Origin of the sequence: Vibrio porteresiae DSM 19223, assembly GCF_024347055.1 — a bacterium.
Lineage (GTDB): Bacteria > Pseudomonadota > Gammaproteobacteria > Enterobacterales > Vibrionaceae > Vibrio > Vibrio porteresiae.
Window position 1 is genome coordinate 173,015 of record NZ_AP024895.1, and the last position, 57,671, is coordinate 230,685.

Consider the following 57,671-nt stretch of genomic DNA (forward strand, 5'->3'; position numbering starts at 1 on the left):
TAGGCAAGCAGGGATCGATGTTAAAGGTGTGGTATTTAACGGAGCTGAAAAGAAATCAGAGAATTACTACTACTACGAATATTCAAGTGAACATTGAGTATGAACGGTCGAATGTTCATGTTGATACTACTATTTCGGAATGGTATGGCGATAAATGAATAAATTAACATGGAATATCATTTGGTTAATTTTTGATAAGCTGATTACTCTGCTGGGCGGCTTTTTAATTACCGTCTTAACGGCGCGTTATTTGGGCCCAGAGAAGATCGGCATTATCAACTATTTTCTCGCCATCTTGGCCTTTATCGTCCCCATTACCCAGTTTGGGGGCGATATCCTGATCTTCTTAAAAAGTGCTAAGAACGAACAATCAGGCAAGATGCTGATTAACCACACCAAGAACATGAGACGTGTGCTGTTTACTGTGTCGTTTGCGGCGATCTACCTGTTTACTTACCGAGATTACAACGAGTATGACCGTTTGGTCTTGGTGATATTGGGTGTGGCCTCCTTCTACCAATCGTATGACTTATATAAGTTCTACTTTAATGGGGTGATGCGCTCTAAAGAGAACGTTATCTCAGGACAGGTGGGATTACTGGCAAGTTTGTTATTACGTTCACTTTTTGTGTTTCTCAAACTGCCGTATTACTTCTTTGCGTTGCCTTATGTGGCGCTGTACATCATTCCTTTTTGGTATCGCAAATATCGTATTAAAGCGAAAGGGATTGAAACCGCTAAGTATGCCAATCACTTCAAAGGCTATTTTCTAAAAAATGGCTTACCGATTTTGATTAGTTCGGTCTCTATCTTGGTTTACATCAAGGTGGGGCAGATCATGCTGGGGACGTTCCTAAGCAATAAAGAAGTTGGTTTATACACATCGGCACTCACTTTGGCTCAGTGTTGGCAATTTGTTCCGCTTGCACTGATCATGAGTTTTGTCTCCAAATCGGTGTCGAGTTCTATATTCAAAGAGAAAGGTTTTCGCCTCTGCTTTTTGGCTTCAACGCTTTGCAGTGTGCCTTTTTTGTTGGCGACCTACTTCTTCGCGAAACCGATCATTGAAGTGACCTTTGGTGCAGAATTTTTAGAAGCACAATCGCTACTGTTCTTACTGACACTCACCACCATGTTCTCGCTGTATGGAACCATCGCCTCGCGCATCATCATTGATGCCGGCGGCAATAAATACATGATGATGAAATCTTTGGTGGTTTCCATCATGAGTGTTGGTCTTAGCTACTGGTTAGTCAAAGAGTATGGGCTGATTGGTGCGGGATACGCGGCACTGATATCGGAAGTGATATCTGGAACGGTCGGAAATTACTTCTTTAAGAAATCTAGTGTTTTCAAATTGCAGTATTCGATGCTGATGTCGAAAAAAGACATTCTCTCTTTCGTTAAAGGTTAATGAATATGGAAAGATATAATCAAGGTCTAGTCTCGGTCGTGATTCCAACATGTAACCGAGGAGAGCTCTTCTATAAGGCGATAGAGAGCGTTTTAAATCAAACATACAAAAATATTGAAATCATTGTTATCGATGATAACTCAGACAATCCATTGCAGTTGGAACAGTATGAGTCTCACCCTGTAAATATTATTTACCATAAAAATGGCGAAAACTTAGGTGGTGCTATCTCTAGAAATAAAGGAGCCTCATTAGGTCGAGGAGAATTTGTTTGTTTTCTTGATGATGATGATACTTACCTACCACATAAGTTAGAACGACTTGTTAGCGAATTAGATGCAGATAAGAGTCTTGATGCTATTTTTGGTAGAGTGATTCGTGCGAGTAATCCGCAGCGACAAACAGATCTGAGCTTCACCGATAAAAATGGCATTATCTCTAGTTTGAAAAGCATCAGCTATTTACATACCAATACCTCACTGATTAGACATGAATCTTTTGACCGAATTAAGTTCGATGAAGAGCTCGGTAAATTTCAAGATACTCAATTACATATTGAATTAGTGAATAAGTGTAAATGTAAATATATCGATGAAAATGTTGCCACATGGCTTGATAATCATGGTAATGGGCAAATTACAGACATGAAAGACATCAATCAGTACTATCGTAGTATTGATAATTTTTCAAAACTAAAAGAAAACCTAAGAAGACGTAATTCGATAAGCTATTTTGAATATAAAAAAATGGCATTCGATCTTTCAAAGATGAAGGTGAAATGTTGTTTGAAGTTCTACAACAATAACGTTGAGCTAAATCTTTTTGAAAAAAATGTTCTTTCTGTTGTGCGATTTAGAAGGAGCCTATTTTGCAGATAATTATAAGCTTATCGCTTGTTTTATACTCTTTGGCTACATTTAACCCAATCATGATGCCTTTAGCATTACTTATGCTTGGGGTATGTAGTATTAGTAAATTAAACAAGATAAGTTTAGTTCGTTTGCTCTTTTTCGTTGTTGCATTAGCGTACCCAATTATATTTAATTCATTTTATTCTATAGAAAACATATATATAAACTCTGTAGCGAAATATATTATGTTTTTGTTTTATGTTTTCTTATTCGTACAGTGGGCGAAGAGTGAGGATAAAGATAAGATCGAAATTGCGTTTAAGCATTTGTTGTTCATACATCTGGTGTTCTTCTATATCCAGGTGGTTGCCTATTTTGCCACTGGCGAATTTATTGAATTCAGTAAATATGTACGAGCCAAAGATGCGGTGGTGCTCTATGAATCTAAAGCGTTAGCCGATAGCTTTATTTCGGCGCGATTTACCGGGTTATTCACCGAACCTTCTTACTACAGCATGATCGTCTTGCCGATTTCATCCATCTTCCTGATTTTGAACAAACATAAGCTCTTATCCGTGTTTGGCATTATCAGTGTCGGGTTGAGTCTGTCGATTGCCGCCATCCTTATTATGGCGCTGATGATCGGCATTTATATCTTCCTCAGTAAAGGCAATAAAATTCTCAAAGTGCTGTGCATTGTGGCTGCGATTTTCTTAACGCCGATATTTTATGGGTTTTACGATGCGCGAATTAATGCGGAAGCAGACTATGACGCCATCGCCAGTCGTTCGTATGTTTTTACTGAATTACAGATCCGTAATACCTATCTCAACATGGTTGGCGAAGGGGTCTTTATTGATGAGTCACAACCGCTAGGCATTGTGGGGTTAACTGGCGCGGAAATTCGCGACAGTTCTTTCTACATCTACTTACTTTACTCAGTGGGTTTGTTTGGGTTTCTGACTTTCTTTGCCTTGATGTTTTATCTGTTCGGTTTCAAAAGCATGGTGTATTTGATGCCTCTGTTGCTCTTCAAATACCACCTGCTAACGACCATGTTCTTTATGACTGTATTCCTGTTTTATTTTTACAAGGAAGAGATTTCTCATTTCGCGGAGGTTAGAGAATGCGAAATATAGCGCTTGTCTGTGATTGCATTGAACGTTTTTGGTTCTTTAAGCGATTCTATTCTTCACAATCGGATTGCTCACTGACGATGATTACTAATGACTTGGTGATTCGGTTCTTGTGCGCTTGGAACAAAATTCCGTGCATTCAATTATCGCAAAACTCGCCCATGCCAGAATATGCTCAGTATGCCGAGCGAGTGGCTAATTCTTCAGAGATAACGGTCGGTGGCTACCAACAAGATTTCGCCTGTAAGGTGTACAGCTCTTATCTCAGTCAGGTGCCCGCTAAACTGGCGCATTTCGATACTTTTCTGATTTGGAATGGTCAGCAGCTGCTCGATAAAAGCATCATCGATGTGTTTCCGCAAAAATGCGTTTATATGGAGTTATCTAATCTGCCGAACAAAATTTTTGTTGATAAGCGTGGTGTGAACGCAATGTCATCGCTCTTCTTCCATCCAGAAGTATTGGATCAAGAAGAAGCGGTGGCGGATGAATTTCATCAGCAGTGGGTAGGGGAGTATGAGCAATACAAACTAGCGCCACCTCCTCAATCTAAGGTGTCAAAATTTCAGCTCTATTGCCGCGCAATCAATATGTTGGTGACCTCGTGTTCAAGTATGGCGGGCATTCAAAACTTGCGTTATCGGATGAAAAAAATCACCCCTGAGCCAGTCGATTTTTCTCAGTTCAATTTAAAAAATGCTGACTTAAGCAAAGCGTTTATTTTTTGCCCATTACAGGTCTCTTCAGATACGCAGCTACTGATTCATTCGGATTTTAATAACCAAGAGATCATCCGTGAGGCAATCAACATCGCCAAGGAGAAGGGGCTCGCACTCTATGTCAAATTCCATCCAGCGGAACGAAATTTGGCGGAGGTAAAAGAGATTGTCGACATGAGTCGCACCCAAGGTTTTACGTTGGTTGCCAACAATACCAATGACTTATTACGCCAATGTCACCAAGTGGTAGTGAACAACTCCACCGTTGGTTTGGAATCGATGATTTATGGCAAACCGACGCATGTGTTTGGCCGAGCCTTGTATAAATCCTTCGATAATGAGCGTCTAAAGAAATACATCCATCGCTATTTGATCAGTGGTATCGATTATTTTGCTGATCATCCTGTTGATGTCGTGTCTATTTTGAACAAAGTCGAGGGGGAATAAGATGGTTTGCTATTTAATTCCTTATTTTAACTGCTATGACGATTTGATTTTGACTTTACGCTCACTAGAGGATGACTCAGCTGACGTCGTTATCGTTGATGATGGCAGTCAGGTTTCTTTGCGGTCGCAACTCGATGTGAGTCAATTTAAATCGAATATTCATGTACTTGAGTTAGAAGCAAACCAAGGCATCGAGGGAGCACTTAATCGTGGGCTGGAATACATCTATCAGCAAGGGTATCGCTATATCGCGCGTATCGATTGTGGCGATTTATCACTTCCGGGTCGGATTAAAGCTCAAGTGGCAGCAATGGAAGCAGATGAGGCGATCGTTCTTTGTGGTGGTTGGGCAGACTATGTGAATGAAGAGTATGAATATCTGTTTACCAATAAAGTGCCAACCGATGATGGCAGCTTAAGAAAGCATATGTTTTTGAACAATATGTTTATCCATCCCGCCGTTATGATTCGAACCGATGCCATTAAACAGATTGGCGGCTACCCAACCAATCGTAAAGCGGCAGAAGATTACGCTGTTTTCTTCAAATTAATGCAATTGGGCAAAGTGAAAAACTTGCCGCAATCCTTGATCCGTTATGTGGTCTCTTCAACCAGTATTTCTTCGCAAAAGCGCAACTTGCAGGTGAGAAATCGTATTCTGGTGATTTGGGATAACAAAGCGTGTTCCCTGCATTTTGCTTATGGATTGCTGCGTTCATGTTTGTTGCTTGCTTTCCCTCGAACCGTGACGATGAAACTACGTTCGCTATTAAGATAGGTGTGATGATGGATAAGTTATTGGTAAGCCTGCTGGTACTACTAGCGAATGTGAAAGCGCTGTTTTTTAAGGTTATCTACCTCGGTCAAATTCAATCGGACTTGGTGGTGCCATCGCCTTATTTTCCTTCGGTTCGGATCCGTAGTGGCGGCTCGATCTCTTGTTCTCACGTTAAGTTTCGCCGTCGCTGCAGTATTTTTGCCGATGGTGGACAAGTCAACATTGGCAAAGGCGCATTTCTTAATAACGACTGCTCGATTAACAGCAATCAATCAGTGGTGATTGGTGCAAATACGCTGCTGGGGGAAGGGGTCAAAATTTACGACCATAACCATCGTGTTATTGATGGCGTAGTTAGCCATAGCGAATTGGATTCTGCGCCAGTGTCTATCGGCAGTGATTGTTGGATTGGTTCTAATGTGGTGATTTTGCCTGGTGTGAGCATTTGTGATCGCGTCATTGTTGGCGCGGGTTCAGTGATCACCAAAAGTATTTCTGAACCAGGAACTTACGTAACAGAAAACATTCGCTTAAGGAAACTGAACTAAACATTCAATTCAAAGAGGTACTTATGGTTAGGGATCCGAGAATTGATATATTTCGTGGCTTTTTGATCTTGCTCGTCGTATTGGGACATGTAAAACATATCCCAATAGCCTTACATCACGCTATATATGCTTTTCATATGCCAGCGTTCTTTATTCTGGCTGGGTATTTATTTAATTTGCATAAAGACGGTAGTACTTATAGCAATCTTACTAAGAAATTTAACCGTTTAATTATACCTGCATGGGTTTATGGCCTTATTTGTGGTTTGCCATTTGTTGCTATCACTGTTTTGCACTTTAATGCCGATGCAATCAGCAATTTCTTAACACGACTTTATGGAACGTTAACCGGTTATCCAGCATGGGATACCACATTTAACTGTACGCCATTATGGTTTTTGTATGCGCTGTTTGTGATAGAAGCGATCGCCATCTTATGTAAAAAACTCAGTGAGAATGCTTTTATTATTACGTTGATGGGATTAGGCATTGTCGGTGTGGTGATCAGTTATCAAACCGATGTGGTTACTCCATTTAACGTGCTGATTGGGTTATCTTGTTTGATTTATTTTGTACTGGGCTTTTCTATTAAAAAAATCAGTGGTTCAATCCCTAAATCGTTCCTATTTATCACGCCTATCATCTATTGTGTTACGTACTATCTGTTTGTTATTCAGGCACAAGGTGATGTGATTAGTTTAGCTGAGAATAATTTTGGAGCGGCGAATGACTTTGCGTGGAATATGGTGTTGTCCTTAAGTGGAACCGGAGTCGCATTAGTTATTTCTACTCTGCTGTCCAATAATACAATGTTATCCAAGGGGTTTTCTTGGTTAGGTGTTAATACCATTCCAATTATCGCTTTTGATTATTACGTGAACGATGTTTTTGTTAAAGCGTTTGCTATAACGGGAATGTCTATTCCTCATGCTTGGCTATTTATATTCCCACTCAAATTAACCATTTTGATTGGAATTGTCTGGTGTATTACGCGTATTGATTGGTTGAATAACGTTCAACGAGGAAAAGTGCGCATTTGGGGTAAACAAACAATGTCGGAACAATGGTAAATAACGTTATGAAAATAGTACATGTCATTGAATCCTCTGCGACAGGCACTTTATCTATTGTGACCATGGCCGCTCAATATCAGGCGAGCAAACATGCTGTGACCGTGATATTTTCCCGCCGCCCAGATACCCCAACGAACATTGAGACGTTATTTCCAAGTAATGTCACTTTAGTGGAAGTCGGGATGAGCCCTAAGCATTTCCCGTGGTCGTTATTGGCGCTGCGTAAGGAACTTAAAAAAATTCAGCCTGATGTTATCCACTGTCACTCTTCTTTTGGCGGGTTTATCGGGCGTTTAAGCTCTCTCTTTATGCGCTGCAAAGTGTTTTACAGCCCGCATTGCATCTCTTTTATGCGAAAAGACATCAGCCCGCTGAAAAGCTTTCTGTTTAAAGCCTTTGAATCTGTCGCCTGTTTTAGACCTGCAACTTATATTGCTTGCTCAGAAAGCGAACAAATGGCGATTAAAAAGGCGTTACCGTTTGTTGACGTAGCATTGCTGGAAAATGCCGTAGATCTCTCTGAATTTAATGCATTACCAAGTCAACCCATGACGCGGGACAAAAAGACAGTATTGACGGTCGGGGGCATTCGTCCGCAGAAAGGATTTATTGAATTTGCTCAGATTGCTCGCGAATGTGCTGAGCTTGATTTGCGCTTTGTCTGGATTGGTGATGGCGCTGAACAAGACCGAGCCTTACTGGAACAGGCGGGCGTTGAAGTGACCGGTTGGAAAAGTCGCCAAGAGGTGATTGCTCTCTTGAATGATGCCGATCTTTATCTATCTACCTCTCTTTGGGAGGGCATGCCAGTGTCTGTGATTGAAGCCAGTGCGGCAGGCCTTCCACTATTACTCCGAGACTGTGCGGGCAACAGCGATATTGTTGCTGATAAGCGCGGCGGGCGTCTATTTAGTCAAACGTCTGAGGCTATTGAGTGGCTGTCTCAGTTTATTGCAGATCCCGATAAGTTTCGTCAAGAAACTCTCCCCGATAGAAGCGCGGTATTTAAGCGCTTCTCTGTGGAGCGCTTTGCTCAACATTTGGAAGAAATTTATCAAATTTAACCATTATTCATCGAGGCTTATATGTTTTTAATCGCAGGACCTTGTGTCATTGAATCAGAACAACTTGTCATGGATGTCGCAGGCAAGATGAAAGAAATTACGTCAGAGCTGGGGATCGAATACATCTTTAAATCCAGTTTTGATAAAGCGAACCGCAGCTCTACAAGTAGCTACCGCGGCCCAGGAATAGAAAAAGGGCTAGAAATTTTAGCCAAGGTGAAGCAAGAGTTTGGATTGAAAGTGTTGACCGATGTTCATGAAGATACGCCGATTGATGAAGTAGCTTCTGTTGTCGATGTTCTGCAAACGCCAGCCTTTTTGGTGCGTCAAACCAATTTCATTCAAAAAGTGGCTGCAGCGGGCAAACCAGTGAATATCAAGAAAGGTCAGTTCCAAGCTCCGTGGGATATGGAACAGGTGGTGAAAAAATGCCATGAGGTAGGAAACAAAGATATTTGGCTTTGCGACCGAGGTACTTCATTTGGCTATAACACCCTGATTTCAGATATGCGCGGACTTTCCGTGATGCGCCAAACGGGCTGTAAAGTGGTGTTCGATGCAACTCACTCAGTGCAACAACCTGGCGGGTTAGGCGCAACATCAGGTGGACAACGTGAAATGGTACCAGTATTGGCGCGCTCTGCCGTGGCTGCGGGTATTGATGGTTTGTTTATGGAAACTCACCCGAATCCTCAAGTGGCATTGAGCGATGGCCCTAACATGCTGCCGTTATCCGTGATGAAAGAGATGTTGGAAACCCTCGTCGAGTTAGATCAGGTGGTACACAAACGCCCATTTTTGGAAAGCAAACTTGTTTAAGTGGGTTGGGCAAAGGATTGTGCCAGTTTGTAATGATAGAAAATTTAGGTAAGTAGAATGGCATTTGAAAACATCAAAATCGTGATTCCCTCTCGTTATGGATCGTCCCGTTTACCCGGGAAACCATTAATGCCGTTATGTGATAAACCCATGTTTTGGCATGTTGTGAATCAGGCAGTTAAAGCAGGTTTTTCGATACAAGACATTGTGGTCGCGACAGATGACCAACGCATCATCGATGCGGCGCAGCAATATATTATTCCGGCAGTCATGACCGATGAACATCACGCCAGTGGTACCGATAGGCTCTATGAAGTATGCCAAAAATTGGGTTGGAGTGACGACACTCTGGTGATTAATGTGCAAGGGGATGAGCCTATGATTCCGCCAGCATTGATTACCACACTGGCCACATTTGCGACTCAGTCATCTCAGTTTGATATTTGCACGGTTATGAGTCCAATTGGGTCCGTCGCTGATTTACATAATCCCAATGTGGTTAAAGTGGCGGAAGGAGAAGGGCAACGCGCGGTCTATTTTTCCCGCTCGCCGATTCCTTTCAATCGCGAATCGAAAGATTCGCTAGACCATATTTGTCGTCATATTGGTATCTACGCTTACCGAGTCGCGCGCTTACGCCAATTCTGTTCGTTCCCAGAGTCATCGCTTGAGAAGATTGAAAAGTTAGAACAGCTTCGTGCCTTGAGTAACGGAATGGCGATTGGGGTTGTACGTTACAACGATGCTCCTCCTCATGGCATTGATACCCAAGAGGATTATGACGATGTTAAACGAATAATGGAAAACAGCTAATGTCGATTTTAGATCAAGCAAAGAAGGTCATTGATATTGAAATTGCTGGTTTAACGCAGATTTCGAATCAGTTAGATGACCATTTTGAACAGGCGGTTAAAACGATCCTGAGCACTCAAGGCCGTACCATCATTTGTGGTATGGGTAAGTCGGGAATTATTGGTAAGAAAATAGCCGCATCGTTTGCTAGCACTGGTACGCCAAGCTTTTTTATGCATCCAGGAGAAGCTTTTCACGGCGATCTTGGGATGGTGAAACCGGAAGATGTGTTTATCGCTATCTCCAATTCAGGAGAAACCGATGAGGTACTCAAACTCCTCCCTTTCCTACGCGATAACGGTAACTATCTGATTGCCATCACAGGTAACCCACATTCAACGCTCGCTACTGCCGCTCACTGTCACCTTAATATCGCTGTGCCGCAGGAAGCGTGTCCTTATCAGTTAGCACCTACCAGCTCTACTACGGCAACGCTGGTGATGGGGGATGCGTTAACCATTACCTTGATGGAGCTGCGCGACTTTCAGCCAGAGAATTTTGCTCGCTTCCATCCCGGAGGCAGTTTAGGACGTCGCCTGTTAAGTAAAGTCCGTGATGAAATGGCAACCGATGTTTTGCCTATCATTCACATGACGAGTGCGCTCCCAGAAATTATTGATGTTATCTCCCATGGCTGTTTGGGATTGGCGGTGGTGATTGATGAACAACAGCGGGTGAAAGGGATTGTGACCGATGGTGATTTACGTCGTTCGATGCAAAAGTATGGTCAAAATGCCTTTAATGTCTGTGCAGAGTCGATCTACAGCGCTCATCCAGTGTGCATTTCGCCTGATGAGTCTGTCGGTAAAGCATATGAGTTAATGGAGTCTAAACGCATTAGTGCTCTGCTGGTGTTAGATGACGCCAAGCTGGTGGGTGTTCTTAAAAAGTAATTGCCAAGTTCAATTTACTGTCAATTTTAAGTTTGTTTTACTTACATAGACACTTAATGGTGTGTTCTTATTCATTTTTACGTAAGACATTGATTAACAGTCACTAGACAAAATCTGACATAATTTTTATCTATCATTTATTGACTAAAATATTTGTGCGAGGGTTGTTATATATTCCCCTCGCATTTTTATTGGTATTTCCATATTTTTAAAATATTTATTAAGCGACTGAAAATACATGGATTATAACTTTTATTATGGGGTCAAGATCAAATCTGATTAAATGCTTGATTAGAATTGACATGAAATTGATATTTAAATAGTGAGAGCTCTTAATCTTAATGTTGTGTTCAAGATTTTTACCCACTTTGGATTTTTATTTTGTAAACACTTACCCTCGCGATAATAGGATTGATGAGGGTAAATAGGACTTTATTTTATTCTGAATAGAGATCTCAAAACGCAATTTGTGACAATGAATAGGTTGTGCTATGGAACATGTAAATGTTGAGAGTGGTAGCTATGGAGTTAAATATTCGAGGTTTATTCCAGTTTTTAACGCCATGATATTAATCTTATTTGATTTGTTTGCCTTTATTGTTTCTGAAAATATTGCTTATGCTATTTCTGACACAGGTTCGTGGTCAGGATTTTATTCTCAAGGTAATAATTACTTTGAGGGAAATGATTATTGGCAAGGTACAGTCTTTTTTATCATCGCTTTTATGTCGATTTTTTGGTTCGGTGTGAACCGACTTCACTATACTCGCAGAAAACCATTTTGGGATGAGTTGAAAGATGTTATTAAAAATCTGATTATCTTATCTGTTTTATCTCTCGCGATGAACCTGCTTTTAGTGCCTAACTACTCGGTTGAAGTATGGGCTATTTCATGGTGCGTCTTGTTTATGCTATTACCTTTGTGTCGTAATAGTGCCAAGCTTATTTTAAACAAACTTGGCCTTTGGAGCGTACCGTGTGTCATTATTGGCGAACAGCAAAATGCCATTGAAGCATACAAAGCGATCAGTAGTGATGTTTCTACCGGCTATACAATTAAAGCCTTTGTGAATCCTTATGCGAAATCTCAGGTAGAGAATCATCAAGATAATCAGACAGATGTACCTTATATCAGCAAGAAAGAATTTATCAATAATTTGGATAAGTATTACCGGATTTTCATCGCGTTAGAAAAAGAAGACAGCGTTAATCGTGATTACTGGGTGAGAAAATTAACCTACTTAAATGTATCTAATATTTCTATAGTGCCAGCGATGCGTGGTATTCCATTGTACGGAGCGGATGTTTCGAGCTTTTTCAGCTCTGAGTTAATGATGCTAAGTGTAACAAATAATTTATCAAAAGCATCTGCACGCATATTAAAGCGCTGTTTCGATATCGTGGTATCCGCGATGTTATTAACGCTCTTATCTCCGTTTTTCTTATTTGTGGCTTTGATGGTTAAACGCGATGGCGGTTCTGCAACCTTTGGTCATGAGCGTATTGGATATAATGGCAAACCATTTAAATGTCTTAAATTTAGGACGATGGTGATGAATTCACAGGAAGTGCTAAAAGATCTCTTGGAGAAAGATCCCCAAGCGCGTTTAGAATGGGAACGTGAATTTAAACTGAAAAATGACCCGCGCATAACCAAAATTGGTCATTTCCTGCGTAAAACGAGTCTTGATGAATTACCGCAGTTGTGGAATGTCTTAAAAGGCGAAATGAGTCTTGTCGGTCCTCGTCCGGTAATTGATGAAGAACTAAAACGTTATGGTAATGATGTTCTGTACTACAACTTGGTGAAACCTGGCATGTCCGGTTTATGGCAAGTAACGGGTCGTAGTGATACGGATTACACCACTCGTGTTTATCTTGATAGTTGGTACGTAAAAAACTGGTCTCTTTGGTATGATATTGTCATTTTATTTAAGACCGTAGGCGTAGTTGTCAGAGGTGATGGAGCTTATTAATTCAGCCTAAATAAAGGAATGATTATTTAGTAATTAACAGTGAACTGAACTCCCTTAAATAAAACATTTAGGAATTATTATGATTAAAAAATGTCTTTTCCCAGCAGCGGGTTACGGTACACGTTTTCTTCCAGCAACCAAATCAATGCCGAAAGAAATGATGCCGGTCGTTAATAAACCATTGATTGAGTATGGTGTGGATGAAGCGATTCACGCTGGCATGACTGATATGTGTATTGTGACGGGCCGTGGCAAACACTCCATCATGGATCACTTTGATACTAACTATGAGCTGGAACACCAAATCAACGGTACTTCGAAAGAAGCGCTTCTTGAAGATATTCGTGGCGTGATGGATTCTGCTAGCTTTACTTACATCCGTCAGCGTGAAATGAAAGGTTTAGGCCATGCCATTTTGACTGGTAAAGCCCTAGTGGGTGATAACCCATTTGCTGTTGTGCTGGCAGATGACCTATGCGTGAATGAACACAAAGGTGTACTAGCGCAAATGGCAGAGCTGTATAACCAGTTCCGCTGCACCATTGTCGCAGTGCAAGAAGTGCCAGAGACAGAAACGCATAAATACGGGGTGATCTCCGGTGAGATGATCAAAGACAACATCTTCCGTGTTGATGATATGGTGGAAAAACCAGAACCAGGCACTGCACCAAGCAATATGGCGATTATCGGTCGTTATATCATGACTCCAGATATCTTTGACCTGATCGAGCAAACAGAACCGGGTAAAGGTGGCGAGATTCAAATCACCGATGCTTTGCTAAAACAAGCGAAAACAGGTTGTGTGCTTGCTTATAAATTCGAAGGTAAGCGCTTCGATTGCGGAAGTGTTGAAGGTTATATTGAAGCCACTAACTACTGTTATGAACATATATATAACAAGAAGCCGACACTAAAATCGGTAGAAAAAACGATTGAAGATGTAAAACAAGCGGAAACAGCTGAAGCGTAAGTTTTCTTTATATTACTGTTAGATAAAGGCCTGATGGAAACATCGGGCCTTTTTTATTGCGAGAATATTAGCAAATGGATCTAGAATAACGTTATGTAAATAAATGCATATTAATGCCTATAAGCTAAAACGAACAGAAAGAGAGTTGCACGCTAGCCATTTTTACAAATCATCGGTGCAACTAGTGCCTTATGTAAAACATCTTTCTATGTTCTTAGCCCAAATGTGTTCAGAGCAGTTAGAGTATATAATGTTATTTAGTTGTTAATGAGCCACAGCACTTAATTGATTTAATGACATTACCATCAATATATGCTGAGTTAGGTTCTCATTCCAAGTTGGTGAAGAGAAATTGAATTGGTATTTGGTTATTTCTCAGTCAGAAAATTCTCTGACATAATGTACAAATTTTCATCAATTTCATTTTATTGATAAATTAATCATTAATTTGTTATGACTTACAAATAAAAACGTCATAGCATCCCCCTTCATGTTATATTGACAAATAAATCATTATTAATATTTTCTAGAATTTAATCTTTATTTAAATAAGGTTTTTAGTCAGAGGTATATCAAATTATGGTTGATTTAGCGTCATGGAGTAAGGTATCTTTGTGCACAATAAATTGAATCAATATTAATTGGCAAAATTATAATTATCAGAGTCATATCAATTAGAGAAATATAGTTGTGACGCCTTATGATTGTAGTTGCATTGGACTGCTCGTGCGTGTTATGGATAACGCCTGTACCGTAGGGCGGTAGCGTATCAAATGAAAATGAATCGTTTAGTAAAAATAGTCATATCAATTATTTTACCCAGCCTATTTCTGAGTGGGTGTTCATCTCCGCCGAGGAAAATTGAAGCCAGTGTTCCTTTAGTTGAAGCTTCTGCAGGTATGGATTCTCTTGGACAACAATTACCCCTCATCTTTTGGAAGCAATTTGCTACTCAAGAATCCGCCAGTATCAGTGATTCGGAATATACCATCTTTGCTAGTAAGCCCTATATTTCAGCATTAGATATGCTATGTCGAAATCTTATTATCAATGATGTTAATAAAAATACTCGTAGTCAACGTGTTGCATGCTCTCAAGTATCGCAATACGAACTCACAGAACTCTCGCCATGGTATTTAATGCGCGATATTAAGAACCCAATGTCAGATCTGAAACTTTAAGTGACTTATGATTTTTAAACAAAAGACGGCTCTGGGATTCTTTTCCGGCGTATTGTTATTAAATAGTGCGTTTGCTGCAGACAGTAGTAGTTTTCTTCTGCTCAACCAATCTTCTTCAGCCACTCCCTCCCAAGTCGATGCTACAACCAAAGCGCCTAATCAAACATTAAAGAGCGGAAGCTATAACTCATCAGCACGTCAGGGATTACTGTTGCCTAGCGAAGCCAATATTCGTGACTTATTGCCTTCTTCTGGAGAGTCGTTGCCACCGCCCTATGGCGCAAATCTCTTTGCAGGTGGATATGAAACAGAGCGAACTGATGGAACGCGAGATAATTACCCCATCGCGGCTGGGGATAAATTAAATATCTGGATCTGGGGGGCGACCAACTATTCCAGCGTGGTCACTGTTGATAATCAGGGCAACATTTTTATTCCGGACATTGGCCCGATTCACGTCAAAGATGTGATGGCTGGCTCGGTCAACACCTATGTAACCAACAAAATAAAGCAGGTGTATACCCGTAACGTTAATGTATACGTGAACTTACTTACTGCTACTCCTGTCAGTGTTTACTTATCGGGAGCGATTATTCGCCCTGGCCAATACGCAGGTATGGCATCTGATAGTATCCTCTATTATCTACAACGCGCTGGCGGCGTTGATTCAGAGCGTGGCAGTTATCGCGATATCGAAATCATTCGTCAAGGTGAAATTATCGCCACGGCGGATCTATATGATTTTATGCGTTCAGGGGCATTACCACGCATTAGTTTCAAAGATGGCGATATTATCTTAGTGACACCGCAAAAAGCGGCAATCACAGTGACTGGTAGCGCTCGTAATCCATTTCGTTTTGAGTTGAATCAAGACAATACCAGTGGCGAGCAACTGATTAAATACGCACGGCCGCTAGCGAAAGTGAGCCATGTCGGCATTGTCGGAAACCGTGCATCGGGGCCTATTTCGTTATACATCACGTATGATGACTTTAAATCCTTTGCCTTAAAAGATGGCGACAAGGTCATTTTTAATGACGATTTGCGTTCTAAAGTATTGGACATTCAAGTTTCGGGTAGTTATCAGGGGCCTTCCTATTTTGCGGTTGATCAGTCAACCCATCTGCACGATATCCTCAATTATATTCCTGTCGACCCTAAGTTAGCCGATACCGATTCAATCTATGTACTGCGTAAGAGTGTGGCTGAACGACAAAAGAAAATGCTCGATGACTCATTAGAGCGTTTAGAGCGTAGCGTGCTTACAACGCCTGCGTCATCTGATGGTGAAGCGGGGATTCGTGCCGAAGAAGCGAAAATGGTAATGCAATTTACCGCAGAGGCTCGCAAAGTGAAGCCCGATGGCCGTGTAGTGGTGTCTGATAAAGGCAACATTGCTGATATTCAGTTGGAAGAAGGCGACCAAATCGTTATTCCATACAAAACCGACCTTATCCAAATTGGTGGTGAAGTGTTGATGCCCCAAGCGGTGGTATACAACTCGCAAGCAACATTGGATGACTATATTGCATGGGCTGGGGGCTTTAGTGATCGAGCCGATGACCGCAATATCGCAATTGTTCATGCCAATGGACTAGTCGAGTTTGATCTTGAATCCAAGATTCGCAAAGGCGATCAAATCTTAGTGCTACCAAAAGTCGAAACCAAAGGTATGCAGCTCACTAAAGATATTACGCAAATTATTTATCAAATTGCGGTTGCTGCTAAAGTTGCTCTATAAGGTTTTGTTATGGCTAAAGTAAAATCGCGTTCAACACTGAAAGTTTGGGGCGACGTTATCTTTGCTATTTTCTTGCGCGAAATAAAAAGCAAATTTAATGATAAAGTGGGTATTTCATGGGCAGTTATTTCTCCGGTAAGCTTTATATTCGCTTTGTCATTTATGAGAAATACATTAAGCGGTGGTATAGATGTCCATGGCATATCGACTTTTTTATTTATGATGATTGGTATGACCTTAGTTCAATTTTTTCTTGGAACTATGCAATCAACTGCAAATGCAATAAAAAAAAGCAAACCGCTCTTTTCATTTCGTCAAGTTCAACCTATTAGTGCAATATTGGCAATTTCTGGATTAGAGTTTTTAATAAAGCTTTTTGTTGTTGTTGTACTAGGAGTAATTAGTTATCTATTTAGGATAGACATAACCATTAGTGATTCAATTGAAGTCATATTCAATTTGACAAAACTCTGGATAATAGCCGTGAGCTTAGGAACTATTTTCTCAGTGGCGTACTGCTTTGTGCCAGAATTAAATAAAATAGTAGACATATTGACTAGACCACTATTTTTTATATCAGGTACATTTATGAGCTTACAAGATATCCCAGAGAAATACTGGGGGTATCTAACATGGAATCCTATATTACATATTATAGAACTTACTCGCTATGCTGCAGTGCCACAGTATGGTAATGCTGGAGTCAGTGATTTCTATGTTAATGTAATTACATTGTTATTTTTGTTTTTTGCATTATCTTGCTATCATATAAGTTGGAAACAGGCTATAAGCCGCTAAAGTTGATGTAATATGAATCAAACAGTAGAGAAAAAATTTAAACATTTTAGAGAGAGTATTACATCACAGCAATTCGATGATGTTGAATTTTTGAAGAGTAAAGCACAAGATTTACAATCCACCGATATGCCCTTAGCTGAAAGAATACTAGTACGTGTAAAAAACTTGGAGAATAAATATTCGTTTGACAGATTAAAAGAGCGTTTAACTAAAGAGCAATGGAACGATATAGAATTTCTATTAAATGAAAAGAGATCGAATACTAGCCCTTTTCTAAAAAGTAAACTAGATGAAAGAATTGAAATTTTAAATAAATTAAATCAGACATCAAAAACTACCAGCTTGGAAGAAGGGCAAGATAAAAATAGAATAGAAGAAGACACTACTTCAACTTCGCAATCAAAATATAGTATGAAAAATTTTAAAAAATGGATGAGACAACCATTTTTTATTATTGTCGTATTACCAACGATTGTTTTTTCATTTTATCAGCTAGTTATTGCATCGGATAGATACCAAAGCCAAGCCCAAGTAATTGTCCAGCAACCTGATGCTAGCACAACATTAGATACATCGATGGCGATACTCAGTGGGTTAGGTGTAGGTACGTCCTCAGGTTCAGACCCGCAAATATTAAAAGCTTACATCTATTCCTCAGACATGGTGAACTATCTAGACGAGAAAGTTCACTTAAAAGAGCATTACACCAGTAATACTATCGATATATTTAGCCGTCTAATATTTGAGGATAAAGAGTCATTTCTAAACTACTACAAAGATCACATAACAGTAGAGATAGACAGTACATCGGGGATTATCAGTATTTACGCGCAAGGGTTTACCCCCCAATTTGCCAACCAGCTTGTTGAAACCATCGTAAAACGTTCGGAATGGTACATTAACTCAATTGGGCATCAGTTAGCAGAAGCTCAGCTTGATTTTGTGAAAAAAGAGCATGCGAACATAGAGCAAAAATTAAAAACGGCGCAGAGTGAACTACTTACCTTTCAACAAAAGTACAATTTGTTAGATCCGACGGCAGAAGGTGCAGCACTACAGCAAATTGCCTACACCTTAGAAGGACAAATCACAGCGAAAGAAGCTGAGTTAAAAACAGCGCGGCATATTATGACCGAAAGCGCGCCAAGGGTATTAAATCTCAAGCAAGAAATATCCGGTTTGAGAATGCAACTTGAAAATGAACGTAATAAATTGGCTACAAGAGATAAAAATGACAAACGGACAGTGGGTGACATTCTCGCTAAGTTTGCTGATTTAAAAGTAGATAACGAACTAGCATTGCAAGCGTACACCTCTTCACAGGTATCATTAGAAAAATCCAGAATAGAAACTTACCGTCAGTTAAAATATTTAGTTGTTGTCGAAAACCCTACTCAACCAGATGATAATGAATATCCTGACATACCATATAATATAACTTTATTTTTCATTATATTCTCAATGAGTTTTGGAGTGGGTAGAATTCTCTATTTAACGGTTCAAGAGTTAAAATAGCGATAAAAACTCACATGCGAATATTAGTTTGGCCCATTAAAATGAACGCTTTGGAGTGAAAGTGAAAATTTATTTTTCAGTCATATCACATCATCATGATGAATTGATTTTGAAGCTAAAGACTCTTCAGCGCCTATCAAAATATAAGAATATAATAGTTATATTTAGAGATAACCTGTACTCAAAAAATGTTGAGGAATATTGTGCTGGGCTTGGTATCGATTATACTTGCAATAATAGACAGAAAGGATTTTCAGAAAATAATAATCTCAATTTTTTACGTGCAAAAGAGTTGGGGATGAAAAACAGTGACTACTTTATATTACTGAACCCTGATGTCTACATGACACATTCTGACATTGACTTGCTAATAAAAAATATGTACGAGAAACAAATTAAACTTGCTGCACCAAACTTATTCCTAAATAAAAACAAAACACTTTTTGATGATAATTTAAGAACTTATCCTAAGTTTTTAAATTTTATTAAAAACTATTTGGCAGGTAACCGTTCGACGGTTATAAATAAGGAAATGCCAGATAAAATTGGCGACACTTATTGGGCTAGTGGAGCATTTTTAATAGTAAAATCAAGCCTGTATGAACAATTAAATGGCTTTGATGAGCGTTACTACCTTTACTGTGAAGACATCGATTTTTGTTATCGAGCTTTGCAATTAGGAGTTAAAGTCAGCTTTTTTGCAGAAAATACTGCAGTTCACTATCGCCAATGCGCAAGTCGAAAATTCTTATCAAGAGAGTTTTTTTTGCACGTCATCAGTGTGTTCAAATATGTTCAGATGATTCACGGTTACGCGTGCACACGCAGTCAATTGAAACTCAACCGTATCACTGCTGTAAAAGTAAAAGATAAACCAGTAGACGCAACTCATAATGCTTAACTCTTCTCAGTATTGGATTGTGGTGGTTCTGTATGAGCCAGACCAATCAAGCCTAGATTTTTGGCTACCTGTCGCTCAGCAACATAATGTAGTTATTGTTGATAACAGCCCAGTCTATTCTGTGTCTCAGGACCTGGAAAGGGTCGCGGGTAAAGTTTTTTATAATCACAACCAAGGCGGTATTGCTGGGGCATTAAATATTGGATTAACCTACGTTAGCAATACAAAAGCAGATTGGTGCTTTCTGTTTGATCAAGATAGTCGCCCTGAGCAAGACTTTTTCTCTAAGATGCTAAAGCAAATTGCTGTTGCCGAAGACCACCACAAAACAGCTCTATTTGCTCCTGTTTATTACGAAACTAATTTGCAGAAAATTGCTGATGTTATTGAAATAACAAATGGTAAATTGAATCGGCATAAATATCGCGATATAAAAAATCTAGATATTGTGAATGCTACATATACAATAACATCAGGTAGTGTGATTAATTTATCAGCATGGGGTGTAATAGGAAACTACGATGAATCTTTATTTTTAGATTTTGTCGATATTGAATGGGGGATGAGGGCCAGTAGCGTTGGATATAAAGTGATTGTTTTCCCAAAAATAATCATGCAACATACTTTAGGTGATAATCCTATTAGATTTTTTTTCTTTTCTTTTCCTTGCCATTCAACAATTAGGCATTTCTATTATTTTCGCAATGCTATCTATATGTTGCGTTTAAAACATGTACCGCTGATCTGGAAATGCTACGAACTGATTAAATTTCCGATTCGCTTTGCTGTTTACGGGTTGTTTACTCGTAACAAACGCAAGCATGTTAAAGCAATGAGTGCTGGCATTTGGCACGGGATTACTCGCAAAGAAGATTGATAAATCTTTGGCTGAAGAATTGAGTGGCTTAACTACCGTCCATTGGTGTGCGCAATTGGTTACTATGCTTGAGGAACTTAAGCGTAGCTAAGTCAAATCGTTAACAGTGAATACTTCCTAGATTGAAAAGACAAAAATCACGTCAAGCTGAGTATCTTTATGCTTTACCTAGTTAGGCAGTGATTGATATAGAAGACCCAACAATGATCAAAAGAAACTTATTAGTGACAGGTGGTGCGGGTTTTATTGGCGCCAATTTTGTCCATTATTGGCTAAAACATAATGCTCAAGATAATGTTGTAGTATTGGATGCCCTAACTTATGCGGGTAATAGCGCCAATTTAGAGCCAGTAGAAGAGCACGATAATTTTACCTTTGTACACGGTGATATTTGCGACACTGAGTTAGTTGAAAAGCTGCTTAAACAGCACAAGCTCGATACTATCGTCCATTTCGCTGCTGAGTCACACGTTGACCGCTCAATCACTGGGCCAGATGCGTTTATAGAAACCAATATTCTTGGTACTTATAGCCTTTTAAAAGCAGCGAAAAAAGTATGGATTGCTGAGCCTAAAGCGAAAGGCGAAGCACCACTTACGCACCGTTTCCACCACGTTTCTACCGATGAAGTATATGGCACATTAGGGCCAAATGACCCAGCATTTACTGAAGAAACCGCTTATGCGCCAAATTCACCCTATTCGGCGTCAAAGGCAGCTTCAGACCATCTAGTGCACGCGTATCACCACACTTACGGCCTAGAGGTGACTACCTCGAACTGCTCGAACAACTACGGCCCTTTCCATTTCCCAGAAAAGCTGATTCCACTGATTATCACCAATATTTTGCATGACAAACCACTTCCCGTGTACGGCGATGGCCAGCAAATTCGTGATTGGCTATATGTGGAAGACCACGCGCGCGGAATTGAGTTGGTGTTGAATAAAGGCCGCTTAGGCGAGAACTATAATATTGGCGGCCATAACGAATGGGCCAATATCGATATTGTCAACTTGGTTTGTCAACTATTAAATCAAGCATTTTCTAAAGATGACTCTTTAGCAAGCTGTTACCCACAGGCTAAAGCCGCCATTGCTGGTAAGGCTGAACGTTTAATTACTTATGTGCAAGACCGAGCTGGCCATGACCGCCGCTACGCCATTGACGCCACTAAAGCCAATAATGAACTGGGATATAAACCCGCCGAATCTTTCGAAACGGGGATTCGGAAAACAGTGGAATGGTATCTAAACAATCAAAAGTGGTGGGAGTCAATCAACCATGGTTAAACTAATTTGTGATCATTCGAACCTTATAGATATTCCTACACTAGAGCCTTTGTTCGTTAATCAGAACACAAGTGGTCTTATGATCGAAGGTGCTAGATATGAAAACGATCGATTGATTTTGTCTGGTTGGGCATTTGGAGAAGTGAAATTTTCTGGAGAATTTGTACTAAACAAAATTAATCGAAAAGATGTTCAAGATGCTTTCAGTATTGAAGAATTTGATACAGGTTTTGAAATAGCTATTGATAAAATTGACATGGAGGATTTTTCCATAAAGGTTTGTGAAAGTATCCACAACTTATATTTTCCATCTGAAAGTAAAATTGAACCGATTGACTTTTTAAACTTTTCTAAATCAAGAGATCTCCTAATCATTGGTGGTGCTCCTACAGTAGAAGAAAATGTAGATTATATAAAGTCATTTGAAGGTGAAATATGGGCTTTAAATGATTCGATATTTTTTTTGGAAAATAATGAAATTTATCCAGATAAACTTATATTTACAGATAAAAGATTTATCAGAAAAAATATAGTAAATTTGGGAAAAATAAAATGTACTGACTTTTTTTGCAATGATCTATCTATAGATATGTCATTGAAATACCTAGGAAAAAACATCCAATATTTTCAAATAGCAGGACGTGATGGTTTTTGTACCTCAGGTGTAAGATTATTTCATGGATGCTCAGTATTTAATGCAGCGCTCCAATTAGCATATAGAGGCCGTTATTCTTCAGTAACTTCTGTTGGTGTCTTATTAAATAGTCCAAAATCGTATTCTAGAATCGATGGAACTAGATCGATGCCAGAGTATGTACACAAGTCTCAAGTTTATAACTTAACACAATGTAAAAAAATGCTTACTAGTATTGGTTGTAAAGTTAAAGGCTTAGAATTTAATTCGACTATTAATTTTGTTTAGAGGTGATAATGTTCTCAATAGATTTTTCTTCTAAGACCCAAATCATTGGGTGGATCTCTGAGGATATGAGAGATAACACCTATTTGAGAAATGACAAAGGAACTATTTCTTATATAAAAGAGGAAGATGTAGTTTCTAGAGAAGATGTTTTTAAAACAATAGGCGTCAAAGCAGTTGGTTTTCAAGTATTATTACTAGATCGTTTCAATGATGTATCTTCGGATATAGAATTAGTTATTAATGATGAAGTTGTCTGGAAGTTTTCAGAGTATGTTTCTAATATCCCAAATTCTTCGTTTTTATCAAAAAGTCAATTTGAAAAAGGTTCAAGAAGAGTTTTTGTTGTCTATCAGGAAGGAGATGAACTCCATAAGTTGACATCATCATTACTGTTATGGAATCAAAGGTATTTTGCTAAAAATTTGCATAGTGGAATTTCTTATTCTTTCTGTTCATTTGAAGAATACATTGCTCAAAAAGATAATGTAAATAAATCTGATAATGTCATTTACATAATGTCAAGAAGCATTATAAAAAACATGCTAATAAGATGCCCAGACGTTGGGCACCAATTGATATTTCCTTTCTTAAAGTCTGATTGGGAAAGATTAGATTTTCATGGAATAGGTAGTGTTATATCTTGTCTAGGTGGTTATGAAAAAAATGTCACATTTAATAATAGAAATTTATTACTAACTCTTATTACAATATCTACATATCCATCGTTATTCTTTGATAAATATAAGTCTGGTAATTTTTGTTATTTGTCAGGAGAGTTAACAAAAATAAAGCCTATTTCAAATGATATTATTGATAAAATTAAGGAGTTTAATAATTATTCTGTTGTTATTGTTACTAGTCGAGAAATTAGAAAAATTTCAGATATCAGGCTAGATAATTGTGTGGTTTTAATGAACCTTAACTTTATTAATAGAATGTATGATTTAAGCGATTTGCCTTTAGATATAATGATGAAAAAAATTTATAAGCGAGGATTAAAAGTAAGGATGTTGGTTGATGATAGTTTTAGTTTCTGATACGCCAGTTGCAGGCACTGTAGAAAGATTAGCGAAGTGGATAGAAAAAATAACGAAGATAGAAACTAAGGCTCTTATTTATAGAAACTATCCTCATCATGCCTTTCCAATTTCTCATGGTACTTTCGGTTTTATGGAAGATTGGAAGTCTTATGTTGGACGTGTTTGTCGCGAAGCATCTTGCATTATTTTTCACAATGTCGTTAATAATGAGTTAATCGATGTTGTTCTTGTTAACTCACCGGAATCATCGAGTAAACTATATCAAATCCATTCACCTCCATTTGAGGGCCCTCAATTTACATATGAGATCTTAGATGAATATAAGTTTGATAACCTTTTGAAAATATCACAAGGTCATGGGCGATTCTTTGATAATGGTATTCTTGTTCCCAATGTGGTTGAGGATATTCCTCAAAATAAATTCTTGAGAAGAACAAATAATATTTTAATTCCTCATATTAGAATTACAGAGAATAGATGGTCATCAAAAGTAACAGCTAGTGATATAAATAATTTAAAATTGTTACCTAGACCATATAAAGCTGTGACAATTAAATCCCTATTCAATAGAGATACTGTCGCTCATTCTGAAGTAGTTTTGGCTCTTCAGACATCCAAGGCTGTCATTGATGATATAAATTCCGGTCTAATTCATCAAACCGCTATTGAAGGATTAAAAGCTGGATGCTTGGTTTTCTCTGGTGCTGATTTGGAAACGATGGAGCAATTCACTAGTACGATAGATGCACCAATACCGCCCTTTGAGTTTGTTTCTGATTCTCTTGAAATTTTGGAAAAAACACCTGAACTGATGTCAGATAGCTATTTGTCTTATCGAGTTAGTGAAATTCAAAATTATACAACAGAGTTTCTATCTGAAAAGAGATTAGCAGAAATATATGTAAATAAAATATCACAATATATATATTGATATTTTATTTATTTTTAAATAGTAATCATTTGAGTTGAATTAAAGTGTTGAATACAAATCAAATTGTCAACATTCTAGCAAAATCATTTTCCGATGATATAGATCTTAAAAATATTCCATATAATGAATGGGAGAAAATATATAGATTTTGGGAGGGTAAAAATAATTCTGATTTTCATCAGCAAATTAAAGATATTTTACCTGTCAGGGAAACTGTAGCTAAGCTTATATACAAGGTTTTGTTTGGTCGAATGCCTTTTGATCGTGAATACGTACTAAAGAATTATGAATCTAGTCAGTTTGGCATAGAATATTTGTTTTATCCAGCCCAAAAATGTCGTAGGTTAGTAGTATTGCTATCTGGTTACTCTGATAGGAAAACATATAATCGTTATTCTTGGTATTGGGATGAGTTTGAAGATTGGAATGCAGATAGTGCATATCTTTTCTTAAATGATGTAACTAACTCTTGGTATTCTGGGATAGAGGGTGAACTTAGATTTGAAAAATATGTGGGAATAATTTCTGATAGGATAAGTGAGTTAGGTCTAAACAATGATCAGGTTTTTGTCATAGGTGGCTCTATGGGTGGCTATGGTTCGATTAGACTAGGTACTGCTATGAATTTAGGTGGAATTATTGCTATTAATCCACAGACATCTCTCGAGGCAGTAAAGTTACATAATGATTCATCTTGGTTTGAAAATATAAGTCGGTGTGGTAATCAATTCATTTCAGTCAGTAATTGTATAGAAAATGCTGTATGTTGTCCTCCTATATACCTTGAAGCTGGCAAGTATCCAGCTGATTCTTTTGATATAAAAAATATATTAAGTGTATCATCAGAAAAAAGAATTTCTTTGTTTTTTAATCTACATGATTCAGACCGTCATGTAACTTCAAGTCCGTCAAAAAATAAAATTGAAGAATTGATTTCTATATTTGAAAGTCAAGTTTTGTCATTAGAAACAGCAGAGAATAATGCGATTGGCATGATTGGGTGATAATTTTTAATGGAAGATAAATGGTACAAAAATAATATTCAGTCTGTTTTAGGTGAAAATGTCGTTTTTCTACCGGCACCTATTCCATCTAAAGGGTTAATTATATTTTTCTCTGCTATGAATTCTGATAAGGAGTTTGATCGCATTAATTGGTTCAGAGACATTGATTCTCGATGTGGTTTTAGTTTTTTATTTCTTAACGATTCAAACTACACATATTACTTGGGTAATGATTATAAACCTTTATTCCATACTTATGAGAAAATAATTAATTATTTCAAAGAAATGGAAAATGTTGGCGGTAATGTTTTTGCCGTTGGTTCTAGTATGGGTGGGTATGCAGCGATTTACTACGCATTTAGGATGGGCTTAAAAGGTGCCATTGTTGGCGTTCCACAAACTCGTGAAAAATATGCACGCATGCATACTCAAATGAATTGGACAAAGGCGATAAAATCTACTGGAACTCAATGGATTGATATGGACGTTTTGTTGCGTCAACCTCACATAGAATTACCCAATCTGTATTTGGAATACGGTAATTATCCATCAGATAAGTTCTCCGCCGAGAAACTGATTGATATATATAAAGATAGGGCTGGTCTTATTATATCAAGGAAGGCAAAAGGCTGTGAACATTCCTATTTCATGTCACCAAAAATAATAATGTCTTCTGTGGATTTTTTTATGAATGAAGACTTTAATAAACATTATCGATAACTTTAATCTTTTCAGGTGTTGTATGTTTTTAATAGCTGGACCATGTGTAATTGAATCCGAAACTTTAGTATTAGATACGTTTGGGAAATTGCAAGAAATAACAAATAAACTTGGTATCGAATACATTGCTAAATCTTCTTTTACCAAAGCCAATAGATCCTCTGTAAATGCTTTTACTGGCCCAGGTATCGAAGGTGGGTTGAAGATTCTTCAGAAAGCCAAGGATCAATTGGGAGTTAGAGTTCTTACTGATGTACATGATGATACACCGTTGAATGAAGTTGCATCAGTAGTTGATGTTCTACAAACGCCAGCTTTCCTTGTGAGACAAACAGGTTTTATTCAACGTGTAGCCTCTCAAGGAAAGCCAGTAAATATCAAAAAGGGTCAGTGGATGCATCCTGCCGATATGGCGCCGGTGGTTGAAAAATGCCGTGCTGTTGGGAACGATGATATTTGGCTATGCGATCGCGGAACCAGTTTCGGATTCGGCCAACTGGTGAACTATATGCCAGGGCTTACGATCATGAAGGAAACTGGCTGCAAGGTTGTTATGGATGCCACTCATAGCGTTCAGATGCCGGGTACCCTAAACGGTTCAACTGGCGGTAATCGTTTCCATGTTCCAGCTATTGCCCGAGCAGCGGTTGCCGTCGGTATTGATGGTTTATTTATGGAAACTCACCCAGATCCTGATAAGGCGCTATGTGATGGTCCAAACATGCTTCCTCTGAAGCATATGGAAGAACTTTTGGAAACGTTGCTAGAGATAGATCAAGTTGTTAATAAACGTGTATTTATCGAAACGAAGTTCGCATAGCTTTTGTATAGGTACTGTAAACTTTACGGTACCTAGTTATTAAACAGGTAATGTATTGTATGAGCTCTATAAAAATAGTAATACCTGCTCGATATGGTTCATCTCGTTTAGAGGGTAAACCTTTATTGGAGATTGTTGGTAAACCCATTTTTTGGCATGTATATCAGCGTTGTCTGGAGGTTGGTTTTGAGCAGCAGTCTATAGTTCTAGCAACTGATGATGAGCGTATTTTTTCAAAAGCGGTTGAATTGAACTTATCAGTGGTAATGACTTCTGTAACGCATAAAAGTGGTACAGATCGAATTAATGAAGTCGCTACTAAACTCGGCTGGGCACCAGATGATATTGTGATTAATGTACAAGGTGATGAACCATTGATTCCCAAACAATTGATAAGTATCGTCGCCAATTTTTCATCGAACAATCCCCAGTTTGATATATCAACTGCTGTTACTTCGATTGATAGCGTTAAAAGTTTTGAAAATCCAAATGTAGTAAAAGCTATTCTTGGGGAAAAACAACAAGCCTTATACTTTACTCGCTCTCAAGCCCCATTTAATCGTGATAATAAATGCGATATATCAATGGCTTACCGTCATATTGGTATATATGCCTATCGCGTTAATGCGCTGAACCAATTTTGTTCCTACCCTGAATCTGCTCTTGAAAGGTATGAAAAACTGGAGCAACTCCGTGCTTTGTCTAATGGTATGTCTATTGGCGTGTGTGTTTATAAGGGAGACCTACCACATGGTGTTGATACTTATGAAGACTATCAGGCTATTAAGGATAAGATGGAGTTGATGCAATGAATATTCTAGAAACTGCGCGAGATGTCATAATGGCAGAAATTGCAGGATTACAGCAAATGGAACAACGTCTTGATAATGAATTTGTTCGTGCAGTTGATGCAATACTCTCGACAGATGGTCGCACTATTATTTGCGGAATGGGTAAGTCTGGTATCATTGGCCGAAAAATAGCGGCATCTTTCGCAAGCACAGGTACTCCGAGCTTTTTTATGCATCCAGGTGAGGCGTTTCATGGAGACTTGGGGATGGTGAAATCTGAAGATGTTGTTATTGCTATATCAAATTCTGGTGAGACAGAAGAAGTCTTAAAACTGCTCCCTTTTTTTCGCGATAACAAAAACCTAATTGTTTCTATCACCGGTAATAAAAATTCTACTTTAGCCAAAAATTCACATTATCATTTGGATATTTCAGTTCCTAAAGAGGCTTGTCCGTATCAACTGGCTCCAACTTCTTCTACGACCGCAACACTAGTGATGGGTGATGCACTTACAGTCGCATTAATGGAGTTGAGAGATTTTCAACCCGAGAATTTTGCACGTTTTCACCCTGGGGGAAGCTTAGGAAAGCGCTTATTGAGTAAAGTAGAAGATGAAATGAAGACCGATATTCTTCCTTTTGTTAATTCTCAAACTTTATTTAAAGAAATTGTGCAATCTATGACTCATGGCAAGCTTGGTTTAGCTATTGTAAAAGCAGAAGATAAAATAGGCATTATTACGGATGGTGACCTGAGAAGAGCTATGGATCGTTATGGTAAAGATGTGTTTGATATTTCAGCTGGATATATCGCTTCTTTTTCTCCTGTAACCATAGAATATGGTACTCAGATAGGCATAGCTTTGGAAAAAATGGAAGTTCACAATATTAGTTCTCTTTTAGTTATTAAAGATAAGTGTGTTGTCGGTGTATTAAAAAAATAGAATAATCTCTATTTTTATTTGGTTACTATCTGGTTTATATCTAGGATCCATATGACAACTCAATCATTACAGCATTTGGGTGCAAATATTTTGTCACCTTTGCTTTCATTTTTCGAATCTCAGTTACTAGTGAATAACCATAATAATTCTCCGCTATTTTTCTTAGCTAGAGAAGGTTATTGGTTAGAAAAGGCTTATCAAGCATACTGCGAAGCTAAAGGTGTAACAGCAAATTGCAGTTATTTATTGGTTTCCCGTGCTTTTCTTTTTAAAATCGGATTATTGGAACCTAAGACGTTCGAGTACTCGTTAAATTTTAAGTTTTCTGGCACATTATATGACTTAATGCGTACGCGCTTTATGCTAAGTGATGTAAGCATTCGCAAGGCCTTTACTGATAAACAGTATCAACAGAAAGTATTGCTGCCTGCCGACCTAGGGCAAGTAAGTCAGCTTTTGGAAGCGAATATTGAGGTGCTAAAACCTATTATTCGAGAATCATTTGATGCCTATAAAGCTTATTTAGATTCGCTAGGATTTTTTGACCAGAATACAGTGAATATTGTCGACATTGGTTACAGTGGCACGATACAAACATTATTGGGCTTAATTTTTAACAAAGATATTGATGGCCATTATTTGATTGCTTCAAATCCTGGAATCAAAGATTTGGAAAATAGCCGTTTAAATATGACAGGTTACCTTAAAGAGAACGTTAGTATGGGCGGTGGTTATCTTCCGCTCGATCGCTCTATGTTCCTTGAGGCTCTACTTACCGCTCCCGATGGACAGTTTCAAGATATTCGATTTAGTCCATTACCTCATTGTCAGTTTGATTTTTATTATGGACGTAAAGTGGAGAGTCAAAACCGCTTTTATTTAATCGAACAAATTATGCGCGGAGCTATTTCACAAATGGTGAAATATGCCAAAGATGACATAGAGTTCACTTCGTCAGAGGTAGAGGCGTTATACAGCGCTTTCGTCAGCAAAAAGGGGATGTTCCCACGTGAAATATGGCCCCTATTTTGTTTAGATGATGATACTGCCAATGAAGGAACCATTAACGGGCTAGACTTTTTCGGTTTGAAGTGATGAATTATAGAGCAATAGTAAAGCAGCGTTTCCCTTTTGTAGAAAACGCATTACGACGCAACGATGTTTTGATGGCTTTAGCGGTTCGAATTGAATCAGCTCTGTTGCGCCGGAATATGAAAAAATTAAATAAGGGATTTAAAGGTAGCCAAATATCCAGAGATATGAATGATATTCAGCGACTGTTAGGACAAGCAAAAACTCTCGGCTTATTTGATGCGACCTGGTATAGCGATGTCCAGCAGCGCGGGTTTGAGTCGGAGTTGCAGGCTTTTAGTGATTATCTATACAAAAGTACCTTTTCTTCTGTTAGTCCTTCCCCTGCATTTGATAATCTAAGCTACGAACGACGTAATATTGATGTGTTTTATGCGGGAATTAGCCCATTAGAGCATTATCTGGAATCAGGGGTTAATGAGGGACGTGTTATTTGTCCGTTCTACCCTAAGTGGACTCCAACAGATAAATTGGTTATTAAGCCTAATGTAACCCAAATTAAAAGCCTAAAAGTGGCGATTTGTTTACATGTGTTCTATGAAGATTTCATTGAGTATTATGCTCGTTGTTTAAGAGATTTCCCTGTTAATGTTGATCTCTTTATCAGTGTTAGTGATCAGAGTTATCAGCAAAGTATTGATCAACATCTTGCTAGCCTTGATTGTGTCAACCAAATCGAAGTGGCTGTTGTACCCAATCGTGGTCGCAATTTCGGACCTATGTTAGTTGAATTTGGTCAAAAACTATTAGATTACGATCTATTTTGTCATCTTCATTCTAAGAAATCTTTATATTCTGGTCGCCCTCAAACCCAGTGGTCTGATTATTTAGGTGAGTACCTATTGAATGACCACTATGTTATTTCCAAAATGTTAACTTACATGATGGATAACTCTGAGTGTGGACTTTACTATCCGACCTCTTTCTCCATGATGCCAGATTGGGTAAACCATTGGTTAAAAAATAAGCCCTATCGAGCTGACTATTTCAATGAGTGGGATATTGAATGTCATCGAGATTTTCTACCTTATCCGGTCGGTGGTATGTTTTGGGCAAAACCGCAAGCCATTAAGCCGTTACTTGAAAAAGCATACTGCTATGATGATTTTCCAGAAGAGCCTTTACCAAATGATGGTTCAACGCTGCACGCCTTGGAGCGCTGCATTGGGTTGTTAGCTGAAAAATCGGGTTATAGTCAGCTGTTTTATTATCCTGAGTTAGGCGCATTTACACATGACCAAAGTTATGTATTTGCCAATTATGTTAATAATGCTCAGCAGCTCTATGATAAGTTAGCTCCATTTGATGTTATCTCTTTCGATGTGTTTGATACATTGGTAAGACGTTCTCATTATGTGCCTGATTATGCCAAGCTGAAATTGGGGAAATATCTTGAACAGCAAGGGGTTGTTGCTAACGCCCATGACTTTGTTAAAGCCCGTAACCAAGCAGAGTTTGAAGTACGTCAGTTAAAGCATTTTCAAGGAGATGTGACGATATTTGAAACCTATCAGCAATTGGCTAATTGCTACCACTGGGACGACGTACTCAGCAATCAGTATGCGGAAATGGAATTTGCTTATGATCTTGAAATGATTGAAAGTAAAGATGAAATGGTGGATATTGCTAACCGCTTTATTGCCCAAGGTAAGCAAGTTTACATTATCTCGGATACTTACTATACCGAATACCAAATTGTATTGATGTTACGCAAAGCTGGAGTAACGAATGGTTACCAACTGTTGGTTTCGTCTGCAAAGGGGCTGCGTAAGGATAATGCCACTATGTGGTCTTACGTTGCTAATATGCTTTCGAACAAGAACCGTTTTGTGCATATAGGTGATAATGCAGTTGCAGATGCTCAATTACCGGGTGATTTTGGCTTAGCCAATCTGCATATTTTGAATCCAGCGGACAAGTGGCAAGCTGCTGGATGGCATAACCCTCTTGTGGGCGATGCACAATTAGATGAAAAATTAATATTAAAATGGGGACCATTGATTAGCCAGTTTGGTCGTTACCCATTTTTAGGTGAATAAAATATGAAGCAAACCATTTATTTACATATAGGTCCTCATAAAACTGGCACAACTGTTATCCAGAAAGCAAGTTTAGATAATCGAAATATTCTTGAAAAATATTCAGTAACGTATCCAGATGTATTTTTTGAAGCATTAGGTCATCACAAATTAGTCGACTCTGTGAGGGGGAGGAAAAATTTGAGTGATGACTTTGATTCACTTTTAAATAGCAGTGAAAAGATATTGTTGTCTAGTGAGAATTTTATAAGCTTTTCTCTAGAAGACCTTAAATACCTAAAGACATGTTTGTCAAAATTTGATGTTAAAATAATTTATGCTTGGCGCCGCTCTAGTCTTAAAATGTACTCAATGTGGCAAGAGTCAATTAAACATGGTTGTTCTAAACCATTTTATTCTTATTTTTATAATGATCTTATTCGACCAGGTGAAAGTCGTTCTTTGATGCAAAAAATAAATTTAGATATGTATGCATCTGTATTTGGTAAAGATAATATTTATATTTTGGACTTTGATGCGTTATCAGATAATAAATCACTTGTTACTGATTTTTTTAGTATTGTCGGTGTTGATGGAGCTGAAGTCGATGTTTCTAACCAGAGTAAAGGGATTAAAAACGAATCGCTAGATCCTGCTACAATAGAAATATTACGTTGTTTGAACTCTCTGAGTAAATTCGCTGGTTTTCCAGAAAATGCAAGAACAAGGGAAGCATTTCTTTCAAATCAAGAACTGGTTAGTGAAAATATCGAGAAAGCCAAACTTCTTATGGGAGATTACTATGAAGAGTTCGCCGTTGGTGATTATTTTATTGATCGCGTAACTGAAAAAAATATAACTGAACATTATTCCTCTAATCTTGTTAAATATGAAAACAAAAGTAGAACAAAAAAAATCAGAGTTGTTAAACAAGATTGGTTGTTAAAACCAGAGTCTTCGCAATTAATTACTGCAATTCATAAGGCGATTATAGGTGGTTGATGGTATGTCTTTTCTTTGCAAAAGCGTCAAGACAAAAAATGGTGAACCTAGAGTTAAGCTTATAGCTATAGCTAAAGATGAGTCCGCCTATTTGGCTGAATGGATTTATCATCATCACTATTTTGGCGTTGATTCATTTGATATTCATGTTAATAACACTGCTGATAATACGATAGAAGTACTAAATAAATTAAAAGAAAGATTTGATATCAATATAATTGATTCCAACGGTTTGTATCAGCAGTATGGTGTGCATTTTCAAACCCAAGCATATGAGATGTCACTTAAGGGGTTGAATAAAAAAGAGTTTACTCATGTCGGATTTTTAGATGTCGATGAGTTTTGGACGCCTGCGGATTTCTCCAAATCGATCAAAGATATATTAATAAAGAATAATCAATTTGATTCGTTGATCTTTAGTTGGGTAATTCATGTTGATGAATATGAATTTTCTCGTTGTTTTCGACCTACTATAAAAGTAGTGAACGATCATCATGTGAAATGTTTCGCAAAAACAAGTAGTTCATTTAAAGCATCTATTCATAATATTGTAGGTGAGTCACTCGATTATGGAGACTGTGATGGAGTTTCTGTAAGGTTTTCTGATGAAACTAATTCTAAGCTGGAGTCGATACCGAAAGTACTGCCTAATGCATTTATTCTTCATAGAGCGTATCGAAGCGAGTTAGAATATGTTTCTGCATTAGCTCGAGGACGACCTAATGGCAGCCGGTTCAAAAACAATCGTAAAGGATATTATATTCCAAATGATAAATTTTATGATTTTGTTATTAATGGTGACGCTCTTAAACGCTACTACTTAGGTTTGGATATTATATTTCATGATTTAGAATTGGATTCTTTAATTGCTCAAGCTCAGCGATATATTAAAGACCGCTACAGGAGCGTTTTAAAGTTAGCCACCGATAAAACTACTGAGTTAGAAAAGCAACAATTAGTAACGGCTTTGGGTAATATTAAAATTCCTGAGGTTAATATTATCAAAAATAAATTGGCACATGAGCTTAAAGATAAAATCGAAGAGAATATGCAAAGAAAAAAACATATTGATGCAATTCGAGACGCTGCAATGTTTTTTGATAAAGTTGATGATGGCGATGTTGCTTATGTATTAATGGAATTGGCTCACAAGTTACGTCCGGAAGGAAAGTTTATAGAGCAAAAATTCAAAGAGTTTAGTCAAAGAAGGTCAATAGATGATTGAGTTGAAAAAACTCTCTAAGTACTATCCTTCTCAACTAGGTAAACAATATATCTTTCGTGATTTGGATTTTTCATTTCCGGATATAGGTAACATTGCGTTACTCGGTAGTAATGGTGCTGGTAAGTCAACCTTGTTTCGTATCATAGCGGGTAGTGAATATCCCAATAAAGGGAAAGTTATTTCATCCAAATCGATCTCTTGGCCGGTAGCTTTGGCAACCGGTATTCACCCCGAAATGACGGGGAGAGAAAACACCCGCTTTATTGGCCGTGTGAACGGTGTTGCTGATTTGGATGCTTATGAAGAGAAAGTGCAAGCATTCGCTGAGTTAGGGGTTAAATACGATTTACCGGTAAAAAACTATTCTAGTGGCATGCGCTCACGCTTAGCGTTTGGTTGCTGTATTTCCATTGATTTTGATGTGTATCTAATTGATGAGGTCACTTCTGTCGGGGATCAGCAATTTCGTAAAAAAGCTAAGCAGGCCTTGTTAGATAAAAAAGAAACATCAAATATCATCATGGTGAGCCACGATATCAAAGAAATTAAACAGTTTTGCGATAGTGCGGTGATTCTTCATCAAGGTGCATTAACCTATTTTTCTGATTTGGATGAAGGCTTAAGTGTATATAAGCAGTTGTAGGGTATAGCGGTATCGTTATGGAGTGGTATCTCTCAAGCGCTTCAGTGGTGTTATTGTTGTTTGTGTGCACTATCGTTGCTCTTATTCGCTTTCAAAACCATCCTGAGCGAGTATTTGGTGTGTTGCTGCTGGTGTTAGTGGCGAGTGGAATTGTGACGGGCGCTCAAGTGATCAAAAGCTTTGCCAATCAGGGTGTGCTCACTTTGATGCTTTTAATGGTGTGTTCTTTGGCATTAGAAAAAACCAAACTGCTGCGTGTTGCCGCGACTTTTATTGTGCGGCCAAATTATGTTAGCAGTTGGCTGCGCTTATTTGGTTTTAGTGTTTTGTCATCTGCCTTTCTGAATAATACCGCGGTAGTATCTACCCTATTAGCTCCAATTCGTAATAATCCCTATCATGCAGGAAGCCGCCTATTACTGCCGCTCTCTTATGCAGCGATTTTTGGTGGCACTCTCACATTAATTGGTACGTCGACCAACCTTATCGTCAACAGCATGGCGATTAATGCGCATTTACCTGCCCTTGGTTTTTTTGATTTTACACCAATTGGCATTATGGTGGTTTTGGTTTGTGGAATTGCGCTTTTGTTTTATTCCCATTGGCTCCCTCACCATAATAAAGGACAAGTCGTCGCAGCTGATTATTTTGTTGATGCCAAAGTGCAACCGGGATCTGCCCTAATAGGGAAAACCATTGAAGCCAATGGGCTGCGTAATTTAGAGTCTCTCTTTTTAGTGGAGATTTTGCGCGATGGGCGGTTGATATCGCCCGTCACTCCCTTTGAAATTATTAAAGAAAATGATCGGCTCATTTTTAGTGGCGACATTAAAAAAGTCACCTTATTGACTCAGTTTGATGGACTGAACTGTTTTGCTTATCAAAATGGTTTGCCCTTAACGAACTTAAAAGAGGTGATTATTCGCCCTGATAGTGTACTAACGGGTAAGAAGCTAAAACTCTCTGGTTTTCGTGCATTATTTGATTCAGCTGTGGTGGGGATTCGCCGAGACGGTGAAAAGCTGTCGGGAAAGTTGGGGGATATTGTACTTAAAGCCGGTGATTACTTGATTATTGCGGTGGGGGATGATTTTAAATCACGCCGAAATATTGATAAAAATTTCTATCGAGTGAGCGATGTTGAAACTGAGCAATGCTTAAGCGGTTGGCAAGAGTCTCTCGCTGTTTATGGCTTTGTCGCGGTGATTCTCTTTTCTGCTTTAGGGTATGTTCCCTTATTTACTGCGTTATTGGTGTTTCTTGGGAGCTTATTGCTGTGTGGTTGTCTCTCTTCAAACGAGATTATGCATCGCTTACCTAAGAATATTTGGCTTATCATTTCTTCAGCGTTGCTGCTTTCAGAAGCGTTAACCAATACCGGTGCCTTAAATGGGTTAAAAAATGCAGTAGCAGATAATTCATCCGGTTTTTCTCCGCTATTGGGTATCGTGATTATTTATGTCATGACATGGATATTAACTGAGTTTGTCACGAATAATGCGGCGGCAGCGCTTATTTTCCCCATTAGTATGAGCATGGCAGAAAGCCTGCATGCCAATCCTCAGGCGTATTTGCTGGCACTGGCCTTTGGCGCTAGTGCTAGTTTTATGAGCCCGTATGGGTATCAAACCAATTTGATGGTTTATAGCGCGGGCAATTACCGTTTAAAAGATTTTATAAAGGTCGGATTACCGATCAGTGTAATTTATGGAACAGTGGTGGTTGGCATGTTGGGATGTTTCTATCTTTAGTGTCGCCACAAATTAATGAAAGTTAAGCTAGGAATGACAATGACATTAACTCCTGCACGTATGACGCACCTTAAACAGCTTGAAGCTGAGTCGATACATATTATTCGTGAAGTAGCGGCAGAATTCGATAATCCGGTCATGCTTTATTCTGTGGGGAAAGATTCTTCGGTCATGCTGCATCTGGCTAAAAAAGCCTTTGCTCCTGGTGTGCCGCCGTTTCCTTTGATGCATGTGGACACCACATGGAAATTCAAAGAGATGATCCGCTTTCGCGATTACATGGCGGAAAAAGTCGGTATGAAGTTAATCGTTCATCAAAACCAAGAAGGGATTGCGATGAATATTAGCCCATTTGAAAACGGCTCTAAGCATACTGATGTGATGAAAACTCAAGGTCTTAAGCAGGCGCTAGACAAGTATAAATTTGATGCCGCTTTTGGCGGTGCGCGTCGCGATGAAGAAAAATCACGAGCGAAAGAAAGGGTGTATTCATTTCGTGATGAACACCACCGTTGGGATCCTAAAAACCAACGTCCAGAGTTGTGGAATATTTACAATGGTCGAGTTAATCAGGGAGAAAGCATTCGTGTGTTCCCATTATCAAACTGGACTGAACTGGATATTTGGCAATATATCTATCTAGAAAATATAGAAATTCCGGATTTGTACTTTTCCAAGAAACGCCCAGTGGTAAAACGCGACGGCATGTTGATTATGGTCGATGATGAACGTATGACCCTGCGTGATGGCGAGAAAATTGAAGAGAAAATGGTGCGTTTTCGTACGTTGGGATGTTATCCACTCACTGGGGCGGTTGAATCTGAAGCGACAACGTTACCTGAGATCATTCAAGAGATGCTGCTGACAACCACCTCTGAGCGTCAAGGACGTGCAATTGACCATGATAGTTCTGGTTCAATGGAGAAGAAGAAACGCGAAGGGTATTTCTAAATGTCTCCGTACGAAAGAAAGCAGCATGACGGTGTTGTTAACGATGTGGTTTGGCATCACGCTACGGTTACCCATCAAGATCGTGTCAAGCAGAAAGGTCAAACCCCCGTGGTGTTGTGGTTTACCGGGCTAAGTGGCTCGGGTAAATCGACCATTGCTAATGCGGTGGAAAGTTTGTTGCTGGCTAAAGGTAAACACAGTTACCTGTTAGATGGTGATAATGTGCGCCATGGGCTCAATAAAGACTTGGGTTTTAGTGATGCTGATCGAGTAGAGAATATTCGTCGGATTGGTGAAGTGGCTAAGCTGTTTGTTGATTCAGGTTCTATTGTCCTCACGGCCTTTATTTCGCCGTTTATCGTTGATCGCCAGCAGGTTCGTGATTTACTTGCACCGGGCCAATTTCTTGAGGTGTTTGTGGATACTCCACTCGACGTATGCGAAGCACGTGATCCTAAAGGTTTATATAAAAAGGCGCGTGCTGGAGAAATTGCACATTTCACTGGTATTGATTCTGCGTATGAGGCTCCCTCTAAACCGGAAATTCATGTAAAAACGGCACAAGCATCCATTGACGAATGTGCGGTACAGATTGTTGCGCAGCTTGAAGCGCTGGGTTATCTGCGAGGAGATAAATAGCAATGCATTATGATGTATTTAACGGTGATGCAGACGGTATTATTGCTCTTTTACAATTGCGCTTAGATGAGCCCAAACAAAGCATTCTTATCACAGGTGTAAAGCGCGATATAAAGCTGCTTTCGCAAGTGGTTAAAGCGGATGATGTGACATCAGTGACGACTTTAGATATTTCTATGGAGAAAAATCTGACAGCGTTACAGGAGTTGTTGGATAAACATATCCCTGTGTTTTATTGCGATCATCACCGTACTGGAGAGATACCGGAATCTAACCTGCTCGACGTTTTTGTGAACTTAGATGCTGAAGTGTGTACCAGTTTACTGATTAACCAAAAACTGCAAGGTAAATACAGTTCTTGGGCAATCGCGGCCGCTTTTGGTGATAACCTTCACCAGCGAGCTCAAGCGATGGGTGAGCAACAAGGATTAAGTCAGGTTGATATCGACTTTTTGTGTGAGTTAGGCACGCTGATTAATTATAACGGTTATGGCGCCACGCTTGATGATCTGCATATCTCACCGGCAGACTTGTATCAGCAACTTATTCAATATTCCTCGCCATTTGAGCTGAGAGAAGATCGCTCTTCCCCATACTATCTTTTGCAAAAAGGGTATGAGCAGGATTATGCGCACGTTGCTCAAATTAAGCCACTGCATAGTGACTCAGTGAGTTGTGTCTTTGAATTGCCATGTGAGCCTTGGGCTAGACGCATTAGCGGTGTTTATGGCAATGAATTGGCTAACCAAGCCCCAGATATTGCTCATGCGGTGCTGACTCTCAATGGTAGTGGTGAAGATTATACGGTGAGTGTTCGTGCCCCTTTAAATAATCGTGTTGGTGCAGATGAGGTTTGCACCCAGTTTGTAACCGGTGGTGGACGTAAAGCGGCTGCTGGAGTTAATGCTTTACCGCTAGGTGAAAAAGCGAAATTTATCCAAACATTAAATGATTACTACAGGGTGAGCTGAGAATGTACTTATAGGGCGCGGGACTTTTGTTCCCCCTGAACATGCTCTCTTCATCCTGACAAGGAAACTGATTATGTCGCATTCATCTGATTTGATTGCAAAAGATATTGAAGCCTACTTAAAAGTTCATGAGAACAAAGACCTATTACGGTTTCTCACTTGTGGTAACGTTGATGACGGTAAATCAACGCTTATCGGCCGCTTGCTTTATGATAGCAAGCTCATCTATGAAGATCAGATGGCAGCGATTGAGAAAGACTCTCAGAAATTCAATACGACTGACCAAGCATTTGATTTGGCGCTGTTGGTGGATGGCCTGCAATCTGAACGTGAACAAGGTATTACGATTGATGTAGCGTACCGTTATTTTTCAACTGACAAGCGTAAATTCATTATCGCCGATACCCCTGGGCATGAGCAGTATACTCGTAATATGGCGACTGGTGCTTCAACCTGTGACCTTGCCATTGTGATGGTAGATGCTCGTCATGGTATCCAGACTCAAACACGTCGTCATAGCTATATTTGCAGTTTGCTTGGCATCAAGCACGTTATTGTTGCTATTAACAAAATGGATTTGATGGGCTTTAGTCAAGATGTATATCAGAAGATTAAAGCAGATTATCGTGAGATGGCGGAGCATCTCAATATTGACGATATTCGTTTTGTGCCTATTTCTGCACTACTTGGCGACAACGTTGTTACGCCAAGTGAGAATATGGACTGGTATCCTGGTGCAACATTAATGAAACTATTGGAAACCGTTAAAGTGGGTAAAGACACCAACACCCAACCAATGCGTTTCCCTGTTCAATATGTCAACCGTCCAAATCTTAATTTCCGAGGTTTCTGCGGCACTCTTGCTTCCGGGATGATTCAGGTTGGTGATGAAGTCACAGCGTTGCCATCTGGTAAGACTTCGCGTGTAAAATCCATTTATACCTTTGATGGTGATCTTGAGTTGGCTCAATCAGGGCAAGCAATCACTTTGATTCTGGAAGATGAAATCGATGTTTCCCGTGGTGACATGCTTGTTCATACCGGGCATGAGCCTCAGGTTAGCCGAAAATTCGATGCACATGTTGTGTGGATGAGCGAAGCACCTCTTCGTACTCACAAAGAATACCTGCTTAAGTTCGCGACCAAGACATGTACTGGCCGGATTAGTGCTATTCCCTATAAAGTAGATGTGAATACATTAGAGCAGCATGCAGAAAACAGCGAATCTTTAGAGTTAAATGAAATTGCGTTAACCAGTCTATCGCTTACGGATGAGGTGGCGATGGATGAGTATCAATCACTGCCTAAAACGGGCTCGTTTATCATTATTGATCGCCATACTAATGTGACTGTTGGTGCTGGAATGGTGGATAAGATTATCAGTGGTGTTACGACTGATGCTCGTGAATATTCTCAAGCAGAAAAAGAGCTTAATGCGTATGTGCGCAAGCATTTCCCTGAATGGGGTTGCATTGAGGTTTAATGTTTTAACACATTAATTTTATGATCACTGTACGGTAAGGTGTCGCTCGGGGTGACTTTGCTTAGAGAGCGCTTTGCCGTACTTTTACGATACGTACCTTTGGTTAAGAATATGGATATTCGGTTGTACTGAGTTAAATCATAGCGACATACTTCTGTAATACTGACTATATCCAAGATATTTAATGATAAATACTGATTGGCTAATTAATCATCATATTAGTTTAATAATGGTTAACTGACATATATTGATAGTTTAGTCATTTATTTTTAGAGATGAAAAATGGTTAATTAGGTAGTGGTAATATTCTTCAATAGTCTTGAATTTCTTCCGGTCGTTAAAATTATTATAAAGTGGCTTTCTGTTTATAAGATTAACAATAATAGTATTTTTGTTTACAGTTAGGTGCTTTATTCTCTAGAATCGTGGGAAAGTCTATTTGGCTTTGACATCGATGTGAAACTTGGTATATCAAAAAAGGGTTTAATTATGAAAAAAATTGCGTTGGCACTAGTTTTGGCGTTAAGTGCTGCAGCACCTTCTTTCGCTGCAACAGAAACTACTGCATCGACTGGAGCTTCAGGTAGTACTGGTACAACAGCAGGCACAGCAGGTACAGCAGGCACAACAGGTACAACTGCGAGTGTCGGTGCTGGTGCCGCTGGTGCCGCTGGTGCCGCTGGTGCTGGTGCTGCGGTAGGTACTGTTTCTGCAGTATCACTTACTGTCGCAGGTGTGGTTGGTGCTGCGGCTGTTGTGGCTGCAAGTGACAGTGGTAACAGCAATAACAACGATGGTGCTGCAACATCGACTTCATCATCAACTTCTGTTACTGCTCAGTAATCGAAATGATAACCTTAAGCAACCACGCAAGTGGTTGCTTTTTTTACTTATTTATAATGCAAAGTTAAACACCTATGCTGAAGACGGTTATAAAAGTAAGCTCACTTGCATTGCTTATTTTACTTTCTGGATGTTCCGAAAATTCACAAAATGTTAATGCCACTATTTATTCGACTATCATTGGCCCTGATGAGACCAATATATCGCAAGAAATAGTAGATAATATTCCTTATGCCAGTATGTATGCTCGTTTGGGTGACAACCCTCAGGCTTTATTAGTGTTAGGGTGGGTTGAGGAGAACAAAACGCCCGTTGTATTCAAATGGATTTCTGCTAGTAATGAAATGGTTGTGACTGAATCGGGTAGGATTGTAAAAACAGTCAATTTAGTGAATGGTGGTAACCTTGTTGCACTACGTTCTTCACAACCGGATCCTTTAACGCTTGGTGTATTACGTAATTCAACTCCAAAACAATGGCAGTTCACTCTGAGTTGGATGCCAGGTTATCACATGAATTATGAAGCCAAGTCGACTTTTATTATTGGCGATCTCGAAAGTGTGTCATTACCGAATCATACGCAAAATCTTATTGCTGTTACTGAAAAAGTGGATATTGACAAACTCTCAGTAACTTATACCAATCATTATTGGATTGATCCAATCACTGAACAGGTTGTTGCCTCACAACAATATTTGTATCCTGGTTCATCTAGAATAGACCTTTCTATCGCGAAAGAATTTCATGGAGAGGTGAAATAATGAGCAGGTTTTTAAAGCTAATACACTCCTCTATTTTTATCGTGTCATCAGCGTTTACTACTATCACTTTTGCTGCGCCTTCTGAATTCCTTGTTCATCATCATGCGCAAAATAGTTATGTGAATTTCCCTAATATCCCTAGACTCGATCAAGCTGTATTAAGTATTTTGCATAATAATAAGATAGATTCTCAGAATATTGATTGGTTATCCTCTTCTTTATTTGATTTATCTTCTCCTTACGAATTTCGTCGTCTTGTTATGAGTATGGTGGGTGAGCAAGTTGATATGTCTGATGACTCTGAAGATAAAGTGCGTTGGAGTCATCTATTGACTCAGCTAGAGCGTTGGCAATATTCAAAAAGAATTTTTCTTCCTGTTGATCCGGATATTACCAGTTTGAATAAGGAATATAATCCCAATTTGGCAGGTAAGTGGCTTCTTGATTTGAATGAAAATTCTCATTCTGTTTGGGTGTTAGGGCAAGTTGATAAGCCGGGTGAATACCAATGGCATCATCGAACCAGTGCAAGGCAATATATTAAAGAGGCTAGCTGGCAAAGCTATGATGAATTTGTTTATGTCATTCAACCTGATGGCAAGGTTGAAAAGCATTCTGTAGTTTATTGGGACAATGGATTTCTAGAAGTCGCCCCAGGGGCAACTATTTTTGTACCGATGCCTTTTGTTCAATCTCCTTTGCACCCTGAATACACCGCGAATAATCCTAACGAGATGATCGTTGAATTATTGAGAAATCGCATTCAATGAAAAATATAAAATTTAACGCGACAAAGCCATGGAGCTTATGTGCCGCAGTCGTACTGTCTGCATTTTCAACGCCGAGTCTGTCAGATGAATTCAGTGCTCCAGTGTTACAACATTCACAGTCTGATTTTGGCGGTGTTGGCTTAATGCAAATGCCATCGGCACGAATGATGGATGATGGTGAATTAACGCTCAATATTACTAATAACGATGAATACATCAATTATGCGATCTCTTTGCAGCTTTTCCCGTGGTTAGAATCGACCATACGTTATACGCAAGTTCATAATTTACTTTACAGTGATGATAAATCGTTCAGTGGTTCAACTGACTATACGGATAAATCGGTTGACTTAAAATTGAACCTTCTCGAAGAAGGGGTTTGGTTGCCGGATGTGTCTATTGGCTTACGTGATATTGGCGGTACCGGATTGTTTGATGGTGAGTATGTCGCTGCAAGTAAGCAATTTGGTCCTTTTGATTTTACCCTTGGTTTAGGGTGGGGATATATTGGCAATCGCGGCAACTTAAGCGATAAAGCCGCCACTAACACCACTGACTGTGGGCGAGATTCTGGTTTTACCTCTACCGGGGGAAGCCTTGAAGTAGGACGTATGTTTACCGGCTGTAAAGCGTTATTTGGTGGCATTGAATACCAAACACCATTTGATCCGCTCGTGGTAAAACTGGAATACGATGGTAACGATTACCAAAGCGATTTTCCTGTCACGAGAGGCGGCGCTTCAATGCCTGAAGATACACCATGGAACGTCGGTATTGTTTATTCTTTGTCGGATTGGGCCAAACTGCGCTTAAGTTACGAGCGAGGTAATACGTTATCTGCAGGGTTATCGGTTGCAACCAATCTTGCTAATTTGCGTCCTGTATGGCTGGAGGATAATAAAAAGCCAGCTTATGCGCCTAAACCTGCGACGTCAGAACTGACTCCTGATGAATGGAAAAAGCTGACTGAAGATTTAGGAAAGATCGCCGGTTATCAAGAAGCATCTGTCTACCAAAGTCGCGATACTGTGACGGTTCAAGGTGAACAGAAAAAGTATCGTGATCGTAAAATTGCGGAAGAGAGAGCAGCGCTTCTTATTGCAAATACTGGTATTAACGCTAAGTCGTATCGCATTATTGAGACCAATCAGCGTTTACCTGTGACTGAAACTGCAATTAATGCTTATTCATTCAAACGGGTAGCGGATAATGATTACCCTGAAGCGTCTTTTGATGACTCTCGACAGCCTCAAGAAACACTTCCTGTTGAAGGCCAGCTTAAATCTAGCTCTTTAAGCGATTTGTCTTATGGTTTGTCACCATCACTTAAGCAATCGTTTGGTGCTTCGGAAGGCTTTTATCTGTATTCGCTGGGGGTGAATGCTGGGTTGACATATAATGTCGGGCAGCATCTAGTCTTGTCCGGTGGTTTATATGGTGACATAGTAAATAACTATGACAAATTTAAATACACTGTCCCACCTGATGGTACTCATCTAAAGCGTGTTCGAACACTTGCAAGGCAGTATTTGGATCAACGTGTATTGGTTAGTAATTTGCAGTTAACCTATTTTGATCGATGGTCTGATAATTTGTACGCTCAAGCTTACGGTGGTTATTTGGAGTCGATGTTTGCGGGCTATGGTTCTGAATTATTGTATCGACCAAGAAATACCAATTGGGCAATTGGTGTTAATGGTAACTATGTGATTCAGCGTGACCCGGATAGCTTATTAGGGCTATTTAAGGACGAACTTCATTATGACTCAGAAACTAAGCGGTACTACAGCGTACAAACAGGTGGTTATACAGGCCATGTCAACTTCTACTGGGAACCGCATTTTATTTCTCTTTTAGAAAACTCACGCTTTAAAGTAAGTGTTGGGCAATATCTTACTGGAGATAAGGGCGTAACAGTGGATTATTCCAAGCAGTTTGATAGTGGTGTGATCGCTGGTGTATTTGCAACCAAAACAAACTTGTCGGCCGAGGAATATGGCGAGGGCAGTTTCACCAAAGGTTTCTATATCTCTATTCCATTTGATGTGATGATGGTCAAGCCAAGTACCAATCGTGCTAATTTGTCTTGGCAACCTTTGACTCGTGATGGCGGTCAGATGCTCGGTCTGAAATATGGCTTGTACGATTTAACGGATGCTCGCTCACCGTGGTTTACACGTGCAATAGCGGAATAAAAGCTCAAAAATTAGGGGCTATTTCTATCTAAGGATGAATTATGCCCTTCTTATTTAACTCGCATTTTTTCTTGGAATGCGAGAGTTGTTTATGTAATTTTTTAACGTCATTTTTATCATATAACTGTTTGTTTATAAAATGAAAATTCTAGTAACAGGTGGCGCGGGATTTATCGGCTCTGCTGTGGTTCGCCACATTATCAGTAATACTCAAGATTCCGTAGTGAATGTGGATAAACTTACCTATGCAGGTAACTTAGAATCCCTTTACTCAGTAGATAATAATGATCGCTACGAGTTTGAACCGGCGGATATTTGTGACCGTGCGGCGATGGACCGTATTTTCGCCGAGCATCAGCCTGATGCTGTAATGCACCTTGCAGCTGAATCGCACGTTGACCGCTCAATTGATGGCCCAGCGGCGTTTATTGAAACCAATATTGTGGGTACCTACACCTTGCTTGAGGCGACTCGTCACTATTGGAATGCCTTAGATGAAGCACGTAAAAGCGCATTTCGTTTTCACCACATTTCCACTGATGAAGTGTATGGCGATTTAGAGGGAACTGATGATTTCTTCACTGAAACCACGTCATATTCACCATCCAGCCCATATTCAGCCTCTAAAGCATCCAGTGATCATTTGGTTCGTGCTTGGTTACGTACTTACGGTTTACCAACGCTGGTGACCAATTGCTCAAATAACTACGGCCCTTATCATTTCCCGGAGAAACTGATCCCGCTAATGATTTTAAATGCATTGGATGGAAAGGCGTTACCTGTTTACGGAAATGGCATGCAGATTCGTGACTGGCTATTTGTGGAAGATCACGCGCGCGCACTCTACAAAGTGGTGACTGAAGGTAAAGTCGGTGAAACCTACAACATCGGTGGTCACAATGAGAAAGCCAATATCGAGGTAGTGAAAACCATTTGTTCACTGCTTGAAGAGTTGGTGCCAAACAAGCCTGCAGGTATAGAACACTATGCGGATTTGATTACTTATGTGACTGACCGTCCTGGACACGATGTTCGTTATGCAATCGATCCGAGTAAAATTGGCCGCGAGTTGGGGTGGGTGCCTGAAGAGACATTTGAATCAGGTATTCGTAAGACCGTTGAATGGTATCTGAATAATAGAGAGTGGTGGAGCCGTGTGCTTGACGGTTCATATTCTATGGAACACTTAGGGACTAACTAAGCGTAATTAACGGATTATTTAATAAACACATTATATCTTCAGTTGGTTAAGGCAAAAAAATGAAAGGAATTATTCTCGCTGGTGGGTCTGGCACTCGCTTATATCCCATCACTCGCGGTGTATCTAAACAGCTACTTCCTATTTACGATAAACCGATGATTTATTATCCGCTATCCACCTTAATGTTGGCGGGTATTCGTGACGTTTTAATTATTACGACTCCGGAAGATAACGAAAGCTTCCAGCGTTTATTAGGCGATGGTTCGGATTTTGGTATTCGTCTTACCTATGCTATTCAACCAAGTCCTGATGGTTTAGCGCAAGCTTTCCTTATCGGTGAAGAATTTATTGGTAATGACAGTGTTTGTTTAGTTCTGGGCGACAATATTTTCTATGGTCAGTCATTTACACAGACTCTGCGTCGTGCAGCGCAAAGAGAGAATGGGGCAACGGTATTTGGCTACCAAGTGAAAGATCCTGAGCGCTTTGGTGTGGTGGAATTTGACAGCGACATGCGCGCCATTTCGATTGAAGAAAAACCAAGAGCGCCGAAATCAAATTACGCTGTTACTGGGCTTTATTTCTACGATAACCGAGTCGTGGAAATGGCTAAGCAAGTGAAACCTTCGGTTCGTGGCGAGCTGGAAATTACCACTCTAAATGAAATGTATCTTAATGACGGTACGTTAAATGTAGAGCTACTGGGTCGTGGTTTTGCGTGGTTAGATACTGGTACGCACGATAGCCTACACGAAGCTTCTTCGTTTGTTGAAACTGTACAGAAAGTTCAAGGCCTAAAAGTCGCTTGTCTTGAAGAGATTGCATGGCGTAATGGTTGGCTTTCTTATCATGAAGTTGCCACTTTAGCTGAGCCGATGATGAAGAATGAGTATGGGCAGTACTTGATGCGTTTGATTAATGAGGTTGGCAGTAAGCAATGAAGATTATGATCACTGGTAGCCATGGACAAGTGGGTACCTGCTTAGTTAATCAGCTCGCCACTACCGGGCACGATGTATTGGCGATGGACCGAGATACGCTCGATATCACGGATGCTCAGCAAGTAATGCATACTGTTTGTGATTTCCGTCCTGATGTGATTATTAACGCTGCCGCTCATACCGCGGTGGATAAGGCTGAAAGCGAAAGAGAACTCTCTTTTGCTATCAATCGTGATGGTCCGAAAAACCTAGCTGAAGCCGCACAAGAAGTGCATGCCGCGATGTTGCATATCTCTACGGATTATGTTTTTGCAGGTAATAAAGACGGTATTTACATTGAATCAGATAATACCGATCCGCAAGGTGTGTACGGTGCGAGTAAGCTAGACGGTGAACTGTCGGTCATTTCTGCTTGTGATAAACATATCATCTTACGTACTGCTTGGGTGTTTGGTGAGCATGGCAATAACTTTGTTAAAACCATGCTGCGTTTGGGGCAAACGAGAGACACTCTTGGGGTCGTCGGAGATCAATTCGGTGGACCGACTTATGCGGGTGATATCGCTGCAGCGTTGATAACCATTGCTAGCGCGATTGTTGAGCAAGGTAATACTGAGTTTGGTGTTTATCATTTTGCTGGCTTGCCACATGTGAGTTGGGCGCAATTTGCACAGACGATTTTTGATAAAGCACAAGAACAATCGGTGTTGTCTAAAAAACCTGTGGTTAACTCGATTACGACTGCCGATTATCCGACTCCCGCTAAGCGTCCAGCTAACTCTCGCTTAGATACGCAAAAGATTACTCAGACGTTTGGTATTGCAGCCAGTGATTGGCAAGCCGCGTTATGTCATTTAGATGATTATATTGCATAGGCATAACCTTTAACGGAATCACAAAGAGTAGAAGATGAAAGTAATAGATACAAAAATCCCAGATGTAAAAATTATTGAGCCTCAAGTATTTGGTGATGAACGTGGCTTTTTTATGGAAACATGGCAACAACAAAAATTTGAAGAGCTTGTGACCGGTAAACCAACACTTTTCGTTCAAGATAACCATTCAAAATCGAAGAAAGGCATTTTGCGTGGTTTGCACTATCAACTAGAAAACACCCAAGGTAAATTGGTGCGCGTTGTATCTGGTGAAGTGTTTGATGTTGCTGTTGATATGAGAAAAGACTCCCCAACATTTGGTCAATGGGTTGGTGTCTATCTCTCTGCTGAAAACAAACGCCAGTTCTGGATTCCTGCAGGGTTTGCTCATGGTTTTTATGTGACCAGTGATGAAGCTGAGTTTGTTTATAAGTGTACGGATTATTACAATCCAAAAGTCGAAGCTAGCCTGCTGTGGAATGATAAAACGATCGCAGTTGAATGGCCGTTGGATGGCGAACCGCTTCTTTCGGCGAAGGATATTGAAGGGCTAGAGTTTAGTCAAGCACCTACTCTTTAATTTCAGATGTTTGAGTAATCAATGTTAAAAGGAGCCGCGGCTCCTTTTTTATTGGTAGCAATTGATCCCTCTCTTTTTATCTCTGATCTTTTCTTTGAACCCACTCGAAATCTCTCCTACTTTTTGCACTGGTTGTAACGTATTTATTTGGATCGCTCGCAAAGTGTGGTTGGGGGGATTTTCTAAATCGGCTTGGTGTTGAGTAATAGCTGCCTCACGATAGAAAGGAGAGGCATGATGTTATTTATTACCAATCGCATACCAGTTCAATCGGCACGTTCCAAAGCGGGACGGGCGATTCGGTTTGATTATCAGAATACCGATGTGTCGAAGTGGCTCTATTTTTGTGAGCGCCACGGCGAGCATGACTATACGGAAATTCTCTCATCGCCTTTCTTTGATCGGCTCAAAGCTTCACCAGGCCATACTCAGCTTCTTTTTTATATCCACGGTTTTAACAACAATATGGAACCCCATGTGTTTCATAATGCTCAGCGGTTAGAAAGCTTAATCAATAATATAACTCCCGATTTGGTAAAAGTGATCCCACTGATTTGGCCATGCGATGATGATTCGGTGGTAAAGATTATGGATGATTATTGGGATGACCAGAAAGCCGCGGATTTTAGTGCCATCGCATTTAGTCGGTTATTGGATAAGTTTGACCATTGGCGCCGCTCAACAGAGCAACAAGCCGTACCTTGTTTAAAGCGGATGAATCTATTGGCCCATTCGATGGGCAATCGAGTGTTGGTCAATACGCTCAACTATTGGGTCGAGGGGAACGGCTACGAAGGTGTGCCAATGCTGTTTCGTAATGTCTTTATGGTGGCACCTGATGTCGATAATGCGGTGTTGGAATCGGGTCATCGAGGTCAGCATGTGCTGGACAGCTGCAAGAATACTTTGGTGTATTACGCCAGTGATGACTATGCGATGCCGGCATCAAAAATTGCCAATTTGCGTCATCGAATGTTGAGTCGTCGCTTGGGGATGACTGGCCCGGCGAATCCTCATTTGTTGCCGTCCAACCGAGTTTTTAGTTTTGACTGTGATAGTTTTAATAATCGGTTTGATTATCCGACGGGGCACTCCTATTTTCTTAATGATGCCGACGGCAACATTAGCCCCATTATTTCGCATATCGCTCAAGCCATTCAATTTGGCCGCGTATCTGACACTTGGGAACCGCTGTTAGTGAGTGCTTAGTTCGGTTGGAGGTGGGTTATGATTTCTCATTCGGTCAAACATCATGGTGGTCATCATACGGTGACGGGTTCTTGCCACGAACTGCGTTGGGGTGATACCAGCATTCTTATTGATTGCGGTCTGTTTCAAGGTCACGATAAAACATCGGAAGAACCGACCGTTGAGTTCTCTCTCGATGATATTTGTGGGTTAGTACTTACTCACTCTCATATCGACCATGTGGGCCGCTTGCCTTGGCTTCTAGCCGCTGGTTTTAATCATCCGATTTATTGCACGCCCGCGACCGCGGAATTGGTGCCATTGATGCTGGAAGATGGTCTCAAACTGCAATTAGGGATGAGCCATAGCCAAGCGCATAAAGTGATTGATGCGGTCTCTGCTTTAATGATTCCGATGGAATATGGGCATTGGTATACCATTGATTGGTTTGCGGATTCAGCCTCGTGGTTAACTAAATCTGCTGAATTGACGGTGGATATTCGCTTTAATCCTGCTGGACATATTCTGGGTTCTGCGTACGTGGAATTTCGGTTACCTAATGATGAGGTCGTGGTTTTTTCTGGTGACTTAGGGCCAAGCCAGACGCCGCTTTTGCCTGATCCTATATCTCCTCCTCAAGCAGACTATCTCTATATCGAAACCACGTATGGTGACCAGTGCCATGAAAGTGTCGAAGACCGTTCTAATCGATTAAAGGCGATTATTGACCGCTCGCTTAGTGATGGCGGGGTTATCTTGATTCCTGCCTTTAGCGTGGGTAGAACGCAAGAGCTACTGTTTGATATTGAGCAGTTAATGCATGAACGAGAACTCGATAGCGATTTGCCTATTATCTTAGATTCGCCCATGGCAAGCCGGGTGACGGAGTCGTATCGACGCTTTAAAGCACTATGGGGGAAAGAAGCCAAAGCGCGTTTGGCGCAGCATCGGCATCCGTTGGCTTTTGAGCAATGTGTGAAAATTGCTGATTTTCATGCTCATCAAAAACTGGTGAATCGTCTGGCATCGACGGGAGAATCGGCTATTGTCGTTGCTGCATCGGGCATGTGTGAAGGGGGGCGAATCGTTAACTATTTGCGCCATCTATTACCTGATCCGCGAACTGACGTGATTTTTGCCGGTTATCAAGCCCGTGGCACGTTAGGTGAAGCCATTTTACGTGGCGATTCCGAGGTGTTTATTGATGGAGAAAAGATCTCTGTCGCAGCCCATATCCATGCGATGTCAGGCTATTCCGCTCATGCCGATAAAGCCGATCTACTGCGTTTTATCCAAGGCATTCCCACCCCACCCAAAGAGATTCACTTAATCCACGGTGAACCACGCACTCAAGCTGAATTCGCCCAACATTTACGGCGTCTAGGGTATCAAGTGATTTAGCGGGTGGGGATAGTTGGTCTCTCATCGACTTCGCTTAAGATTCGACAAGTAGATGTCAAAGAACCAGAGAGCAACCCGCTATCCCACAATTAAATGCGCTACCCAGTAAACACGATGCGAATGTTCTTTTTTAATCCTTTCGGGAGTGACTGCTGATTGATGATCAGATTGACGATGCGTGTTTGGATATAAGTAATTAGCGCAGCAGAGATATAGGTGATGAGGTACTTCTCCAAATATCCATTATCTGGCAGTAGAGTGATGAACACGATATGCCATAGGTAAACCCAAATCGAATTTTGAGCGATAAAAAATACGGCGTTGGATATTTTTATCGATTCAACGAGGGCCACTATTTTGTCGCTAACAGACCACAAGAGAGCGAAGATAAAAATCGAGTACGAGAAGTAATACATTGATGGTGGATACTTATAGTCTTGCGTTGATACTGAGCTCTCCGTAAAGCTTTGCAGATACCAACGACAAATAATAAATGTCGCGATGGCGACCACAAACGTGCCTACCATTTCTGGTTTTTTTAACTGATAGATACGTAGACCAAATGCAAAGAGCAGTGAGTAGGCAAGTTCGTAGTGGCTAACTAACGAGAGTAGTCGTAATTTCCCCTCGCCAATGTAAGGCATTGAGTAATAGCGGAACAGCTCATAAGCAATAGCGAGCAGGGCTAATATGGCAAGATAGCGTACATTGCTTTTTTCTCTCTGGTTCCATAGATACAGTAAGGGCGATACGAGCGCCACGAGGATAAATACGCGAATGATCCAGACGTAACCAATGCCATCATAGAGTAAGTAGGATTTGACGATCGTACCAAGGTCAAGGTTGATGGAATTTGGGAAGATTTGAGTCATAAGCAAAAAGAAGATTGAAAGAAATGCCCACACAGGCAGCACTAAACGTTTAAATCTTTTCCAAACATAGAGTGTGAAGGCTTCTCCCTTTTTAAAACTGATAGCAAATGAGATGCCCGAGATAATGACCATCAGTGGTACGTCGAAGTTACGTATTTGCATTATGAGGTCAGGGGGGCTGACATGAGCCAAAATAATCATGGATAGGCCGATGAATCTCAAAAGATCGATTCTTTTGTCGCGCATTTTTTTAACCTTATCAATATTAAAACCGCTACAAAGGCTATCACTCGAAATTGGGTGGTTATCTAATTGGGGTTATTTTTTGGTTAATAATCCATCTATGGAAATGGGATCGCAAAATCTGCGCAGATTTGCGTAATCCTTGGGCTGAGGTGGAATGGAGATAACGCCTGCCAGTTAAGTACGAGCCAGTTAAAACGATGGTTATTACCAACAAAAATTAGAATGGTTTTCGCTCAATTTGAGCAATTGATTCCTATAAAGAAATAGTCTGTATCCGAATAAATTCTTGAAGCGCATCACATTTAGCGCTAGAAATAGCATTCTATAAACAAGAGATTACAACAGCTCAACGGATATACATCTAATCTGCTCGATCTTATGTTCCACTTTGACAAAGTTATTGAGCGGGGTTCTCTATCCTGTCTTATACTCCTGATGCTTGATGAAAAGGTAGCCAACAGGCCTGCACCAAGCGATGAAGGAAGTGATTCCTCAAGACAGAAATCCATAGCACTCAACCGTATGTCGTCTTCCTTCGTCTCCTTCCTCGGAGTCGTCTCTTTGAAGTCGCCGTTTGTCGCTGAATGTGTGGAGCGTATAAACCTGCGGCTGTCGCCTAATCAACAACATATAAAAATTCGCTCACCATAACTTAGGGTATAAACCTAGGATGGTGGATGCTTTGAAGGGATCAACAATGCAGGATTATTTCCAAAATGTTTGAAGAAGTTGCACTGGGAGGCTTACTGTTTAGCCCACTAGTCTTATTTGCACCGTTGGCCTTTGTTCTTTCTTGGATAACGCGAGTTATTTTGTACAAAACAGGGCTTTACGCCAAAATTTGGCGAGCAGCTTGGTTCGAAGTCGGACTGTATGTCTGTTATCTCGCTTTAGTCGTATATTTACTCGGGAGCTAATCATCATCATGGCAAAAACAGTTCGAATCTCTCTAACCTTAGTGGTTGTGGTGATTGCTTTTCTCGCTGGGCATTGGGTCTGGCAACACTACCTTTATTCACCTTGGACACGCGATGGTCGTATTCGCGCTGACGTCATCACTATTGCACCCGATGTTTCTGGTTGGGTAACCCATCTTAATGTCAGCGATAACCAAGATGTGAAAAAAGGCGATGTGCTATTTACGGTTGACGATACCCGTTACAAAGCAGCGATTGCAGAATTGGAAGCGCAAGTTGAGAGTAACCAATACTCACTTGAATTGGCGAAGCATCAGTACGAACGTCGTAAAGCGTTAAGTAAAAACGGTAAGTTAGTCAGTGATGAAACGGCAGAAAGCGCGCGTATTCAGACTAAGCTTGCAGAAGCAGCATTAGATTTAAGCCAAGCTCGTTTGAATACCGCCAAAATCAACCTTGATCGTTCGGTAGTGAAAGCGCCGGCTGATGGTTCGATGATTAACCTGACTTTGCGTGAAGGTAACTATGTGAGCCAAGGTAAGTCGGTACTCTCTTTGGTGAAAAAAGACTCTTTATACGTCACCGGTTATTTTGAAGAGACCAAATTGCCTTTGATTCACGTGGGACAAAAAGCGTCGATTACTTTGATGAGTGGTGGTAAGCCCTTGATGGGCACTGTGACCAGTATCGGTAAAGCGATCGCCGATTCCAATACCAATGGCAACACTCAACTATTGCCTCAAGTTCAGCAAACCTTTAACTGGGTTCGGTTAGCTCAGCGTATTCCTGTGGATATTCATTTGGATGAGATTCCTGATGATGTTCATCTGAGTGCTGGGATGACGGTCTCCATTTATCTACAAGATGCGAAAGCGCCAGCGCTATGAAACTTCTGTTTAACAGTATTTTCTTTCCTACCAATCAGGCGGTGAAGTTTGCGCTAAAAGGGGTGTTGGGCATGGCCCTCTCTCTTTATATCGCGATGTTCTTCAATCTTGACCGTCCCTATTGGGCAATGATTGGGGCGATTTTCCTGCAAATTCGCCCTGAGAGTGGCTTGGTGATTGAAAAAGGGCTATGCCAGATTGTCGGTACGATTGTGGGTGGGCTGTTTGCGATTTTTGTGTTGGAGTTTTTTGCTCCATATCCTGAAATTGCGATTGGTCTGCTGGCGTTGTGGCTGGGATTAAACTCGGCTTTGTCGGCGTTGGTACGCCAGCTTAACTTGATTTATGCGTTTGCGATGGCGGGAATGACGGCCTGTCTGATTGTACTGCTGGTGATGATCCAACCAGCAACGGCAAGCAGCCAAACTATTTTTCAGGTTGCTCAAGCTCGTGTGAGTGAGATTATTGTTGGGGTTATCTGTGCTGCTCTGATCAGTACCATGATCTGGCCGGTACGTGTTCGCGATGGGCTGAAAATGCACGCTCGCAGTGTAATAAATCAGTCTCTTCACTATTTCACTCTCGAATTAAATCCTGAAGGCTCTCATGATGACCGTCATAAATCGATTGACGGTATATTGGAATCGTTGACTGCTCTAAACGATGACTCCAGTGCTGTTGCGTACGAAGGCCCTAATGGTCCAGGTCAAAGTAGGGCTTCTAACCTATTGACCAACAAAACACTTTCCTTATTGGCACTGATCCAAATTTTTGGTCGTTTACAAAGGAAACACACCGAGTTGGTGTCGGATAATCTGCAAAACTTACTCAATGAGATGCGTGATACTTTTGATGCCATGGAGCAGTCCAAAGATTATCAAGAGTGCTACGAGATGGCGCAAAAGCTACGTCGTAAGCAAATCTTTGCCGCGAATAATTCAGTGAAGAAAACGGCTTTTGAAGCGCGAATGCATAAAATTGCCCTCGAACTCAGTGCTGAGTTGATTATGGTGCTCAAAGGTTATAACGCATTATCCGAGAACAAACCTATTTTGCTGAACGCTCCGCGCATTACTTCTCACCGCGATTTGCTGGTGGGGTTAACCACTGGCCTACGTAGTATGGTGATGTTCTTAGTTGGGGCCGGACTCTGGATTGGTACGGGGTCGACGGCGGTCTTAATGATGATGATTTTGCCAGTGGTCTTTTCCATCATGATGGCCCGCTTGCCGATGATGATTTTGACCATAGTGCTAAGGCGTATTTTGGTTGGGGTCGTAATCGCTTTGCCGATTGCAATCTTCTATGCGGTGCCTCTCATTGCGCAGAGCAGTGGTGACTTTGAGCTGTTGGTACTGATTTTGTCGCTGCCTTATTTTGTGGGTTTGCTTGCTTTGGCGAATCGACCTACCTTGCCATATGGTTTGGGGATCAGTATTCCTTTCACTATCTTTGTCATGCCAAGCAGTAACATGAGCCGTGCGTTTGCCATTGATTCAACAGTGAGTAATGCGATGGCGATTTTTGTCGGTATTGCGTTGTTGTATTGGCTGTTTAAGTTGATAACCGGACCAAGCCTGACGTTGATGATGGGCAGTTTGATTCGTAATACTTACCGCGATCTAATTGATGTACCACATAAAAAGGCGGGTGAAAGCTGGTTTAACGCGCGAATGGGTGACCGATTATTACGTATCTCGACGTACGAAAAGGGCATGAGCAAAAATCGTGACTTAACCGATTTGGCGTTAACTGCGTTAAACCTTGGGCATGTCTCTTTGCGTCTGCGTAAAGTGATTCAAAGCAGTTGCGGTTCGGTATTAGATGATGAACTCGATCGCTGGCAAGTCGCACTCGCCGATGCTTTTATGCATTGTTATCACGGTCAAGGTACTTCGTCTTATACGGATGCTTGCCATCATTTGTTAAGTAAGCTGCCTAAAGATCAGATTCCAAAAGACAAGTACGAACTGATTCGCGGTAGTTTTGAAAGAATGTCGCTCACATTTGAACGCACCTCCGCCACCATTGCAGAAAATCGTGCGCTGGCAAAAGCTCAAACGGCGTAGTGTCACTCCCCCTTAAAACCCAAGGGGGAGAACCAGATCGAGTGCGCTGTGATTTTGGTGCTCACCATGATATTCGTGTACAGGTTTTAGAGCTTTTGGGTTGCTATGTTCCAAAAGCTATTTAAGCTCTTCGAACTTGCCTAAATGAGAAAATGAAAGACAAAAAAAACGCAGCCCGAAGCTGCGTTCACTATGTAATATTCTATTGGGTAATTAAACGATACTCGGATTTAGTAAGAATCGCGTCTTCCAAAGGACCAATACCTTGTAGGGCGCTGTAGCCAAAGAAATTGGGTTTGAAGCCTGCACGTACTGCTTGTACATCTTTTTCGCTATCACGACCAAAGGTTTGGTCATCGGATAGACGATTAAGTAATGTACGGTGTGTGTCATCAAGTGGGGTATCAAATTCGCTATAACCTGCAACGGAAGAATAGAGGTTACTAAACTCACCTGTTGCGTTTTCTTCTAAGTAGTAAGACACCATGCGTGACATAGTAGAGCGAAAATCTTGAACACTCTCTTGTTGGCTAAACGTGGTGGTTAACAGATCTGCCCCGCCAGCATGTTGTGCTGTATTCGGTAGAAAACCTTCAGATGGAAAGACTAGATAAGCCATGATCGCATCATCTTTCGTGATAGCAGATAGAATGAATTTGTCATCGCGGTAGTATTTGATCACATCACCACTGTAAGAGTGTTTGATATAGACCGGAGCGCCAAACGTTTCTTCCAATACATTAGCTGATGAACGGATGTAAATTTTGTCGAGCTTTTGTTGTGATGGAATATCGGTAAATTGCGATAGACCAAAGTCATAGATTTTTTCTAAAGCATCGGATGAATCATTAAAGTTAGCTAAAGCGATAACAATCAGAGAAAGCAGCGCAATTAGCGGACCAAGTTTTTTTTGTAAGAATGCAATTAAGCCAGATGATTGCTCTGGGGTTGACTCTTGATCGGTTGTTTCAATGGTCATTATTTTTTGATCTCATCAATTTTGTCAGATAGTGCTTGTTTGCCATTTTCAATCGTGTCGTTGACCTGCTCTTGGATTGATTCCATACGATCATTGCCAACCACTCCGGTGATCTCATCTTTGTATTGCACGCCAATGTAGATACCGATAACGATAA

The 57,671-nt window shown here is 40.2% G+C and carries 55 protein-coding genes (2 of these 55 running past the window's edge); 52 read left to right on the plus strand and 3 right to left on the minus strand.

Going from position 1 to position 57,671, the window contains the following annotated elements; all coding sequences use genetic code 11:
• From OCV11_RS00775 to OCV11_RS01015, 49 genes are all read left to right on the plus strand, one after another.
• Nucleotides 1–97: the 3' portion of a polysaccharide biosynthesis tyrosine autokinase gene (locus OCV11_RS00775; RefSeq protein WP_261894357.1), read on the plus strand. Its footprint begins 2,063 nt before the window's first position; the window shows 97 of its 2,160 coding nt (coding positions 2,064–2,160); its start codon lies beyond the left edge, outside the window; its stop codon occupies nt 95–97.
• Between the two features lie 57 nt (nt 98–154).
• Entirely contained in the window at nt 155–1,414 is a 1,260-nt protein-coding gene (locus OCV11_RS00780) for an oligosaccharide flippase family protein (RefSeq protein WP_261894359.1), read from the plus strand.
• A gap of 5 nt (nt 1,415–1,419) precedes the next feature.
• Nucleotides 1,420–2,292 carry a glycosyltransferase family 2 protein gene (locus OCV11_RS00785; protein ID WP_261894361.1) on the plus strand — a complete coding sequence of 291 codons (873 nt, stop codon included), beginning with the start codon at nt 1,420–1,422 and terminating at the stop codon, nt 2,290–2,292.
• A 218-nt stretch (nt 2,293–2,510) separates the two neighbouring features.
• Nucleotides 2,511–3,404, plus strand: coding sequence for a hypothetical protein (locus OCV11_RS00790; RefSeq protein ID WP_261894363.1), 894 nt, complete (start codon nt 2,511–2,513; stop codon nt 3,402–3,404).
• Nucleotides 3,392–4,567 (plus strand): capsular polysaccharide export protein, LipB/KpsS family, encoded by a 1,176-nt coding sequence (locus tag OCV11_RS00795; protein ID WP_261894365.1) that lies wholly within the window; start codon nt 3,392–3,394, stop codon nt 4,565–4,567. Before OCV11_RS00790 ends, OCV11_RS00795 begins: the two co-directional genes overlap by 13 nt.
• A gap of 1 nt (nt 4,568) precedes the next feature.
• Nucleotides 4,569–5,345 carry a glycosyltransferase gene (locus OCV11_RS00800; RefSeq protein ID WP_261894367.1) on the plus strand — a complete coding sequence of 259 codons (777 nt, stop codon included), beginning with the start codon at nt 4,569–4,571 and terminating at the stop codon, nt 5,343–5,345.
• A gap of 5 nt (nt 5,346–5,350) precedes the next feature.
• Complete coding sequence (locus OCV11_RS24965; RefSeq protein ID WP_315972741.1) at nt 5,351–5,893, plus strand: acyltransferase; 543 nt, start codon at nt 5,351–5,353, stop codon at nt 5,891–5,893.
• A gap of 23 nt (nt 5,894–5,916) precedes the next feature.
• Nucleotides 5,917–6,963 (plus strand): acyltransferase family protein, encoded by a 1,047-nt coding sequence (locus tag OCV11_RS00810; protein ID WP_261894369.1) that lies wholly within the window; start codon nt 5,917–5,919, stop codon nt 6,961–6,963.
• A gap of 8 nt (nt 6,964–6,971) precedes the next feature.
• The gene (locus OCV11_RS00815; RefSeq protein WP_261894370.1) at nt 6,972–8,030 is read left to right on the plus strand and encodes a glycosyltransferase; all 1,059 of its coding nucleotides are present in this window, start codon (nt 6,972–6,974) and stop codon (nt 8,028–8,030) included.
• Nucleotides 8,031–8,051: 21 nt separating this feature from the next.
• Nucleotides 8,052–8,849 (plus strand): 3-deoxy-8-phosphooctulonate synthase, encoded by a 798-nt coding sequence (gene kdsA, locus OCV11_RS00820; protein ID WP_261894372.1) that lies wholly within the window; start codon nt 8,052–8,054, stop codon nt 8,847–8,849.
• 57 nt (nt 8,850–8,906) lie between these two features.
• The gene (kdsB, locus tag OCV11_RS00825; RefSeq protein WP_261894374.1) at nt 8,907–9,662 is read left to right on the plus strand and encodes a 3-deoxy-manno-octulosonate cytidylyltransferase; all 756 of its coding nucleotides are present in this window, start codon (nt 8,907–8,909) and stop codon (nt 9,660–9,662) included.
• Nucleotides 9,662–10,594, plus strand: coding sequence for a KpsF/GutQ family sugar-phosphate isomerase (locus OCV11_RS00830; RefSeq protein ID WP_261894375.1), 933 nt, complete (start codon nt 9,662–9,664; stop codon nt 10,592–10,594). The genes kdsB (OCV11_RS00825) and OCV11_RS00830 overlap by 1 nt, the downstream gene beginning before the upstream one ends.
• 491 nt (nt 10,595–11,085) lie before the next feature.
• Nucleotides 11,086–12,570 carry an undecaprenyl-phosphate galactose phosphotransferase WbaP gene (wbaP, locus tag OCV11_RS00835; protein ID WP_261894377.1) on the plus strand — a complete coding sequence of 495 codons (1,485 nt, stop codon included), beginning with the start codon at nt 11,086–11,088 and terminating at the stop codon, nt 12,568–12,570.
• Between the two features lie 79 nt (nt 12,571–12,649).
• Nucleotides 12,650–13,540 carry a UTP--glucose-1-phosphate uridylyltransferase GalU gene (galU, locus tag OCV11_RS00840; RefSeq protein WP_261894379.1) on the plus strand — a complete coding sequence of 297 codons (891 nt, stop codon included), beginning with the start codon at nt 12,650–12,652 and terminating at the stop codon, nt 13,538–13,540.
• Nucleotides 13,541–14,313: 773 nt separating this feature from the next.
• Nucleotides 14,314–14,721, plus strand: a complete 408-nt coding sequence (locus OCV11_RS00845) for a hypothetical protein (protein WP_261894381.1) — start codon at nt 14,314–14,316, stop codon at nt 14,719–14,721.
• Nucleotides 14,722–14,728: 7 nt separating this feature from the next.
• Nucleotides 14,729–16,462 carry a polysaccharide biosynthesis/export family protein gene (locus tag OCV11_RS00850; RefSeq protein WP_261894382.1) on the plus strand — a complete coding sequence of 578 codons (1,734 nt, stop codon included), beginning with the start codon at nt 14,729–14,731 and terminating at the stop codon, nt 16,460–16,462.
• A gap of 9 nt (nt 16,463–16,471) precedes the next feature.
• The gene (locus tag OCV11_RS00855) at nt 16,472–17,260 is read left to right on the plus strand and encodes an ABC transporter permease (RefSeq protein ID WP_261894384.1); all 789 of its coding nucleotides are present in this window, start codon (nt 16,472–16,474) and stop codon (nt 17,258–17,260) included.
• 12 nt (nt 17,261–17,272) lie between these two features.
• Nucleotides 17,273–18,775 carry a lipopolysaccharide biosynthesis protein gene (locus OCV11_RS00860; RefSeq protein WP_261894386.1) on the plus strand — a complete coding sequence of 501 codons (1,503 nt, stop codon included), beginning with the start codon at nt 17,273–17,275 and terminating at the stop codon, nt 18,773–18,775.
• Between the two features lie 61 nt (nt 18,776–18,836).
• Nucleotides 18,837–19,676 (plus strand): glycosyltransferase family protein, encoded by an 840-nt coding sequence (locus OCV11_RS00865; protein WP_261894387.1) that lies wholly within the window; start codon nt 18,837–18,839, stop codon nt 19,674–19,676.
• Nucleotides 19,669–20,553 (plus strand): glycosyltransferase family 2 protein, encoded by an 885-nt coding sequence (locus OCV11_RS00870; protein ID WP_261894389.1) that lies wholly within the window; start codon nt 19,669–19,671, stop codon nt 20,551–20,553. The genes OCV11_RS00865 and OCV11_RS00870 overlap by 8 nt, the downstream gene beginning before the upstream one ends.
• A gap of 203 nt (nt 20,554–20,756) precedes the next feature.
• On the plus strand, nt 20,757–21,842 hold the full coding sequence (gene rfbB / locus OCV11_RS00875; RefSeq protein WP_261894391.1) for a dTDP-glucose 4,6-dehydratase: 1,086 nt from the start codon (nt 20,757–20,759) through the stop codon (nt 21,840–21,842).
• On the plus strand, nt 21,835–22,764 hold the full coding sequence (locus OCV11_RS00880) for a motility associated factor glycosyltransferase family protein (protein ID WP_261894393.1): 930 nt from the start codon (nt 21,835–21,837) through the stop codon (nt 22,762–22,764). The genes rfbB (OCV11_RS00875) and OCV11_RS00880 overlap by 8 nt, the downstream gene beginning before the upstream one ends.
• A gap of 8 nt (nt 22,765–22,772) precedes the next feature.
• Nucleotides 22,773–23,801 carry a hypothetical protein gene (locus OCV11_RS00885; protein ID WP_261894395.1) on the plus strand — a complete coding sequence of 343 codons (1,029 nt, stop codon included), beginning with the start codon at nt 22,773–22,775 and terminating at the stop codon, nt 23,799–23,801.
• Nucleotides 23,782–24,735: a hypothetical protein gene (locus OCV11_RS00890; protein ID WP_261894397.1), complete on the plus strand. Its 954-nt coding sequence runs from the start codon at nt 23,782–23,784 to the stop codon at nt 24,733–24,735. The genes OCV11_RS00885 and OCV11_RS00890 overlap by 20 nt, the downstream gene beginning before the upstream one ends.
• 44 nt (nt 24,736–24,779) lie before the next feature.
• A complete protein-coding gene (locus OCV11_RS00895) occupies nt 24,780–25,739 on the plus strand; it encodes a hypothetical protein (RefSeq protein ID WP_261894399.1) in 960 nt (319 codons plus the stop codon).
• Between the two features lie 9 nt (nt 25,740–25,748).
• The gene (locus tag OCV11_RS00900; protein ID WP_261894400.1) at nt 25,749–26,459 is read left to right on the plus strand and encodes a hypothetical protein; all 711 of its coding nucleotides are present in this window, start codon (nt 25,749–25,751) and stop codon (nt 26,457–26,459) included.
• Between the two features lie 22 nt (nt 26,460–26,481).
• The gene (gene kdsA / locus OCV11_RS00905; protein ID WP_261896200.1) at nt 26,482–27,279 is read left to right on the plus strand and encodes a 3-deoxy-8-phosphooctulonate synthase; all 798 of its coding nucleotides are present in this window, start codon (nt 26,482–26,484) and stop codon (nt 27,277–27,279) included.
• 59 nt (nt 27,280–27,338) lie between these two features.
• Nucleotides 27,339–28,091: a 3-deoxy-manno-octulosonate cytidylyltransferase gene (gene kdsB, locus OCV11_RS00910; RefSeq protein WP_261894401.1), complete on the plus strand. Its 753-nt coding sequence runs from the start codon at nt 27,339–27,341 to the stop codon at nt 28,089–28,091.
• The gene (locus OCV11_RS00915; RefSeq protein WP_261894402.1) at nt 28,088–29,014 is read left to right on the plus strand and encodes a KpsF/GutQ family sugar-phosphate isomerase; all 927 of its coding nucleotides are present in this window, start codon (nt 28,088–28,090) and stop codon (nt 29,012–29,014) included. Before kdsB (OCV11_RS00910) ends, OCV11_RS00915 begins: the two co-directional genes overlap by 4 nt.
• Nucleotides 29,015–29,065: 51 nt before the next feature.
• A complete protein-coding gene (locus OCV11_RS00920; RefSeq protein ID WP_261894403.1) occupies nt 29,066–30,109 on the plus strand; it encodes a hypothetical protein in 1,044 nt (347 codons plus the stop codon).
• Nucleotides 30,109–32,145, plus strand: coding sequence for an HAD-IA family hydrolase (locus OCV11_RS00925; protein WP_261894405.1), 2,037 nt, complete (start codon nt 30,109–30,111; stop codon nt 32,143–32,145). Before OCV11_RS00920 ends, OCV11_RS00925 begins: the two co-directional genes overlap by 1 nt.
• 3 nt (nt 32,146–32,148) lie before the next feature.
• Nucleotides 32,149–33,126 (plus strand): hypothetical protein, encoded by a 978-nt coding sequence (locus OCV11_RS00930; RefSeq protein WP_261894406.1) that lies wholly within the window; start codon nt 32,149–32,151, stop codon nt 33,124–33,126.
• The gene (locus OCV11_RS00935) at nt 33,119–34,351 is read left to right on the plus strand and encodes a glycosyltransferase family 92 protein (RefSeq protein WP_261894408.1); all 1,233 of its coding nucleotides are present in this window, start codon (nt 33,119–33,121) and stop codon (nt 34,349–34,351) included. Before OCV11_RS00930 ends, OCV11_RS00935 begins: the two co-directional genes overlap by 8 nt.
• Complete coding sequence (locus tag OCV11_RS00940) at nt 34,344–34,994, plus strand: ABC transporter ATP-binding protein (protein ID WP_261894410.1); 651 nt, start codon at nt 34,344–34,346, stop codon at nt 34,992–34,994. Before OCV11_RS00935 ends, OCV11_RS00940 begins: the two co-directional genes overlap by 8 nt.
• 17 nt (nt 34,995–35,011) lie before the next feature.
• Nucleotides 35,012–36,745, plus strand: coding sequence for an SLC13 family permease (locus OCV11_RS00945; protein ID WP_261894412.1), 1,734 nt, complete (start codon nt 35,012–35,014; stop codon nt 36,743–36,745).
• 39 nt (nt 36,746–36,784) lie between these two features.
• On the plus strand, nt 36,785–37,696 hold the full coding sequence (gene cysD / locus OCV11_RS00950; protein ID WP_261894414.1) for a sulfate adenylyltransferase subunit CysD: 912 nt from the start codon (nt 36,785–36,787) through the stop codon (nt 37,694–37,696).
• Nucleotides 37,697–38,335: an adenylyl-sulfate kinase gene (cysC, locus tag OCV11_RS00955; protein WP_261894415.1), complete on the plus strand. Its 639-nt coding sequence runs from the start codon at nt 37,697–37,699 to the stop codon at nt 38,333–38,335.
• Between the two features lie 2 nt (nt 38,336–38,337).
• Nucleotides 38,338–39,306: a DHH family phosphoesterase gene (locus OCV11_RS00960; RefSeq protein ID WP_261894417.1), complete on the plus strand. Its 969-nt coding sequence runs from the start codon at nt 38,338–38,340 to the stop codon at nt 39,304–39,306.
• Nucleotides 39,307–39,379: 73 nt separating this feature from the next.
• Nucleotides 39,380–40,789, plus strand: a complete 1,410-nt coding sequence (gene cysN, locus OCV11_RS00965; RefSeq protein WP_261894419.1) for a sulfate adenylyltransferase subunit CysN — start codon at nt 39,380–39,382, stop codon at nt 40,787–40,789.
• Between the two features lie 489 nt (nt 40,790–41,278).
• On the plus strand, nt 41,279–41,632 hold the full coding sequence (locus OCV11_RS00970; RefSeq protein ID WP_261894420.1) for a hypothetical protein: 354 nt from the start codon (nt 41,279–41,281) through the stop codon (nt 41,630–41,632).
• A 74-nt stretch (nt 41,633–41,706) separates the two neighbouring features.
• Entirely contained in the window at nt 41,707–42,393 is a 687-nt protein-coding gene (locus OCV11_RS00975; protein WP_261894422.1) for a YjbF family lipoprotein, read from the plus strand.
• Nucleotides 42,393–43,163: a capsule biosynthesis GfcC family protein gene (locus tag OCV11_RS00980; RefSeq protein ID WP_261894424.1), complete on the plus strand. Its 771-nt coding sequence runs from the start codon at nt 42,393–42,395 to the stop codon at nt 43,161–43,163. Before OCV11_RS00975 ends, OCV11_RS00980 begins: the two co-directional genes overlap by 1 nt.
• Nucleotides 43,160–45,358: a YjbH domain-containing protein gene (locus OCV11_RS00985; protein WP_261894425.1), complete on the plus strand. Its 2,199-nt coding sequence runs from the start codon at nt 43,160–43,162 to the stop codon at nt 45,356–45,358. The genes OCV11_RS00980 and OCV11_RS00985 overlap by 4 nt, the downstream gene beginning before the upstream one ends.
• 139 nt (nt 45,359–45,497) lie before the next feature.
• A complete protein-coding gene (gene rfbB / locus OCV11_RS00990; protein ID WP_261894427.1) occupies nt 45,498–46,559 on the plus strand; it encodes a dTDP-glucose 4,6-dehydratase in 1,062 nt (353 codons plus the stop codon).
• 59 nt (nt 46,560–46,618) lie between these two features.
• Nucleotides 46,619–47,500, plus strand: a complete 882-nt coding sequence (rfbA, locus tag OCV11_RS00995; RefSeq protein WP_261894429.1) for a glucose-1-phosphate thymidylyltransferase RfbA — start codon at nt 46,619–46,621, stop codon at nt 47,498–47,500.
• On the plus strand, nt 47,497–48,375 hold the full coding sequence (gene rfbD, locus OCV11_RS01000; protein ID WP_261894431.1) for a dTDP-4-dehydrorhamnose reductase: 879 nt from the start codon (nt 47,497–47,499) through the stop codon (nt 48,373–48,375). Before rfbA ends, rfbD begins: the two co-directional genes overlap by 4 nt.
• Before the next feature lie 34 nt (nt 48,376–48,409).
• Entirely contained in the window at nt 48,410–48,955 is a 546-nt protein-coding gene (rfbC, locus tag OCV11_RS01005) for a dTDP-4-dehydrorhamnose 3,5-epimerase (protein ID WP_261894433.1), read from the plus strand.
• A 234-nt stretch (nt 48,956–49,189) separates the two neighbouring features.
• On the plus strand, nt 49,190–50,164 hold the full coding sequence (locus OCV11_RS01010; RefSeq protein WP_261894434.1) for an alpha/beta hydrolase: 975 nt from the start codon (nt 49,190–49,192) through the stop codon (nt 50,162–50,164).
• An 18-nt stretch (nt 50,165–50,182) separates the two neighbouring features.
• Complete coding sequence (locus OCV11_RS01015) at nt 50,183–51,544, plus strand: MBL fold metallo-hydrolase RNA specificity domain-containing protein (protein ID WP_261894436.1); 1,362 nt, start codon at nt 50,183–50,185, stop codon at nt 51,542–51,544.
• A gap of 98 nt (nt 51,545–51,642) precedes the next feature.
• On the opposite strand, the gene OCV11_RS01020 is transcribed toward OCV11_RS01015, so the two are convergent.
• Complete coding sequence (locus tag OCV11_RS01020) at nt 51,643–52,662, minus strand: acyltransferase family protein (protein ID WP_261894438.1); 1,020 nt, start codon at nt 52,660–52,662, stop codon at nt 51,643–51,645.
• 716 nt (nt 52,663–53,378) lie between these two features.
• Here OCV11_RS01020 and OCV11_RS01025 point away from each other — a divergent pair.
• The 3 genes from OCV11_RS01025 to OCV11_RS01035 are packed head-to-tail and all read left to right on the plus strand — an operon-like array spanning nt 53,379 to nt 56,535.
• Complete coding sequence (locus OCV11_RS01025; protein WP_068711597.1) at nt 53,379–53,579, plus strand: DUF1656 domain-containing protein; 201 nt, start codon at nt 53,379–53,381, stop codon at nt 53,577–53,579.
• Between the two features lie 8 nt (nt 53,580–53,587).
• Nucleotides 53,588–54,466 (plus strand): efflux RND transporter periplasmic adaptor subunit, encoded by an 879-nt coding sequence (locus OCV11_RS01030; RefSeq protein ID WP_261894440.1) that lies wholly within the window; start codon nt 53,588–53,590, stop codon nt 54,464–54,466.
• Nucleotides 54,463–56,535 carry an FUSC family protein gene (locus OCV11_RS01035; RefSeq protein ID WP_261894441.1) on the plus strand — a complete coding sequence of 691 codons (2,073 nt, stop codon included), beginning with the start codon at nt 54,463–54,465 and terminating at the stop codon, nt 56,533–56,535. The genes OCV11_RS01030 and OCV11_RS01035 overlap by 4 nt, the downstream gene beginning before the upstream one ends.
• A 202-nt stretch (nt 56,536–56,737) precedes the next feature.
• Here the strand turns inward: OCV11_RS01035 and OCV11_RS01040 are convergent, their stop codons facing one another.
• Nucleotides 56,738–57,514, minus strand: coding sequence for an ETEC_3214 domain-containing protein (locus tag OCV11_RS01040; protein WP_261894442.1), 777 nt, complete (start codon nt 57,512–57,514; stop codon nt 56,738–56,740).
• Nucleotides 57,514–57,671 carry the 3' portion of a hypothetical protein gene (locus OCV11_RS01045; RefSeq protein WP_261894443.1) on the minus strand. The gene runs 25 nt beyond the window's last position, so 158 of the gene's 183 nt are visible here — the last part of the coding sequence; its start codon lies beyond the right edge, outside the window — the gene reads right to left on this strand; it ends in the stop codon at nt 57,514–57,516. Before OCV11_RS01045 ends, OCV11_RS01040 begins: the two co-directional genes overlap by 1 nt.

Coding starts and splice junctions, on each gene's coding strand:
- OCV11_RS00780 (WP_261894359.1), top strand. CDS start 155: ATGAATAAATTAACATGGAATATCATTTGGTTAATTTTTGATAAGCTG.
- OCV11_RS00785 (WP_261894361.1), top strand. CDS start 1,420: ATGGAAAGATATAATCAAGGTCTAGTCTCGGTCGTGATTCCAACATGT.
- OCV11_RS00790 (WP_261894363.1), top strand. CDS start 2,511: ATGTTTTTGTTTTATGTTTTCTTATTCGTACAGTGGGCGAAGAGTGAG.
- OCV11_RS00795 (WP_261894365.1), top strand. CDS start 3,392: ATGCGAAATATAGCGCTTGTCTGTGATTGCATTGAACGTTTTTGGTTC.
- OCV11_RS00800 (WP_261894367.1), top strand. CDS start 4,569: ATGGTTTGCTATTTAATTCCTTATTTTAACTGCTATGACGATTTGATT.
- OCV11_RS24965 (WP_315972741.1), top strand. CDS start 5,351: ATGATGGATAAGTTATTGGTAAGCCTGCTGGTACTACTAGCGAATGTG.
- OCV11_RS00810 (WP_261894369.1), top strand. CDS start 5,917: ATGGTTAGGGATCCGAGAATTGATATATTTCGTGGCTTTTTGATCTTG.
- OCV11_RS00815 (WP_261894370.1), top strand. CDS start 6,972: ATGAAAATAGTACATGTCATTGAATCCTCTGCGACAGGCACTTTATCT.
- kdsA (WP_261894372.1), top strand. CDS start 8,052: ATGTTTTTAATCGCAGGACCTTGTGTCATTGAATCAGAACAACTTGTC.
- kdsB (WP_261894374.1), top strand. CDS start 8,907: ATGGCATTTGAAAACATCAAAATCGTGATTCCCTCTCGTTATGGATCG.
- OCV11_RS00830 (WP_261894375.1), top strand. CDS start 9,662: ATGTCGATTTTAGATCAAGCAAAGAAGGTCATTGATATTGAAATTGCT.
- wbaP (WP_261894377.1), top strand. CDS start 11,086: ATGGAACATGTAAATGTTGAGAGTGGTAGCTATGGAGTTAAATATTCG.
- galU (WP_261894379.1), top strand. CDS start 12,650: ATGATTAAAAAATGTCTTTTCCCAGCAGCGGGTTACGGTACACGTTTT.
- OCV11_RS00845 (WP_261894381.1), top strand. CDS start 14,314: ATGAAAATGAATCGTTTAGTAAAAATAGTCATATCAATTATTTTACCC.
- OCV11_RS00850 (WP_261894382.1), top strand. CDS start 14,729: ATGATTTTTAAACAAAAGACGGCTCTGGGATTCTTTTCCGGCGTATTG.
- OCV11_RS00855 (WP_261894384.1), top strand. CDS start 16,472: ATGGCTAAAGTAAAATCGCGTTCAACACTGAAAGTTTGGGGCGACGTT.
- OCV11_RS00860 (WP_261894386.1), top strand. CDS start 17,273: ATGAATCAAACAGTAGAGAAAAAATTTAAACATTTTAGAGAGAGTATT.
- OCV11_RS00870 (WP_261894389.1), top strand. CDS start 19,669: ATGCTTAACTCTTCTCAGTATTGGATTGTGGTGGTTCTGTATGAGCCA.
- rfbB (WP_261894391.1), top strand. CDS start 20,757: ATGATCAAAAGAAACTTATTAGTGACAGGTGGTGCGGGTTTTATTGGC.
- OCV11_RS00880 (WP_261894393.1), top strand. CDS start 21,835: ATGGTTAAACTAATTTGTGATCATTCGAACCTTATAGATATTCCTACA.
- OCV11_RS00885 (WP_261894395.1), top strand. CDS start 22,773: ATGTTCTCAATAGATTTTTCTTCTAAGACCCAAATCATTGGGTGGATC.
- OCV11_RS00890 (WP_261894397.1), top strand. CDS start 23,782: ATGATAGTTTTAGTTTCTGATACGCCAGTTGCAGGCACTGTAGAAAGA.
- OCV11_RS00900 (WP_261894400.1), top strand. CDS start 25,749: ATGGAAGATAAATGGTACAAAAATAATATTCAGTCTGTTTTAGGTGAA.
- kdsA (WP_261896200.1), top strand. CDS start 26,482: ATGTTTTTAATAGCTGGACCATGTGTAATTGAATCCGAAACTTTAGTA.
- kdsB (WP_261894401.1), top strand. CDS start 27,339: ATGAGCTCTATAAAAATAGTAATACCTGCTCGATATGGTTCATCTCGT.
- OCV11_RS00915 (WP_261894402.1), top strand. CDS start 28,088: ATGAATATTCTAGAAACTGCGCGAGATGTCATAATGGCAGAAATTGCA.
- OCV11_RS00920 (WP_261894403.1), top strand. CDS start 29,066: ATGACAACTCAATCATTACAGCATTTGGGTGCAAATATTTTGTCACCT.
- OCV11_RS00925 (WP_261894405.1), top strand. CDS start 30,109: ATGAATTATAGAGCAATAGTAAAGCAGCGTTTCCCTTTTGTAGAAAAC.
- OCV11_RS00930 (WP_261894406.1), top strand. CDS start 32,149: ATGAAGCAAACCATTTATTTACATATAGGTCCTCATAAAACTGGCACA.
- OCV11_RS00940 (WP_261894410.1), top strand. CDS start 34,344: ATGATTGAGTTGAAAAAACTCTCTAAGTACTATCCTTCTCAACTAGGT.
- OCV11_RS00945 (WP_261894412.1), top strand. CDS start 35,012: ATGGAGTGGTATCTCTCAAGCGCTTCAGTGGTGTTATTGTTGTTTGTG.
- cysD (WP_261894414.1), top strand. CDS start 36,785: ATGACATTAACTCCTGCACGTATGACGCACCTTAAACAGCTTGAAGCT.
- cysC (WP_261894415.1), top strand. CDS start 37,697: ATGTCTCCGTACGAAAGAAAGCAGCATGACGGTGTTGTTAACGATGTG.
- OCV11_RS00960 (WP_261894417.1), top strand. CDS start 38,338: ATGCATTATGATGTATTTAACGGTGATGCAGACGGTATTATTGCTCTT.
- cysN (WP_261894419.1), top strand. CDS start 39,380: ATGTCGCATTCATCTGATTTGATTGCAAAAGATATTGAAGCCTACTTA.
- OCV11_RS00970 (WP_261894420.1), top strand. CDS start 41,279: ATGAAAAAAATTGCGTTGGCACTAGTTTTGGCGTTAAGTGCTGCAGCA.
- OCV11_RS00975 (WP_261894422.1), top strand. CDS start 41,707: ATGCTGAAGACGGTTATAAAAGTAAGCTCACTTGCATTGCTTATTTTA.
- OCV11_RS00980 (WP_261894424.1), top strand. CDS start 42,393: ATGAGCAGGTTTTTAAAGCTAATACACTCCTCTATTTTTATCGTGTCA.
- OCV11_RS00985 (WP_261894425.1), top strand. CDS start 43,160: ATGAAAAATATAAAATTTAACGCGACAAAGCCATGGAGCTTATGTGCC.
- rfbB (WP_261894427.1), top strand. CDS start 45,498: ATGAAAATTCTAGTAACAGGTGGCGCGGGATTTATCGGCTCTGCTGTG.
- rfbA (WP_261894429.1), top strand. CDS start 46,619: ATGAAAGGAATTATTCTCGCTGGTGGGTCTGGCACTCGCTTATATCCC.
- rfbD (WP_261894431.1), top strand. CDS start 47,497: ATGAAGATTATGATCACTGGTAGCCATGGACAAGTGGGTACCTGCTTA.
- rfbC (WP_261894433.1), top strand. CDS start 48,410: ATGAAAGTAATAGATACAAAAATCCCAGATGTAAAAATTATTGAGCCT.
- OCV11_RS01010 (WP_261894434.1), top strand. CDS start 49,190: ATGATGTTATTTATTACCAATCGCATACCAGTTCAATCGGCACGTTCC.
- OCV11_RS01015 (WP_261894436.1), top strand. CDS start 50,183: ATGATTTCTCATTCGGTCAAACATCATGGTGGTCATCATACGGTGACG.
- OCV11_RS01020 (WP_261894438.1), bottom strand. CDS start 52,662: ATGCGCGACAAAAGAATCGATCTTTTGAGATTCATCGGCCTATCCATG.
- OCV11_RS01025 (WP_068711597.1), top strand. CDS start 53,379: ATGTTTGAAGAAGTTGCACTGGGAGGCTTACTGTTTAGCCCACTAGTC.
- OCV11_RS01030 (WP_261894440.1), top strand. CDS start 53,588: ATGGCAAAAACAGTTCGAATCTCTCTAACCTTAGTGGTTGTGGTGATT.
- OCV11_RS01035 (WP_261894441.1), top strand. CDS start 54,463: ATGAAACTTCTGTTTAACAGTATTTTCTTTCCTACCAATCAGGCGGTG.
- OCV11_RS01040 (WP_261894442.1), bottom strand. CDS start 57,514: ATGACCATTGAAACAACCGATCAAGAGTCAACCCCAGAGCAATCATCT.